This window comes from Pseudoalteromonas sp. SR45-6, from assembly GCF_014163545.1.
Lineage (GTDB): Bacteria > Pseudomonadota > Gammaproteobacteria > Enterobacterales > Alteromonadaceae > Pseudoalteromonas > Pseudoalteromonas rhizosphaerae.
The window spans coordinates 1-57,671 of sequence record NZ_JACJDM010000019.1 but is presented as its reverse complement, the minus strand read 5'-3'; the positions used below and the strand labels follow the sequence as shown (position 1 = coordinate 57,671).

The window sequence follows — 57,671 nt, the reverse complement described above, 5'->3', positions numbered from 1 at the left end:
AAATGCTGAAGACTTATTACAAGTTTATGAAATTGCCACAGCTAACGATCCTACTGTTTTAAAAGCAAAAGCCCAAGCAAACGCACAAGCTTATAACAGTGACCGTGCAATGAGCGCATTATTGCCACAAATCGGTTTTTCTATGGGGTATGATAAAACCGATAGCACATCATTTAATGGTACTGATGCGGCAGGTTACACCAAGGTCGATAGCGATTCAGATACATTCAGCCGTGGTCTTAAACTAAGCCAGACACTGTTTGATTTAGGTGCATGGAATTCACTCGGTATTGCAGACAAACAAGCGTTGCAAGCAGCTGCTCAATATGACTTTGCCAAGCAAGATCTCATTGTTCGTGTTGCTGATGGCTATTTCAACGTATTAAGTTCGATTGATAACTTAGAATTTGTACAATCTGAAAAACGCGCTATTGAACGTCAACTTGAGCAAACCAAACAGCGTTATGCAGTAGGCTTAACGGCAATTACCGATGTGCATGAAGCGCAAGCACAATTCGATAACTCGGTTGCCCGCGAAATCGTTGCCAGAAACGGCGTTGAAACTGCCCGTGAGCAGCTTCGCGAAATCACCGGTAAATATCACGCTAAGCTGGATATGTTAAACACTGAGACTTTCTCTACAGTTCAACCAGCAAAAAAATCACCCGATTATATTAAGCTTGCAGAACAAAATAATTTAACTCTGCAGGTCTCTAAAGTAACGGTTGATATCGCTAAAGATCAAATTGATTTAGCACAAGCGGGTCATTACCCTAAGCTGACTTTAGATGCCAGCTACGGTGATACACTAACTGATAGCAATAGCAACACTGCCCGTCCACGTGGTGATAGTACAAATATTGGCATTAACTTTAGTGTGCCAATATATTCAGGCGGTGCTACTACTGCAGCGACTGAGCAGGCACGTGCTTTTTATGTTGCTGCAAGTGAAGATCTTGAAGCTAGTCTACGTGGCGTAACCCGCTCGGTGATCACCTCTTATAATCAAGTAGTATCAGATATTGCGACCTTTAAAGCCCTTGAACAAGCAGTAGTTTCTGCTGAAAGTGCATTAAAAGCCACTGAAGCTGGTTTTGAAGTGGGTACTCGTACTATTGTTGACGTACTGGTCAGTACACAAAACTTATTTAACGCCAAACGTAACCTCGCTGATGTACGCTATCGCTACGTTGTATCAACGCTACGCTTAAAACAAGCAGCGGGCACGTTAACAAGTAATGATTTACAAGCCATCAACCAAGGTTTAAAAGAAATCCAATAAAGATAAGCTTAACATTACTCATTTAAAAGCCAGCAACTTGCTGGCTTTTTTGTATTTTTTTATTCATCCAGTTAAACTAGCTTCTTTTGCATATGAGATACTTCTGTGGTCAACAACTCCCCATTTAAATGGTCTTTCTTGGGCCCTCGTTATTGGTTTACTTGGTTTGGCGTATTTATTTTGTATATAATTTCTTGGCTACCGCAGAAATTACAACTTGCATTGGGCCGACTGCTAGGTCGCTTAGTCCATCGTTTTATGAAAAGTCGTCGCCATATTGCTGAAGTCAATATTAAACGCTGCTTTCCAGATATGCCCGCAGCCGAACAACAAGCATTAGTACTTTCTAACTTAGAAAATACCGGTATAGGTATGATTGAAACAGCCATGTCATGGTGGTGGCCTGATTGGCGTGTAAAAAAAGTTTGCGGCTCGGTTAAAGGGCTTGAATACTTTGAGCAAATACAACAATCTGGTAAAGGGATTCTAATGATAGTCCCACACATACTGCATCTTGAAATGGCAAGCCGTGTCATGGGATTACACTATCAAGGTATTGGTTTTTACCGCCCCCATAATAATCCGCTAATGGAATATTTTATTACCAATGGTCGTTTACGCTCAAATGAATTTGTGGTTGGCAAACGCGATGTTAAAGGCCTACTCAAAGCCTTAAAAAATAAAAAATTATGTTATTACTTACCCGATCAAGATTATGGCCGCCAACGCTGTGAATTTGCACCTTTTTTTGCAGTTCAAGATACCGCAACTACCACTGGGACTTTGCTATTTGCAGCCAGTAAGCACTGTGAAACCGTCAGTCTTATAAGTCGACGTGACGAACAGGGAAAATATCATTTAGAAGTACGCCCTATGCTTGAAGACTTTCCATCTGGCGATAACCTCGCCGATGTGACTCGTGTAAATCAACGCATTGAAGAAGCTATTAATGCCGCACCAGAACAATATATGTGGGTTCATCGACGCTTTAAAACTAGGCCGGATGAGAACGCCCCCTCTTATTACAAGTGACAACGCCGCTGTAATATGCTTTTATTAGTAAATATAAATACAAGAGTATGAGCCATGTGGTTTTGGGTTAAGCATTTATCACTAGCTGCTATTTTAATTGCCGCAGCGATTTATTTTTTATTAGGTCATGGCCCAGTCATGGACATGAAAGATACTAAAAATGCGGCTGCGCAAGGTTTATCACGTTTTTATTCATCGTTACGCAACCAGGTAAATAAAAGCAATGAACGCGATAAATACGTACTTAAATTAGCTAATCCGGATATAAATATAGATGCGGCGCTGACCGAGCGCGCTAAAGTTGTTGAACCATCCTCACCAAATTGGACTGGTGAGTTAATGCCGAGACGCTTTGAAAATGGCTCGACTTTAAAAAAAGTATTAACTGATTACGCACGCGATGAAGATATCGTTCTGTATTGGTATTTAAGTAAAGACTATGTGATCAAAGAACACTTTCGAGTGGATAGCAATTTTAATTCAACGCTTTATCAAGTTGGCCGGGCGATAAATGATGACTTTGAAAACGAAGTTTATACCTTCTTTTGTTTTAAACAGCGAGCAGCCGTGATCACCGAGCTGCCCTCTGAATATGTGCGCGAAAACTGTAAGCGCCTAAGAAGTTAAGCGCTTAACTCAAATATCTGCTGCCATGCTTGTGTAACAAATGCGATGTCTTTCGCAAATTCAGCTTTTGTTACACAACGTCCCTGCTGATCTAGACTCAACACATGATAACGCGAGCGATAATCAATATAGGCTGTAATAAGCCCTTGCTTGATCTCATCACTAATACAACCAAGCCTTGCTGCATCGGTTAAAATCCTTACGTTGTCTGAGTAAGTAGTTAGTTGCTCCAAGCTATAAGCGTTATCAAGCACTAAATATTGAGTCAGAAACTCAATATCAGCAATGCCGCCAGTATCTTGTTTTAAATCAAACTCAATATCGTTGCCTTTCGCTAAATGTGTGCGCATTTTTTCACGCATGGTGATCACATCGTCTTTAAGCTTTTGCGGGTCGCGCTGCTGGCACAAAATGCCTAAGCGAATTTGCGCAAAGCGCTGCTGTAATTCGGGTTGCCCAAAAATCATCCGAGAACGCACTAGCGCTTGATGTTCCCATGTCCAAGCTTGCGTTTGCTGATAGTGGTTAAAGCTCTCAAGATTGATTGCCATTAACCCTGAGGCACCTTCTGGGCGTAACCGCGTATCTAGTTCATATAAAATACCCGACGCCGTTCGAGTATTAAATAAATGCATTAGTCGCTGTGCTAATTTTAAATAAAACTGCCGTGAATCAATCGCTTTAGTGCCATTAGTTTGCTCTGAGCCATCACTATTATGTACAAAGACTAAATCGAGATCAGAATCATAACCCACTTCAAAACCACCGGTTTTACCATAAGCTATTACGGCAAAGCCCTTGTGCTCTTCATCAGTATTAGGCGGAATACCAAAACGCTGCGCCATTTGCTGCCAAGCAAGGTTCACCGCTTGCTCAACTATCGCTTCGGCTAATGCTGTTAAATGATCGCTTACTTTCATTACATCTAACACACCGGTTGCATCAGCGGCAGCAATACGTAGTTGATGGGTTTGTTTAAACTGACGCAGTGCTTCCATTTGCTGTTCTAAGTCTGCGCTATCAATACGTAAAAAATACTGTCGTATTTCGTCTTTATATGCAGTCAGTGGTGTAGGCTTATACAGCACCGCAGGATCGATAAGCTCATCAAGTAAAATCGGGTAACGCGAAATATGCTCACCAATCCATTTACTATGACAACACAACGAAACAAGCTGTTTTAACGCGCCTTGGTTTTCAAACAGCAACTCTAAATAGGCTGTTCGTGAAATAACCTTGCTTAATACTTGGCAGATCATACTAAATACGTCACCACTTGCTTGACTGTCTGATAGTTGCTTTAGCATTAATGGCATGAGTTTATCGAGAATATCACGGCCACGATGACCAATTTTAGTTTTCGTTAAGCGGGCTTTAAAATCTTCTAATGGTATTTGCCATGCATCATTTGGGTCGGTTAAAACACTAATATCGGTGTGTTCCCAAGCACTTATAAAAGCACTTTCGCAAGGATCGACTGGCTCACTTTCATAACCAATAACTTGTTCAAATTCACTGTGTATGCCAGCCATAATGTCATTTATTTGCGCTAAAGATGCGCTGAAGTCACTCTGCTCTAACAGGTAATTTAGCCGTTGTTGGTTCAGGCCATCATCTGGCAATGTTTGCGTTTGTTGATCTGCAAAAATCTGTAAATATTGCTCAACTCGCCTTAAAAACAAATAATTGTGGCGTAATAATTTTGCTTCATCTGCGCCAATAACTTGAATGTTTTCTAGCTCCGCCAGTGCTTTTTGCAAGGATTGTGTTTGCAAATTAGCTTCTCGCCCGCCCCTTACCATTTGCAGTGCTTGCACCACAAACTCCACTTCACGGATCCCTCCTGCACCTAGTTTTATATTGTTAGTCAAGCGTTTACGACGTACTTCTTGAGCTATCATTTGCTTCATTTTACGCAGCGATTCAATCACTGAAAAATCGATATAGCGACGATACACAAACGGTTTTAATAACTGATAGAATTCATCACTGTAGCGCGTTTGCGGGCCAATTAAACGCCCTTTGAGCATGGCGTAGCGTTCCCATTCACGGCCTTGATCTTGGTAGTAATCTTCCATGGCATTAAAACTCATCACCAAGGGGCCACTTTCACCAAAAGGTCGCAGCCGCATATCGACCCTAAATACTTGTCCATCAACCGTTGTTTGATTAAGTGCGGCAATCAGCTTTTGTGCCACTTTAGTGTAAAACACTTGCGCTTCTAAAGAGCGCCGCCCACCTTGAGTTTTTACACTACGCGGATAAGAAAAAATTAAATCGATATCTGACGAATAGTTAAGTTCTTGGCCACCTAACTTACCCATTCCTAATACCAACATCGCCAGTGGCAGTTGTTGCTCATCGAATGGTTGCCCATTAATCTGAGCAACCTGGGCAAATGCCCAGTTATTGGCACTATCAATTAGCTGATCGGCTAAAGCCGAGATATAGCCAATACTATCGGCTATATCATTGCTGTAACATAAATCTAAACACGCTACTTTTAGCCAATAGCGTTCCCGGTAACGGCGTAAAATTTTATGGCACTGCGCTTCATCAACCTCGGTAAGATTTAAGTCTTGAAATGGGTTAGGACTATCTCGCAAACTCATTTGAGTATCACTGAGCAACATCTCAATTAACTGCGGCTGAGATTGCAGGCAACGCCAGGCAAAGTCACTCAAACCTAACAAATTAATAATTAATTCATTAGCAGGAAGCTCTGGATATAGCTGAAAAAAACGTTCGCTGCCTAAGCCATGCAGTGCTGTTGGGAGTTGTTCGCCTGGTGTCATCAAATACTCTCTTTTATATCAGTCGTAACCGTACTAGAATAGTTAACATAATAATAACCACCCTAGGTTCTCAATGTCATATTTATCTTTATCTAACACTAGTTTACTCGCGATTGCTATCTGTTTTATGGTTATTTGTTTAGCTGTTATTTGTTTGCGGGTAGTAAGTCAACTCAAGGCTAAACAAGCATTAAAAGAAGAACTTGCTCAACATGACAATTTTGCTCTAGGAATTAGTTTTGCGTCAGAAATCAGTGTAGTGATCGCGACTGTAGCATTTTTATTTGATGAAATTAGTATCAGTGCAGCCCAATCAAACCCGCTTAAGATGATTATACTGATAGTACTGTTGTTTACTTTTATTAAAGTAGGCCACTTGATCCACCGCAAGTGGATTTTGCACCGCTTTAATGAAGAAGCCGCCATACTAAAACAAAATGTCTGTGCCGCGTTGGTAGATTCAGGCATGTTGATCGCTAACTGTATTATTACATTAGGGCTATACAGCTGGTCTCATACCCAAGGGTTTAGCAGCTTACTAATTGCTTTTGTCAGCTTCTTTTTACTGCAAACTATTTTTGCCTTAGACAGTAAATTCCGTGAATATCGCTTTGCTCGCGCCAATCAAGGGGCGTCATTACAAAGTAACTTTAATTTAGAAAACACCTCTATTGGCATTCGTTATGCCGGTAAATCCATTGGCCTTGCATTAGCTATCTATGCGGGTCTTGCCAGTGCCACTTTTCACAGTGGTAAAATGGTTGAGAATTTATTCACATTAGCTTTACATTGCGGCACTATGTGGTTATTACTGTATCTATTAACGACTATAATCAAGTTCATCTCTTTGCCAAACATTGATACTGAGCTTGAAATTGATCATCAGGATAATATTGGAATAGCTTGCATTGAATTTGCTGTTTTCAGCGCTATAGGCTATTTACTAATAAGTATGTTTTCAATTTAATATTGAAAATGACGTAATACGTGGGGCCTTATGCCGTTTGAAGTAAATAACTATCTACTGATCGATAACGACAGTGAATTCAGCCGGCAATTCACTGAACATTATTTTGCTCAGCCACACGGCACCAGTCCAAGTACCCTTGTTGTTGCTGGTGCAAATACCCGTCACTTGGTTAAATTAATGTTTGACCAGTTGATCAAAGATTATTGCTACTGCGACTTTAGTAATGAAATTAGCGTGTCAGAACTGGCGAGTTATTTACATGAACACCATGATATTGCCGGTGTACTATACAATCAAACGGATTATTTATTAGCTGATGATAAACAACGATTTATATTCAATTCATTACATTCTGTACGATTTTTAATTAAAGAGATTGATGATGGATACCTGTTTGAACCAGTCACAGACTTAGCACAAAATAATCACTTATCATGCCAAACCGAAATAGCCGAAACACCGCAAAATTTAGACGCATTATGTGAAAAGCTTAATAATTAGTTAAAATAAAACTTAACTAATTATCACTGACTCACAATAAGTATTTGCACCGAAGAGATGACTTACATACCATAACGATATTAGCTATTTTTGTTGAAGGTCATCATGAGAGTTCCTCATATTTATCAAGCAAGTCCTATTGTAATTGCCACTGCACTTCAGTTAGAAGATGATGCAGCAGGCCACATAGGTCGCGTATTACGGATGAAAGTCGGTGAGCATATTTCATTATTTAATGGCCAAGGCGGCGAATATCTTTGCGAACTCATTGAAGTAGGAAAAAAATCAGTCGTTGCAATGCCGCTTGAATTTAATGAAAAAGATGTTGAATCACCGCTGAGCATTCACCTAGGGCAAGGGATTTCTCGCGGTGACAAAATGGACTTTACCATTCAAAAGTCTGTTGAATTAGGGATCACTGAAATCACCCCTATTTTCAGTCAACGTTGTGGCGTTAAATTAAGCGCCGAGCGACTTGCAAAAAAACACCAGCAATGGCAAAAAATAGCGATTGCTGCAGCAGAGCAATCTGGTCGTAACCGGATCACCACGATTCATCCACCGATAGACATCAGCCAATGGCTTGCACAAAGCAGTGATGAAATTAAGCTTACCCTACACCCTCGTGCAGAGCACAGTATTAAAACAATCGAAGTACCTAGCGCTGGCGTGCGGTTTTTAGTTGGTCCTGAAGGTGGCTTCACTGATGATGAAATTGCCCAGACCAAACAACAAAATTTTGTTGATATCCGTATCGGCCCACGCGTGCTGCGCACTGAAACTGCCGCTTTGACAGTCTTAAGTGCACTACAGCTACAATTTGGCGATTTAGCTAATTGAAATTAGTAAAACCACCCTCATATCAATAGCAACAGATTCAGTAAGGCAACGAACATGGCAATTAAGTTAGGTATAATTTCAGATCCGATCAGCGGATTCAACATCAAAAAAGACACCGGTTTTGCAATGATGATGCAAGCCCAAAGCCGTGGCTATGAAATTTACTACATGGAAATGAATGATCTTTCATTGCGTAAAGGCAAAGCGTATGCCACAGCCGCAAAAGCAACCGTGTTCGACGATACAAACCATTGGTATGAGCTGGAAGAAAAAGCCAGTATCGCACTTGCTGATTTAGATGTTATTTTAATGCGTAAAGATCCACCGTTTGATACTGAGTACATTTACGCAACCTATATTTTAGAACGCGCCGAACTTGAAGGCACGCTTATTATTAATAAGCCACAAAGCCTGCGTGATGCGAACGAAAAGTTATTCACCGCATGGTTTAGTGAGCATACACCTGACACTTTAGTAACCCGTTGTAAGCACCAGATCCGCGCATTTTTGGCTGAACATAAAGACATCATTCTAAAACCTTTAGATGGTATGGGTGGCGCCTCTATTTTCCGTGTGACTGAAAATGATGCCAACATTGGGGTTATTTGCGAAACACTCACCGAACACGGTAGCCGTTTTGCCATGGCACAAAACTATATCCCAGAGATCAAACAAGGTGATAAACGCGTATTGGTGGTCGATGGCGAAGTGATCCCATATTGCCTAGCCCGCATTCCACAAAATGGTGAAACACGTGGTAATTTAGCTGTTGGCGGTCGTGGTGAAGCACGCCCAATCAGTGATTCAGATCGTAGAATTGCCGAAGCCGTTGCACCAACATTAAAAGCTAAAGGGCTTATTTTTGTAGGTCTTGATATCATTGGTGATAAGCTAACAGAAATTAATGTTACAGCGCCTACCTGCGTAAAAGAAATCGAAGCTGCCTATGATATTTCAATTACTGGGCGCTTATTTGATGCCATAGAAAGAAAACTGAGCCATACTTAAATTTACTAACAATAAAGGGGTATCGTTATGCAATCATTAGAAAATCATTTTTTAATCGCAATGCCATCAATGCAAGACCCTTTTTTTAAACGTGCTGTCGCGTATATTTGTGAGCACAATGAAGACGGGGCTATGGGGCTGGTGATCAACCAGCCGATCAATATTACTGTCGGCGACTTGCTCGACAAAATAGAGATTGATAACGACAAATCCACCCACGCAGCAAGTGTTGCAGTATTTGCTGGAGGACCTGTAAAAACCGATCGTGGTTTTGTACTGCATTCTCCAAAAGCAGGTTATAGCGCAAGCCAAGAACTTAGCAGCGAAATCATGATAACCACATCCAAAGATGTGTTAGCAAGTTTAACCACAGCCCAAGCACCAGAACAGTTTATTATTACACTGGGCTATGCGGGTTGGGAGCAAGGCCAGCTCGAACAAGAGCTACTCGAAAATTCATGGCTAATTATAAAAGCCGATCCTGAGATTATTTTTAACACACCGATAGAGCAACGCTGGGAAAAAGCAGTCGCGACGCTCGGTTTTGATATTAGCCAATTAAGTTCGGAAGCTGGCCACGCATAAGCGTGGTCAACCACAATTTTAAAGCACAGAGATAGCATGACTAAAAAACAACTAAAGCCCAAAGGTGAACGCACCGTGATGGGCTTTGATTTTGGCACCACCAGCATTGGTGTTGCTATCGGCCAAGAACTAACAGGAACCGCATCGAGCCTAAGCGCTATCAAAGCCAAAGATGGTATTCCAAATTGGGATTTTATTAAAAAGCATGTCGATGAGTGGCAACCTGATTTACTGGTGGTTGGATTACCGCTTAATATGGATGGCACAAATCAAGAAGTCACCTTTAAAGCTAAAAAGTTTGCCAACCGCTTACATAATCACTATGGACTGCCTGTAGAGACCCAAGACGAACGTTTAACCACAGCAGATGCAAAAGCACGATTATTTGAGCAAGGCGGTTACCGTAGCTTAGGTAAAGGAAATGTGGATAATATGTCGGCTGTTATTATTTTGGAAAGCTTCTTTGAACAAGCTTACGGGTAAGCGGTAGGTTTATAATAAGCTGCTCACTCAGTTCAGGAATAAATCCAGCTTGGCGATAGGCTTTTTCTATCGCACCTTGTTCTCGTAATATCTTTAAGCCTTTTTGCAACGCTTTAAAAGCCTGAGCGCCATCAGGATGGCGTTTTGATATTACAAAATGACGACTATCATCTAATAATATCAGCACATTAGGTACCGCTTGCAAAACAATATCTTCAAGTACATATTGGTTACCCATCTGTGGCATCAGTGGCATTAACATAAAATCAATCCATTGCATCGATACCATACGCACTTGACTGAGCCATTCATCCTCTGCAACTAGATCTTTTAATGGTAATTGCGATAAAGTTTTCCAATCTGTACGCCAACGCGGCGTAGACACACTAGTTAGTTGATTAAAATCTGACAGGTGCTGCAGCTGAAATACTTTTTTATTGTTTGGAGAAGTAAAAATCCCCGCAAAATACTCGCCTTTACGGATCAGCTCATCGCTGATATACACTTTATCTGCTAGTGATTTGGCATCTTCATACCAATAACTATCAAAGCTGATCAGTAGCTCACCTTTTTCTAACAGTTTGGTATTACGAAAATTAATTTTACCAATTTGATAACTGAAAGTTTTATTAAAGCCCCCCAAGTACAAGGCTTGTTGGGCAATGATCATATCAACTACATCGCGACGTATAAATCGACCACTAAAATCAGTAATATCCTGCGGTGCTCTACCGGCTAAAAAATGTGTGTAATCATAATGCACGTCATCTCGGATAAAAATAGCAATCGATTGATCTGTCGCCATCGCAAAAAATGAGTTACTAACAACATAAAAACTAACTGTTACAAGTAACCATTTTATGCGTTTTTTCATACTACTGACCTTTAGGTTCTAACCCGTCAATTGTTACTCCCTGTAAAAAACCAGCCCCTTGCTGTTCATTATTTCGAAGCTTAATCATCAAACGTAAATCGTTAGGTGAGTCAGCGTGATGCAAAGCATCTGCATAGTTGATACGTTGCTGTTTATAGAGCTCAAATAACGCTTGATCAAAGGTTTGCATACCCATATCTTTCGCTTTAGCCATGGCTTCTTTAATGCCGCCAATGTCGCCTTTTTTGATAAGCTCGCCGATAATCGGGGTATTTAATAAAATTTCGATAGCAGCTACTCGACCATTGCCATCGGCTGTAGGCACTAGTTGTTGTGCTATGATAGCTCGTAAGTTTAAGGATAGATCATATTTTAGCTTATCGTGCTTTTCTTTAGGCACTAAATGCATAATACGGTCAATTGCTTGGTTAGCGTTATTGGCATGTAATGTAGCAACACATAAATGACCGGTTTCAGCAAAACTAAGTGCGTATTCCATGGTCTCTTGCGAACGTATTTCACCAATTAAAATGACATCGGGGGCTTGGCGTAATGAGCTTTTTAACGCCGCCTCAAAACTTTCCGTATCTAAGCCAACTTCACGCTGAGTAATAATACTTTTGCGATGTTCATGGACAAACTCAATCGGGTCTTCAATAGTCAAGATATGCCCACGTTGATTACGATTACGGTAACCTAATAATGCAGCCAACGACGTTGATTTACCGGTGCCAGTACCACCGACAAACAGCACTAAACCACGTTTAGCCATGATCACATCAGTCAATGTCGACGGTAGACCAAGCTCAGCAACATCAGGAATTTGCGTAACAATACGGCGAATAACCATACCCGCGCAATCTCGTTGCCAAAATGCCGAGATCCTAAAGCGCCCTTCATCGGTAGCTATGGCAAAGTTGCACTCTTTAGTATTATGAAACTCTGCTTTTTGTTTTTCACTCATCGCTGATTCAACTAATTGCAGCGACTCTTCGTCTGATATTTTTTCGTCGCCAAGTGCAATTAGCTCGCCATTAATCTTTGCGCTGACTGGCAATTGGCTCGATACGAATAAATCCGAACCTTGCTTTTCAATCATCAAATGTAAAAAGTAATCAAGAGAATGTGTCATTACTGCTCCTTACTCGGGCCTAGCCGCCGAAATTATTTTTATCTTGTGCTTTAGCACGCGCTTCAGCATTGGTAACAACACCGTGATTCACTAAATTGATTAAACACTGATCCATGGTTTGCATACCATGCGATGCGCCAGTTTGAATCGACGAATACATTTGCGCAATTTTATCTTCGCGGATAAGGTTACGGATCGCAGGCACTGCAATCATGATTTCATGTGCTGCGACTCGCCCGCCACCAATTTTTTTCAACAGGGTTTGTGAAATAACTGCGCGTAATGACTCTGAAAGCATTGAGCGGATCATACTTTTTTCTTCACCAGGAAACACATCGATAATACGGTCAATGGTTTTCGGGGCTGACGTAGTATGCAATGTACCAAATACTAAATGGCCGGTTTCAGCAGCAGTCATGGCAAGGCGAATAGTTTCTAAATCACGTAGCTCACCAACCAAAATCACGTCTGGATCTTCACGTAAAGCACTGCGCAGTGCATTAGAAAAACTATGCGTATCGCGATGCACTTCACGTTGATTAATTAACGATAGTTTATTGTCGTGCACAAACTCGATGGGATCTTCGATGGTTAAAATATGATGATGCTTGTGTTGATTTATATGATCCACCATCGCAGCCAAGGTGGTCGACTTACCAGAGCCTGTAGGTCCTGTTACCAACACTAAACCACGCGGCGTATCTGAGATTGTTTTAAATATATCTGGCGCACCTAAATCATCAAGCGTCAGCACTTCACTGGGAATGGTACGAAATACAGCTGCGGGGCCTCGATTTGAGTTGAAGGCATTAACACGAAAACGTGCTAAGTTTGGCACTTCAAACGAAAAATCCACTTCAAGGTTTTGTTCATAGTCCTTGCGTTGATTATCGTTCATAATATCGTAAACTAGGCTGTTAACATCTTTGTTTTCCAGCGCTGGTATATTAATACGTCGCACATCACCATCAACACGGATCATTGGCGCAACCCCTGATGATAAGTGTAAATCTGATGCTTTGTGCTGCACACTAAAGGCCAATAATTCGGTAATATCCATTTATGACTCCACAACTAACTGATAATTATATGGTTACAATAGCAGAACGACTTAAGTCCGCCTATGCTAGAATTGCCCTAGCGGCAAAAAAACATCATCGTAATGAACACGATGTCTGCTTGTTGGCAGTATCAAAAACCAAACCTGCTGATTTCATTCTAGCGGCTTATCAACAAGGTCACCGAGAATTTGGTGAATCATACGTTCAAGAAGCTGTTGATAAAATAACCCAATTAGCAAATTATAGCGATATTGTTTGGCATTTCATTGGCCCTATTCAATCAAATAAAACCGCCCTTGTTGCCAGCCACTTTGATTGGGTGCAAAGTATTGAACGTGAAAAAATAGCGCAACGTTTAAACGATCAAAGGCCCGCAGATAAAGCCCCTTTAAAAGTACTGATCCAAGTAAATATCAGCTTAGAGGACTCAAAATCAGGCTGCCACCCCGATAAACTTGCAAGCCTCGCTGAATTTATTCACCATTGCCCGCATTTAGAATTGCGTGGTGTCATGGCAATCCCAGCAAAAACTGACGATCCACAGCAACAAATACAATATTTTGAGCAATTACGTGCTTGCTTTGATAGACTTAAAGCCCAATATCCTCAAATAGACACCCTGTCGATGGGGATGAGTGGTGATGTCGAAGCTGCGATTGCAGCAGGCTCAACCATGGTACGCATCGGCACGGATATTTTTGGCCAACGAAGCTAAGGTGATAACTAAGATATGTCAGATAAAACAATTGCATTCATAGGCACAGGTAATATGAGCTACGCCATTATTGGCGGCATGGTAAAAAAAGGATTTGCTGCATCGAGTATTATTGCAACAAATCGTAACCAAGAAAAACTCGCTAAGGTAGCAGCGGATTTCGGGGTTAAAACCACCGCAGATAACAACGAAGCACTGCGCGATGCCGATGTTATTGTGTTGTCTGTAAAGCCGCAAATGATGGGTGATTTATGTCAATCATTTCAAGATTCGGGTATCGACTTTAGCGATAAGCTATTTATTTCTGTCGCCGCAGGCTTAACGGTTAAGCGGTTACGTGAAATGCTCGGACAAGACGTTAAGATGGTACGTTGTATGCCAAATACCCCGTCTTTATTAGGGCGCGGTGTATCAGGTTTATTTGGTGCCGGCGAAACCGAGCAAGAACATACTTTTGTGCAACAAGTATTTGAATGTACAGGTATTGCGGTATGGGTTGAGCAAGAGTCACAAATTAACGATGTTATTGCTGTTACGGGGTCATCACCGGCTTACTTTTTCTTATTTATGGAAGCCATAGAAGAAAAAGCCAAAGCACTTGGCTTTAGCGATGAAGACGCACGTCGCTTAGTACAGCAAACAGCATTAGGTGCAGCTGAAATGGCACTATCTCAGCCTGAGATTAGTATTTCACAATTGCGTGCTAATGTGACATCAAAAGGTGGCACCACGCATGCAGCTGTTGAACATTTAAAAGCACACGGTCTGACTAACACTGTCGCCGATGCAATGGATGCCTGTATTGCTCGCGCGGAACAAATGGAACAAGAACTTTAAAAGCACTTTGCTGCTTTTAGCCCTATTTATGTTTAAGGTTTTTAATTAAGGTACGTTATGAACGCCATGCAATTTTTAATAAGCACACTATTCGATCTATTTTTAATGGTCGTATTAATGCGCTTTTGGCTACAAGCCGCCAAGGCTGATTTTTACAATCCGTTGAGTCAGTTTGTGGTCAAAGCTACTTCATTTGCTGTTAATCCACTGCGTAAAATTATTCCAGGGTTAGGTGGCCTAGACTTAGCTTCGTTATTACTGGCGTTCATTGTCGCTGCTGCAAAAATTACTGCGCTGATATTTTTAGTAGGCGCGACATGGGAAGTTGGATTTGTACTTTTAAATGCGCTAGTAACGGTGATTAAAGAAGGCTTAAACTTACTGTTTTGGGTATTAATTATTCGCGCGTTATTAAGCTGGGTAAGCCAAGGCAACAATCCAGTAGAAGCGGTATTTCAGCAGCTAACTGAACCAATGTTAAGACCTATTCGTAAAGTGTTACCGCCACTGGGCGGCTTAGATCTATCAATTTTAGTGTTAATTATCGCGCTGCAATTTGCCCAGTTTTTGTTTATTGATTTAGTCGGCTAACCTTATCATTAACACAGAGGCCTACTAGGCCTCTTTTTTTAAGAGTCATTTATGAAAAAGCTCGCAAGTATTTTATTCTTTGCATTAGCAGGTATTACCTTTAGTGCCCACAGTGAACAAATGCAAGGCGCACAATACAAAGAACTCGGCCCATGGCAAGTACATTACATTGCATTTCCGTCAACCTTTATTCAACCACAAATAGCCAAAACCTATGGCCTAGAACGCAGTGGTTATAAGGGCATTGTAAATATTTCAATCCTTAAAAAAGATACCGATGCCACAGCGCAAACTGCCATTCTTAAAGGCACTGCTAAAAACCTACTTGGTAATAAGCAAACCTTGGAATTCAAAGAAGTCATCGAAGGCGATGCAATTTATTACCTCGCGCAAGTTGATTTTACTAACGAAGAAATTCTGCGCTTTGAAATTGAAATACAACAAGGTAATCAATTTCAAAAGCTGCAGTTCCAGCAAAAATTTTACGTAGATTAATTCATGAAAAAAACTTTAGTGTTAGCCACTGGCAATCCGGGTAAGGTCAACGAATTGGCGCAAATGCTAAACCCGCTTGAAATAAACGTTGTGCCACAAAGCGATTTTAACGTGCCAGAAGTAGCAGAAACAGGCACCACTTTTGTAGAAAACGCTATTATTAAAGCTCGTCATGCTGCAAAAATAACTGGGCTACCAGCTATTGCTGACGACTCAGGATTGGAGGTTGATGGCCTTAACGGCGCCCCTGGCGTTTACTCAGCTCGCTATGCCGGTGAAGGCGCTAGCGATCAAGATAATATTGATAAACTATTAAGCGAACTTGCTAACAACCCTAACCGCAGTGCGCGCTTTTGGTGTGTGCTGGTATTAATGCGTCATGCTGATGACCCTACCCCACTGATTTGCAGTGCTAGCTGGGAAGGTCAAATTACCTTAGCTCAAAACGGCCAAGGTGGTTTTGGTTACGACCCTATTTTTTATGTGCCAGAACTTGAATGCACCAGTGCGCAACTGACTAAACAGCAAAAAAATGCAGTTAGCCATCGTGGTCAGGCGTTACAACGTTTATTGTCTGAGCTTAAGCTCAAAGGCGGCCTGTGAATTTACCACCATTAAGTTTATATGTGCACGTACCTTGGTGTGTGCAAAAGTGCCCGTATTGTGATTTTAATAGTCACGGTCAAAAAGGTGAGATCCCTGAAAAGGAATATGTGCAGCATTTAATTGATGATTTAAAAACCGATCTGCACTTAGTGCAAGGACGTAAAATTCATTCAATCTTTATCGGTGGTGGCACGCCTAGCTTATTAACCGGTGAGGCCTACGTTAATTTATTAACGGCGGTGGATTCATTAATTGGCCTGAGTGAAAACTGCGAAATCACCTTAGAAGCCAACCCGGGCACGGTTGAAACTGGCCGCTTTAAAGAATACGTAGCTGCTGGCATTAATCGTATTTCGATTGGCGTGCAAAGCATGCAAGACGACAAACTCAAAGCACTTGGCCGTATTCATGGTGCCGATGAAGCCATTTATGCTGCAGAGCAAGCCCATGAAGCAGGCTTAAACAGCTTTAATTTGGATTTAATGCATGGCTTACCTGGGCAATCATTAGATGATGCACTTGATGATTTAAAAAAAGTGATTGCCTTAAATCCACCACATATCTCTTGGTATCAACTCACTATTGAGGCTAATACACAGTTTGCCTCTAAGCCGCCAATATTACCAGCTGATGATATTTTGTGGGATATTCAAGAGCAAGGCCAAGCCTTACTTACTGAGGCAGGTTATCAGCAATATGAAATTTCCGGCTATGCAAAACCAGGTTTTCAATGCCAACATAACTTGAATTATTGGCGCTTTGGCGATTATTTAGGCATTGGTTGTGGTGCCCATGGTAAGGTAACCGATGCTAAAACAGGCATCATTACCCGCACTGAGAAAGTAAAACATCCTCGCGGTTATATGGATTTAGCTAAGCCGTATTTATTTAAACAGTGGCCAGTTGAACAGCACGACTTACCGTTTGAATTCTTTATGAATCGCTTACGGTTATTTGAAGCCTGCCCAATTAGTGACTTTACAGCCTTAACTCAGTTACCGCTGCAAAGCCAAGCAGATGCGCTGCAACAAGCCATTGCCAAGGGTTTGCTTAAGCAAACGGATAGTCACTGGCAGGTAAGCCAAAAAGGTCATCGTTTTTTAAATGACCTGCTAGAATTGTTTGTGTAATAACGACCCAAACTTTACTAACAAATACACACTAATAATAATTAATAACCTTCAATGGTTTCTAACAACAAAAGGGAAAACATGCGTAAACTAACCTTTATCGCCGCCGCAGTGAGTATTGCACTGCTAGGTGGTTGCCAGCAAACACCAGAGCAACAAAGCACGCCAACTGTACAAGCACAACCGGTACAAAGCGAAATAGACAAAGCGAATGCGTTTTTCGAAGATACTTTTAACCGTGATGTGATGAGCAGCCCTGTTTATCAAACATACATGGGTATCAAACAAGACTACGACAAATGGGATGACGGTAGCGAAGCGCGCGTACTGAAAGATCATCAACAAACAAAAGATGATTTAGTGGCATTAAACGCTATTAACCGCGAACTCCTAGATGACACCACAAAAGTTAGTTATGACCTTAAAAAGCAAGACCTTGAAAACAGCATTGCTGATTTTAAATGGCGCTATCATAACTACCCAGTGAACCAAATGTTTGGTACTCACTCGATGATCCCGGCCTTTTTAATCAACCAACACCAGATTTCTGATGTTACCGATGCCAAAGCCTATATCTCGCGTTTAAATGGCGTAACCACGGTTATTGATCAACTGATCACCGATTTAGAAGTACGTGCTGATAAAGGCATTATCGCTCCTAAATTTGTATTCCCACATGTGATTGATTCAAGCAAAAATATCATTCACGGTGCGCCATTTGAACAAGGTGATGATTCCACCTTACTTGCCGACTTTAAACGTAAAGTTGCTAAGCTTGAAATTGCTCAAGCTGATAAAGACGCGTTAATCAGCGATGCTGAGAAAGCCCTTAAAGCGGCTGTAAAACCTTCTTACTCTAAGTTGATTAATTATTTGGCACAGCTTGAAAAACGTGCTGATGATCGTGATGGTGCTTGGAAGTTTCCTGATGGCGAAGCGTTTTACAACAACGCATTAGCGCGCACGACTACCACTGATTTAACGGCTAAAGAGATCCACACCATCGGTTTAGCTGAAGTATCTCGTATTCATGACGAAATGCGCCAAATCAAAGAAAAAGTTGGTTTTAAAGGCGATTTAAAAGCCTTTATGCAGTTTATGAAAACCGATAAGCAATTTTACTTACCTAATACTGAAGCAGGTAAGCAGCAATACCTTGACGAAGCCACGGCACTTATTAACACCATGAAATCACGCTTGGATGAGCTATTCATTGTTAAGCCTAAAGCCGACATGATTGTTAAGCGTGTTGAAGCCTTCCGTGAAAAAGCGGCTGGTAAAGCATTCTACCAACAGCCTGCACCAGATGGTTCACGCCCGGGTGTTTACTACGCTAACCTTTACGACATGGAAGCAATGCCAACGTATCAAATGGAAGCGCTGGCTTATCACGAGGGTATTCCAGGTCACCACATGCAAATTGCAATTTCGCAAGAGCTTGAAGGCGTGCCTAAGTTCCGTAAATTCGGTGGCTACACAGCCTATATCGAAGGTTGGGGCTTGTACTCAGAGTTATTACCAAAAGAAATGGGCATGTATGCAGACCCTTATTCTGACTTTGGCCGTCTATCGATGGAACTATGGCGAGCATGTCGCTTAGTGGTTGATACTGGTATCCACGAAATGAAGTGGACTCGCCAACAGGGTATTGATTACTACGTAAATAACACGCCAAACGCGACGTCTGACGGCGTTAAAATGGTTGAACGCCACATTGTAATGCCTTCGCAAGCAACGGCTTACAAAGTAGGTATGCTGAAGATTCTAGAACTTCGTGAAGCTGCCAAGGTTAAACTAGGTGATAAGTTTGATATCCGTGAATTCCATGATGTGGTACTTAAAAATGGCGCAGTGCCACTAAACGTACTAGAGAACTTTGTTGATGAGTGGGTTGCAAGCAAACTAGCAGCTTAAGCATCCTTACTTTATAACATATACAAAGGCCGTATCTACGGCCTTTTTTATTGCCTGAAAGATAGATAAACACTTGACCAACAAGTGCTTTACGCTAGGATAAAGCACTTGATATACACGTAACGTATAGGATTAACAATGGATACATGTATCAGTCAACTAAACCAACAGATGCAGCAGCATCAGTTGCAAGCCATTGTTGATAGCTTTGCCAGTTTATCTGCAATACAACAAGCCATGCAGTTACAGCACTTATATAGCAGTGCGCAACGCATGAGTGTAAAATATACTTATCTGCAAAATATCGCCACACGCATATTAACTCAACACTCGCTACCAACAGCCATCATCAGTCAGCTAAATAATACCGACCAATTAAGTTTTTTTACCCCTGGTCTAAAGTTCAATCATGGTTTTACACAACAAAACCAACAGCAGCAAAATGTATTGCACCGCTTATTTAGCGAGTGTAGTGAGGCTAAATTACCGTTTAATTATGTACGTTCACTGATGCTATTTGAAAGTAACGAAAACTTGTTGCAAGCTTTAGCGCAAGTTAATGATATCGGGCTGACCCCAGTTGCAAGTTACATTGCAAACAATCCAGCCCAACACAGCTTACCAAAGCATGAATTTTCGGCCTTGCTGGCATTAATGGAAGTTGAGTTTAAACAAAATCAGGGCAATATAAACACTGCCGCATTCTTAAAAGCCTTACTCACGTTATCTCAAACAAGCCCAGACAAGCCACTCAGTGACTATAAAATACTGCTCAGTGGCGCTTACTTACGCTGTAAAACAGAACAAGTTGAGCGCTACCTTGTACAACATAAATAATATTAATCAGATAAATAATATTCAACGCTGGTTACAACTCGCACTTTTTTGATCTGCGGAGTGTTTGAATCGCGGTCGATTATACTAAACTGCCCTTGTCTTGCGGTGCGAATTTTACCTAGTTTTGACTGTGAGTCCTTGGCAAATTTTAATGCCACTTCGCGAGCTTTTTCGGTGGCTTCTTGCACCATTGCTGGTTTTATATCGTTTAGCCCAGAGAACAAATATTCAATGCGGGTTTCATAGTTATCTTGCACAATCGCAATACCTTGTTTGGCTAGCTGGCCCACCTTAGTTAAGGCGTTTTGCACTTTATCAGGCTGCTGCGAATACACGGTAATATTTGCGCGGGCAATATAGCGAAACTGTTGATTATCAGCGCCGTATTCGCGCGCTTGTTTATCAACAATTGATTGCCTACCTTGGCTGATCTCTTGTTCATCAAAGCCATGCAGTTTTAAAAAAGCGATCACTGCGGCATTTTTCTGCTCAACCCGTTCAACTAACTTTTCGAGGTCATTATCTGCATCACTAAATTGTACCGGCCAGATCACTGTATCAGCAGTTACTTCACGCTCTGCTAATCCTTTAACCTCAACCGTGCGTTCCATATTTTTTACATCAAGCGCTGCTGATTTTAAAATCCATCCGCAGCCAAGTATAGCGACACTCAATACAGCTGCGCCAAGCAACTGATAATATCCATTTGGTTTATTCATTTAATGATCCTTTGATAATAATCAATTATATGTGGTTATGATGCTCGAAAAATCAACCTAAACAGGTTACATTGAGCATATACTCAAACCACCTCAAGATGCGAGCGTCGTTAGCAAAAAGATTATATGCATCACCTCGCTAGAAAACAAATAACCCGCAAGGAAAGACCATGAGTGTAAAACGCATTAGTCAGTTTTTCAACCCGACTTCGGTTGCCGTGATTGGTGCATCGAATAACGTTTCCCGAGCAGGATTTGTAGTAATGCGCAACTTATTACAAGGCGGATTTAACGGCCCTATCATGCCAGTAAGCCCGACTAATAGCGCCGTACATGGCGTGTTGGCCTACCCGTCAATTGCGGCGCTACCGAAAATACCGGACCTTGCGGTTATTTGTACGAACAAACACACCCTACTTAATATCATTGCAGAGCTTGGAGAGTTTGGCTGTAAAAATGCGATTGTGATCGCAGCCGGACTCAATCATGAACAAAAAACAGCACTGCAAGAAGCCGCTAAACAAGCCAAAGTATCGTTACTTGGCCCTAATTGTTTGGGTTTGTTGATCCCTCATATTGGCCTCAATGCGAGTTTTTCTCACACTATCGCAAGCCCTGGTAAATTAGCGTTTATTTCACAGTCCGCAGCTGTGTGCTCCACTATTTTAGATTGGGCAAAACACAAAGAAATTGGCTTTTCATACTTTGTCTCTGTGGGTGATTGTTTAGATATCGACTTTGCTGAACTACTCGACTTTTTAGGTCGCGATGCAAAAACGAAGGCTATTTTGCTGTACATCGATAACATTGAGAATATCCGCAGCTTTATTTCAGCTGCTCGTGCCGCTGCGTTTAGTAAACCGGTGATCGCCATTAAAACCGGTAAAACAGCGGCTGGAGCGCTTGCTGCCGAAATTCACACTGGCGGCAAGCAAAGTTCAGATGCGGTGTATGACGCCCTCTTCCAACGCGCAGGTATGTTACGGGTAAATGATTTAACTGAACTGTTTGCTGCTACACAAACACTGGCCATGCATCCTAAATTATTAAAGGTGGAACAACTCACCATTTTAACCAATGGCGGCGGCCCCGGCGTAATGGCCGTTGATAGCTTATTACAAAGTTCTGGTAAGCTGACACAATTGAGTGAAGAAACCCGTGCGGCGCTCAATAAAGTGATCCCACAGTCGGATATGACCTCTAATCCGGTGGACATTTTTGGTGACTCAGTTCCGGCACGCTACCAACAAGCACTGGAAATTTTATTGCATGCTAAGGAAGTAAAAAATCTACTGATCATTCATACGCCATCAGCCCTTGCGCCAAGTGAAGACTATGCATTAATTATCGCTGAAACGTTGAATAAACTACCGAAAATGGCGCGTCCTTATGTGATCACAAATTTTATGGGCGAAGATGCCGCCTATGCCGCCCGTCGCGTATGTAGCAACTACGGCATTCCTACTTATCGCACCCCTGAGGGCGCAGTACGCGCCTTTATGCACTTAGTAAGTTATCGCCGTAATCAAAAACATTTAACCCAAACTCCAGAGTCAAACACAGATGACGCTAAAATCAATAAACACGCAGCAAAAGCGCTCGTGAATGAATTTTTAGCAGAGCAGCAAAGCTATCTATCCACCCATCAAGCCAGCCAAATACTCGCTCACTATGGCGTTGAATGTATTCAAACCGAGGTCGCATACACACCAACAGAAGCAAAAGAACAAGCCATAGAGCTAGGCTTCCCGGTTGCACTGAAACTGATCAGCCCTAGCATTCCATCTAAATCAGAAGTCGGTGGCGTGGTACTTAACTTAAACGATGCACAAGAGGTTGAACAAACCGCCTTTGCCATGCTATTGAGAATAAAAAACACCTACCCTGATGCGATTATTGAAGGCTTTTCACTGCAAAAAATGGCACCCAGAGCTGGCGCCAATGAACTACGTATTGCGATAAAAACAGAACCGAATTTTGGTCCTGTAATACTTCTAGGAGAAGCCGGCACGGGTCTAGAGTTTGCTCAAGCAGCGGTTGCTTTACCACCTTTGAATATGAACTTAGCAAAGTATTTAATTGCTGCGGCGCATGACAAAGGCGTGCTTAAAGAGCGTATTTTGCCTGAGAAAGTTGATAAGTATCGCCTCTGTGCACTACTGACCCGTATTTCTCAGTTAGTTATTGATCAACCCGATATAACTTCGCTTGAGTTAAATCCTATTTTAGCCAGTAATGGCCAGTTTTTGGTGCTTGATGCCACCATGACCCTGAGTCACTACCAAGTACAATCACATCGTAAACGCTTATCTATTCGCCCTTACCCAATTGAGCTGGTTAAACAAGTGACGCTGAAAAATAATACCCTTGCGACACTCAGACCAATAAAGCCAGAAGATGAGCAAGCGCACCAAGAGTTTGATCTATCTCTCAGCAAAGAAGATCGCTACAAACGCTTTTTTGGCGAGCTGCCGCAGTTTAACCACGATCAACTCGCTAAAATGACACAAATTGACTACGATCGTGAAATGGCGTTTATTATCACTCAAGACAACGCCACGCTTGGCGTCTCTCGGGTGTTAATGGACCCTGATAAAGTGCATGCCGAATTTGCTATAGTAGTGCGCTCAAACTGCCAAGGCCTTGGCTTAGGTGGCTTATTAATGCGCGCCGCTATTGAGTATTGTCAAAGCCAAGGCGTACAATTCATTGAGGGTATCACCCTGCCGGAAAATACCGGAATGATTGAATTAGCCCGAAAACTAGGCTTTAAGATCAGCCGCGACTTTGAAGAAGGCAGCATTAATATGGTACTTGCTTTAACTCCCAATAACACACACGGATAATAGCTTGAATAATTTACGTAAACGCACAGCACTATTTTTTGAAGGTAATGGGGAGTACCGTAAGACTGGCCATTACATCGATATATTTCTAATATCGCTGATAATGATTAATGTCGTTGCGATTGTGCTTGAATCAATTGCGAGTTTAGCTCATCAATATAAGCATGAATTTTTAATGTTAGAGTTAGGCTCAGTAATTATATTTGCTATCGAGTATTTGCTTCGCCTTTGGTCATGCGTAGAACGTGCCGAGTACAAAAGTCTAAACTGTGGTAATTTTCAACGTCGTTTAAAATATTTACTCTCCCCTTTAGCCTTAATTGATCTAGTGGCAATCCTGCCCACGATCTTAATGATGTTTATCACCTTTGATTTACGTTTTTTAAGAGTGCTCAGACTCCTACGTGTTTTTAAGCTCACTCGCTACTCACGAGCAATGCAGCTACTTTTACAATCATTTCGTGATGAAAGCAGTTCGCTTTTGGCCGCATTCTTTATAATGGCAGTGGTGCTAATTTTAGCTTCCTGCGGAATTTACTTAATTGAACACGATATACAACCGGATAAATTTGGCTCCATTCCTGCGGCAATGTGGTGGGCAATGGCAACGCTGACCACTGTAGGTTATGGTGACGTTGTGCCAGTAACACCGCTAGGGCGTTTTTTTGGCGGCGTGATCACGTTACTGAGTATGGGAATGGTAGCAATACCCACCGGCTTATTAGCTTCGAGTTTCTCTGAACAGCTACGTAAGCGTAGGATCATGTTTAGTGATGCGGTGCATGAATGTCTGCATGATGGCGAGCTAGATGGCAAACTAGATGATGCGCAACTGGAGCATCTAGAGAATTTGCGCTGTAAACTTGGTTTAAGTAAGCAAGAAGCAAACAAAGCAATTAAGTCTCAACTTAGTGCACGCACTAAAAACCTTTATTGCCGTCACTGCGGTGAACGCCAAGACTAGTCTTCATTCAACAACGACTGCCAGTCTTTATTTAATAATGCGCTTACATCATCACCTGGGATTGGTTTACTGAATAAATAGCCCTGAAATAAATTACAGCCTAAGTTGCGCAAAAAGGTAAGCTGCTGCTTAGTTTCAACGCCTTCTGCGACGCATTCTTTACCTAAGCTTTTCGCCAATGCAAGCGTTGACTGAATAATCGCTTCATCGTCACTATCTATACCAATATCAGTTACAAAACTGCGATCAATTTTCAGTACATCGATCGGAAAGCGCTTTAAATAAGTGAGTGAAGCATAACCTGTACCAAAGTCATCCATATATAAGCGACAACCTAGTTGCTTCAACTTTGACATGCTATTTAACGCTTGCGGTGAATCATGCATCAGCACTGATTCTGTAATTTCAAACACCACAGAGCTGGCTGATACATCAGCATTAATTAGCGCACTGCGAATTTCATCGACTAAATTTTTATACTCAAAATCCAGTGCAGACAGGTTAATAGACACATACAAGTCAGGCTTTTGTAACTGCCATTGTTTAAGTTCAATCAACGCTCTAGCTAGGGTTTGCAACATAATTTTTGTGATCAAACCAATACTCTCAGCAGCAAGCGCAAACTCTTGTGTTTCATAGCTGTTATTTTCTGGCCAGCGCAGCAATACTTCCAGCCCTTCGGCCTGATGAGTTTTAGCATTAACAATCACTTGGTAATGATTACAAAACGCATGATTTTGATAGGCTTGAGTTAATTGTGATTCTAAATGCAATGAGCGTTGTACATGCTGATTCATTTCTTGTTTGTAAAATTGATAACAACCTTCCAAGCTCTTTTTCGAATGATACAGTGCAATATCAGCCGCTTTAATTAAACTTTTCGCACAGAGTGCATCATCAGGCGAAATCGCCACGCCAATACTTAAACTGACACTAATCGCTTGATTGTTAATAATGATGTTGTCATTCAAGCTAGCCATCAACTTAACGCACAGTAAAACAACTTCTTCGATTTGTTGAATACCCTCGACTAACAGCATAAACTCATCACCACTAAAGCGGGCTACACTGTCTTTCGCCTGTACACGCGATTTGATCCGCAGTGCCACCGCCTTTATTATCTCATCGGCAGCTTCATGCCCTAGTGAGTCATTAAAATACTTAAAGCGTTTGATATTAATATTGAGTAACGCAACTTTTAGGTTTTGGCCTTTAGCCTGTTCAAGTGCATGTTCAACTCGATCATTAAATAAAGTACGATTTGGTAACCCCGTTAAACTGTCGTAATTTGCTAATAAGAATAATTCATTCTCAGCTAACTTTTGGGCATTAATATCAGTCAGAATAACCACATAGCTTTCTAAGCGTTGCTCCGTATCAGCAACCGCACTAATTTTAATAAGCACATGACGCTGCTCGCCATTCGCCAAGCAAACAGTATCTTCTGCAGAAAAGTGCTCGCCAGCTTGCAACTCCTTCATTACACGTAAATAGTTAACTCTTACAGCACGACTTAATCCTAAGTGTAATGAGCAGCTAGAACGATAATCAACAGGAAAGTTAAATGCGCTCTGCAGTGCTTTGTTGGTAGCTAAAATACGTAAACTTTTATCCAGAATAAAGACCCAATCGCGGGTTTGCTCAAATGCTGCGCCAAATAAACGGGCATGTTCTTCAAACACTAATTCACGAGTCATATTAGTGTAAGTTCCAGCCACTTTCTCGGGTGTACTTCCTTGCCAGGCAACCACTTTGCCAAAGTCTTTATACCAGCGCCAATAGCCTAATTTATGGCGTAAACGATAGGTGCAGTTAAAATAGCCTTTTTCGGTGGATAAAAATTCTAACCACTCAATGCGAAAATTTTGTTTATCTTTAGGATGAATTTTTGCTAAATAATCATCTAAATTAACCGATTCAACATCATAACCTAACTCATTTTTAAGCCGTGGTTGATAAATTATTGGACTTGCAGATTGCCAATCCCACACCCCTGAACGGCTCCCTTCCAATGCTAACTTTAAGCGCGCTTCACTTTCTTGGCTTTCTCTGTGGGCTGCTAATAATAATTGCTGAATTCGATTACGACGCATTATCCAAGCTGCTACTAATCCAAAAAATACCAGTGCGTAAAGCACTATAAACTGAGGTGCGCGCCATAGCGGGTATTTAACCACAATATCCAGCACTGCCGGTTGTGTGTAGTCGCCAGTAAGCGGATCTTTAGCCCAAATTTTTAGTTGGTATTTGCCGGGATTAAGTTTTGGAAATAGCACTCGGTTATTATTACGGGTATACGATTTTTGCCCATCAGAGAGCTGATACTCATAAATAATACGTTCCTGATAATTAAATGCCATTGCCGAAAAAGCCACTTCGAGACCGATATCGTCGTGCTCTAAGGTGATTGTTTTTATAGGTTGCTTAAGATCCGTAGATAATTCACGAGACATCAAATCAATGCTGGTTATATTTACGTGATCAATTAAACCATGCCTAGGGTGATTATCATTTGGGTAAAAATAACTAAACCCTTTTAACGTACCATAGACTATTTGGCCAGTTTTTAAACGCGTAAATGCACCACTATTAAACTCGGTAGAGACCAGTCCTTCTGAAGTTGTAAATTGCTGAAAGTGTTTATTTTCTGGATTTAATCGCCATATTCCTTTATGACTACTCATCCAGATCATTCCAGCATCATCTAACACCATATCGTACAATAAGGTGCCGAGCTTATTTTTATCTAAATCTATGGTATACAACAGCTTGTAATTCGATGCATCAAGACCAATTAAGCCAAAATTCGATAACGTGATCCACAGCACATTATTATTATCAACAATATAAGACATTACATTAACGGCTACATTTTCATGTTGCTGTGGCACTGTATAGATTTTTGTTAAAGCAAATGAGTTTGGATCAACCTGATAAAGCACCCCTGCATTATAAAATAACGGGGAGTCAGATTTGGTAGATAAAGGCGGTAAGAAACCATAAGCTAAAAACGGTTCAAATTTTTCAAATTCACCACCTAAAGGAGTGATCTTTTGGCTGTCGATATTATAAACAAACATGCCATGATCAGAATGAACATAAAATAATTCACCATTTGGCATCAATACCGAGCCATGTACCCACCCTGTGATCAGGTGTTGCTGGCTTGGGTCGGCTGTTGTCGCTGGAAAAATTTCATAGCTATGCGGATCAAAACTAAAAATCCCGCGATTAGTACGCAGCCACAATTTATCTTTATAAGGAGAAATAGCGTAGATATTAAATTCAGTGGTAAATAAATCAGCTTGATAATCTTTTAAAAACACTTGTCCTTGATTAGTTTTTAAATCAACCGCAGTTAAACCATTATGAGTTGCTAGCCAGAGTTTATCTTCATACTCGGTTATGCCCCAAATAGAAGGGTGCGATAAACCATCACCGGAGAGCATGCTGGCATTAACATTTTCAAAATGATAATTATCATAAGGTAAATAAAATGCCCCATCACTTTTAGTAGCTGTCCACATAGCGCCGTTATTATCTTTGACAATATCGATAACACTTGGATCTGCTAGTGAGTATTTACTTTCTTTTACTCTATTATTTTTAGTCAGCTCACCGGTATTCAAATCGAGACTAAATAAACCTTTATCGGTGCCTAAATCAAGCACCCCATGGTCATTTATTATTTTCCAAATATTAAGATCATTCAATATGGTTTTATTTTTAAAAGGCACATCTGGGCGCTCAAACATACTCGGTAAATCACTAATATCAACTTGATATAAACCACGTACGGCCCCCACTAACAGTTGCTCATTTTCGCCTATTGCAAACGACTTTATATAATTTTGATATACATGGTCTGGCTCAGTGCTTAAATGCTCTAATTTTCGGTATTGCCCAGTTGCTATATGATAGACATATGCGCCAGTACTGGCGGCAATAAAGATATAACCTTTGTAATGTAATAAATCGCGGATCACGGTATTACGAGTGCGCTCTGGTAATTCAAAAATAGTCTCAATTTGGCCCGTCGCTAAATCAAGGCGAGCAAAATCCCAACCGCGACCAATCCATAATGACTTATTATCGGTGGCAACCATACTAAATACGGACTGACTTAAAACTTGCTCTTCAGTGGTAGGTTTTGATAAAAATTGTTGGTAACTATCGGTACTTGGATCATAGCGAAATAGCCCTGCAACTAACGAAGCAATCCAAATATAACCATCAGGGTCTTGATATATAAGGTCAATAATTGCTTCATCTAGTTCACCATTAGGCCCTGCAATATGTACAACCTGATAGCCATCGTAACGATTTAAGCCCCCTTCCGTCGCTAACCAAAGATAGCCGCTTTTATCTATCAACATGGTACTGACATAGCTTTGTGATAAACCTTCACTTGGCGATAAACGTTTTACCTGCGCCATAGCAACTTGGCTAGCAACAACTGAGGCGGCTAACAAAAAGAATATACTAGCCTTAAACCATTGACCCATTTAAATTTCCACGTAGTTGTTTTAACTAATTATTTTAACTAGCACTGCATAGCTACGATATTTCGTTGCTGATAGACAGTAAAGAGTGTATCCAAAGGTGACGGCAATGTTAACACAAAGTTAAACCCAATTGATTGATAAAAATAAGCTAAATGCGTATAAGCAAATGTATAAACGAGTGAGTTTTGGTTAGATAAGGTATGTATTAGTAGCTGTTTGGCAAGTCCTTGACCACGCCAAGCAGGTGCAACCAGCAAGGTAGACAAAAACAAATAATCACTGCGATTTTGAATTCTGCATGCCGCGACAATAACTAAGTCATGATAAACAACCCACACTTGATCTTGTCTGGTTGCCCGACCTCGGGCTTTATATTGGCTGTAAAACTTATTCACTAAGGGGGTTTTAATTGGCTCTAGGCATTCAAAACGCAATGCCGTCATTAACTTTGCATCGTCGCTAAATATTGTTCAAATTGCTGCTTCAAAAACATCTGCTCTGCCACTGGGCGACTATGAATTGTATTGTATATTTGCTCACGAGTACTCTTACCACGCTTTATTTGATAAGCCCAAAACGATGCCTCGTAATCCAATTGAATTTGATATTTTTGTTCACGAGGTAGTAAGCATAAGTTAAACGACATAAATTACCAGTTATTACTAATCATATTAATGCCCAGAGTATAACAAACATTTGCCTAAAAGAGTCACGGCTAAACTTGCGCTTTTTAGCTTTTAAACGTAGATTGGTGGCGTTTTTAGTCCTAATATGGAAACACTGTGATTAAGTGCTTTTTTTCTCTCATATTGCTCTGTTATTTACTAACGCCACTGAGCACTATAGCAAACACACAACATATGCTATTTAATCGCCCAGCCGATACCCCACAGGCTCGCTATGTTATTGAGCTGATGACCCTTGCATATAAAGAACTTGGCTATGATGTACATATTATTGACTTTAATCACCAAAGCGCTTTATCTGCAGCGAACAATGGCACGCTTGATGGCCAATTAGGGCGAGTGGCCAGTATCAGTCAACAATATCAAAACTTGCATCCGGTTAACTTTGCGCTATTTGAGTTTAACCTTGTGCTATTAAAAAACTGCCAGCAATGTACATTTGAGCAGCTAGACAATATCGCCATTCAAGTTGGTTATCCTGCAGCGCAGAGTTACCTTAACGAACACCCTTTTATTGGTGACATTATTAAGGTGAAAAGCGTCACTGCTCAACTTAATTTACTCACTCAAGGTAAAGTACAAGGTGTAATTTTACTCGACTTTTTATTATCGACTAAACACCCTCAGTTTAATATTAAGCAATTTCAAACTGAAGTACTGGCACCGATAAAAAGCTTTCACTTTTTGCATTCACGCCATAGCGCGTTAATACCTAAACTTGAAGAGCAACTGCATAAACTCAATGAAAATGGCACAATTCGTTTACTCAGGGCTAAACATCATCTTGATTAAAAACCAAAATCCCCCTGCTCAGGTACTGCTGGCTTAGCGCCAAGTGCTTGGCGTTTTTGCAAGTAACGCTTATAACGTTGTTGACACAAACTGATGACTTGCTTTTTTTCTACGTTTGAAAATGAATTCCAACCAAAGCGCTCCTCCCGACTTCGGTAGCAGCCTTTACAATAGCCTCGGTTATTTACCTCGCAAATGTCTTTGCAAGGACTTGGAATTTCAAAAATTTCAATTTGTTGCATAGCAAACATCAGTCAATATACACAACTTTAGTATAGCCCGTTTTTTAAACGAAAAAAAACCGTAACTTAATTACGGTTTTTTAAAAATATTTTACATTGGTTATTGGCCGCTTTCGCTACTTTTAAACTCAACTTTACGATGAAATGGCTTAGCGTACATTGCTAACACCAGTGGTTTTAGCTCATCTGGCACACGCGCCAGACGCATCTCAAATGCCTGAGCGTCGGCTTTATCAATCACCGCTTGTTTACAACCGCCCGCAATGTAGTTCCCGGGATGTAAAAAAAACGAATCAATAATTTGCTGATCAATGGTTTTTGCCAGCTGCTCTGGTGATTCACACCCTTCTTCAATTGGTTGCCCAAATGCTAAATGAACATGCCCTTTGGCGGTACTAAAACCTTCAACAATACTGGCAATATCTTCACCCGCTGACTTAACATATTTACCATGATGTTGCTTATGATAAAGCTCTTTGGCTTTGGCTGTTGCGCAAGGTTCATATTGATATGAAATTGATACTGGTACAATTTTTAGCTCGCGTACATATTCAGCAAACTCTTTCTTTTGCTTACGACCATTAAGCTGCAACATTTTAAGTAGCGCAGGATCTGTTTGATCAAAGCCATCTTTAGCACGACCTTCTTTTTGTGCAATCCAAATTGAATCACCGCCAGCAAGCGAATCATAAATATAAGCCGACAACTGCGATAGTGCTCTGAGCATTTCTTTTGGCGCTTTAACTGAGCGCTTAACAATAAAGCTTTTATTTAAACGCATCAGTTCGGTGATATAAGGAATTTGCAGTAAATTATCGCCAATGGCGATACGGACCGTCTTCATTTTATAGCTGAATAAGCCCCAATTAATTAACGCAGGATCAAGTACGATATCGCGATGATTTGAGATAAACAAATACGCTTGCTTTGGATCAAGTTGATCCAAACCAGAAAAAGTCACCTCAGTTGTGGTGCGTTTTACCAGCTGTGCTAAATACTTAGCAACGATTTGTTGAACTTGCTCAACACTGTTGATAGCGCCCCACTTTTTACGTAACTGATACTTTACCAATGCTCTAGACAGCAAAGGTACAGCTGATAAAAAACGCGGTAAGTTATATTTTGCAACTACATCAATAAACGCATTATCATCAATCAAACGTGCAACCGAAGCGGCTACTTCATCATCATTGTAAGGTCTTATATCTGCGTACTTGTCCACTGGCTCACTCATTACTGCATCTTTAAAGTTAAAAAAACGGTGCGCTCATGCGCACCGTTTATATTCTATGGGCGATTATAACTCAGACAACCTAAAATGCGAACTAAGTCATTAATTTGGTCCATTGTTTATATTTTATAACCGCTAAAAATCTATTTAATAACATTCAATTATGCAATGCTCTTACCAGTACTACGGTATTTACTAAGCGCTCCTTTAAGAACTAAACGCACCATTAACAGCGCTAAAATAGTACCACAGAGAAGGGTTAGCCAATGTGGTAGCACTTGATGTTCTTCACCTAATAATGGTGTAACAACAAAGCCAAATTCTGCCACTAAATAATCGGTTAAAAAGCCAAATATTAAAGCAACGCCTATTACACCAACTAAATAAGCAACCACTGCACGTTTACCAAGCTCATTGGCAACCACGCCAAGCGTCGCGACATTAGTGGCAGGACCTGCCAACATAAAGACTAAAACAGCGCCAGGTGCTACGCCACTTAATAACAAACCAGCTGCAATCGGCGTTGATGCGGTCGCGCAGATATACATGGGAATACTAATCACGATCACCACCAGCATAGCCAAAATACCACTGCCCCATTGGCTTAAAAATGACTCTGGCACATAAGTTTGCACTAAGGCTGCAAAGAACAAACCAATCATTAACCATTTCATAGTGTCTGATAGTAATTTATTACAGCTAAAACTCACAGCCTGTTTCATCTTTTGCCATTGGCTGGCTGGTACTGCGCTTGATGAATCGCAACAGCTAGTCTTCTCTTCGACCGCTGCTGGTTTCGTTGAGTAACAACTTGCCTTCTCTTCAGCCGCTGCTAATTTCGTTGAGCAGCAACTTACCTTCTCTTCGACCACTGCTGATTTTGTTGAGCAGCAACTTGCCTTCTCTTCAGCCGCTGCTGATTTTGTTGAACAACAACTTGTTGTAGCTGCTCGCTTTTGCTCATTATTAGCTTCACTAGTGTGAGCTGTAGTTTGCGTTTTTTCAGCATCACGCCCCACTAAGACACCTGCGACAATAGCACTACAAATCGCCGCTATTGGACGAATTATTGCCATAAAAGGACCGAGTAGCACATACGATACCGACACCGAATCAACCCCAGTTTCAGGAGTCGATACTAAAAACGCAGTGGTAGCACTTTTTGAAGCGCCTGCACGTCTTAAACCTATTGCAGCGGGTATTACACCGCACGAACACAGCGGCATTGGTGCGCCAATTAAAGCAGCTTTCACTGTGGTCCAAAAACCTTCTTTACCTAAATGTTTATTTAAAAAATTTGCCGGTAAATACACATTTAATAACCCGGCAATGAGTAAACCAAGCATTAACCAAGGGGCAGATAATAAAAATAACTGCCAAAAATTATTGAGTAAGTCCATCGATGTCCTCCAAAGTGGTTAATATTGAACAGTTATCTGCGGGCTCTTGTCCACCACAGCACTTATCAGCTAACACGGATAATGATTGATGAAAACGTGTTAATTCAGCAATGCGCTCTGCGACTAAGTCACGCTTTTGTATTGTTAAGTTTTTAACTTCATGGCAAGAATGCTGATGTTTTTTAAACTTAATTTGTAGTAGTTCTTTGATCTCTGCCAAGCTAAAGCCAACATTTTTAGCACGCAAAATAAACTTCATTTGCTTTAATGCAGCTTCACCATAATCGCGATAACCGGCCCCGGTTCGACTTGATGGCGTTAACAAATTATGTTTTTCATAGTATCTTAGGGTATCTGTAGAGACACCTAACTGATTAGCAAACTCACCTATTTTCATCTGTGTCTCCAATGAGTGTATTATCAACTGATGCCAAGTATAAACCTTAGAGTACACACCAAGGTCAAGCATTAAAATTATTTTATTTAATAAGGAAAGCGCATGAATATTACCCTTCTCGATACTGCCACATTAGCAGGCACATCACTTGAGCCTTTTCAAACACTTGGCAATTTCACTAGTTATTCACTAACCAGTCCAGCACAAGTATTAGCGCACAGTGCAGGCGCTGATGTATTGATCACCAATAAAGTGGTACTTAATCGCGAAACACTGGCAAAACTTCCTGAATTAAAGCTCATATGTGTAGCCGCAACTGGCACTAACAATGTTGATTTAGTCGCCGCTAAAGAGTTTGGCATTGCCGTTACCAATGTGGCCGGGTATTCAACACCTTCGGTTGTACAACATACCTTTGCACTGATCACAAATTTACTGGGTAATACTCACCGCTACATTGCTGATTGCCAACAAGGGTTATGGCAACAAAGTGAGATGTTCTGCCGCCTTGATTACCGTTTTAATGATATTGGAGGTAAAACTCTGGCAATTATCGGTTATGGTTCGCTTGGTAAAGCCGTTGCGGATGTTGCACGTGCTTTTGGCGCCAATGTAATTATCAGTGAGCGTAAAAACCAAGTAACTAGAGAGGGCCGAACAGAATTTTACCAGGCAATAACAACAGCTGATATTATTAGCATTCACTGCCCTTTAACCGATGAAAGTCGTGATCTGATTGGTACTGCTGAACTTGCTATGATGAAACCCAATGCCATTTTAATTAACACCGCTCGCGGTGGTATCGTTAATGAAGCTGATTTAGCCAACGCACTGAGCAATAATCAAATTGCAGGAGCGGGATTTGACGTATTAAGCAAAGAACCAGCTGCGCTGGATAATCCATTGGCTGCTTATCGTGGTGATAATTTAATTCTGACTCCACATATTGCATGGGCCAGTGAAGAGTCAATCATTCGCTTAGTAAAGCAAGTCAGCTTAAATATTAGCGCATTTAGCCAAGGTGAAAGCTTAAATAGACTGGTCTAATCAACTAACTTTTAGTTAGTTACGCTATACAAGGTGGTTAAATGTAATTTACCGCCTTACAAAAAAACCTAATATATTGATTTTAAATAATATAAAATATTGGCCAGTTCTTTGCTAACTAATAGACAAATTAAAATCAATATTTAGTATCAGGATAAAATAATGAAAAAAGTACTTTTAATTGCCGCGCTTACAGCCCCTCTTCTTACTGGTTGTGTAATTGCAGTATCCGATGGTGAAGCAGAAACGCATTGGGCTGGTAATAGTTCAAGCTGGGAAGAACATCATCAATTTAATCGTGAAAGCATCTCGGGGCTCACTTTAGATACCAGCTATCAAAATGTATTAAATAAATTAAAAACTCCCGACTTTACAGAATTATTAAAAAAAGACGGTGATGTATACCAAGTACTATTTTATGCCACCCATAGTATTCACTCTGACGGAAAAATGACAAAAGATGAATGTACTCCACTGGTCTTTAAAAACGAGAAACTGATTGGTGTGGGTGATAGTATTTATAATTCACTTAGCGCCATTTAGACACAAAACTAAAGCAGTAAAGAGTGGAGCATATTCACTCTTTATTTGCTGTAATAACTGACTTTACTAACTTGCGTCAATAACTCGAGCGATAATTTTATCGCGGCCACTATCTTTAGCTTGATATAAACCTAAATCGGCTTCTTCAAGTAATATATGCTCAGCATAAACTTGACCAAACTCAGTTGTAGCAACCCCAATACTTATCGTAATGTGAGCGGCATTGAGTGATGCTTTATGCGGGATAGCAAGCGCATTAACAGCATCTCTGAGTTTATTAGCAAATTCCAATGCCTCGTACTGGTTGGTGTCGGGTAATACTGCAGCAAATTCTTCACCGCCGTAGCGCGCAACAAAGTCAGTACCTCGCTCACACGCTGCAACTAATGCATGTGCCACACGTTTAAGGCAGTCATCCCCGGCACGGTGGCCATAACAATCGTTATAACGCTTAAAGTGGTCTATATCTATTAATAGCACCGATAACGGTGTACCAGCTCGACGGCTGCGACGCCATTCTCGCGATAAGCTTTCATCTAAATAACGCCGATTAGGTATTTCTGTCAGCCCATCAATTGAGGCGAGCATTTCTAACAAATCATTTTTTTGCTTGATCAATAATTGATTACGCACTCGTGCACGTACTATTGCGGGACTAAATGGCTTAGCAATATAGTCCATTGCGCCTAATTCAAACCCTTTTGCTTCATCATCATGGCTTGTATTAGCTGAAATAAAGATGACTGGAATAGCGTGCGTAGTTGAATTTTCTTTTAACTGAATTAACACCTCATAGCCATTAATGCCGGGCATTACTATATCGAGGATAATTAAGTCAACCGCCGTTGATTTAACAAATGTAAGGGCTTTTTCACCACTTTCAACTAAAAATATTTCGTGATCATTCGCTAATGTTTTTTCCAACACTAATCGATTTAATGGGTCGTCATCAACGATCAGTATTTTGGCTTTCTTCAACATTTACTGAGCCTTGTATTTGAATGTATCTATTTACTTGTACTAATTCGAACTCTAACTGACTCAGGGATATTTGCCCTACGTCTGGTGTCTTACGTAGTCTACTTTCTAATTGCTGAGCGGTAGCACTTAGGCGATTAAAGCCAAGGTTTCCTGACACACCTTTAATACTATGCACTAATCGTTCCAACGCTTTTGTTTGCATCGGCACTTTTAATTGCTGCAGATGGCTTACACACAACTTAGCAAGTTTACCCAACATTACCTGTAGTAAATCATTATGGCCCGAGAATTGTTCTAATGCAAAAGAATGATTATAAAAAACAGCGCCGGTAATTCTCAGCTCATTTATCGCCGCTAATAACGTCGCTGCAACTACTGGTTTTGTTAAATGTTTATTCATACCCACTGCAAGTGAGCGTTGCTCGTCAGCTGCTTCACAATGCGCAGTTAGCGCAAAAATAGGTAATTGCTGTTGATCATAACGTTGTCGCAATAAAGCGGTTGCTTGCAACCCATCGACTTCTGGCATTTGAATATCCATTAAGATCAGATCAGGCATGACTTGTGCAACCAAATCTATCCCTGCCATCGCCGAATTTGCCGTCATTACATTAATATGTGCTTTGCTTAAGATATTACTAACAATATCTAAATTAAGCTGATTATCATCAATAACTAACACTAGTAAGCCCGCAACGTTGAGTTTACTCTCTGCCGCTGTCAGATTTACATCAGGGCGTTTAGATACCGGCTCAACTTGCTGTATTCGTTGCACTAATGCAGAGTTTTTCACACTGCACATTTGCATACCTTTAAGAGTTGGCAGCGGAGTATTTGGATCATTTTTAACAACATAAAGCTGCGTGTTATTACTCATCAATGCTGTTTTTATATTGTCTCGCGTTATAACTCTCGGTAGATCAACGTCATTAATGATGATCCGCTGATAATCTGCTAATACAGCGTGGTCTGTTAATTCAGCTAACTCAGAAAATTCTAGCGGTTTTAATGGCGCTAATGCGGCAGGTAAATTAATTCCCCGCTCAGAATGAATCAGTAAAGTATTGTGCCAGTCGATAGGGTCGATTTGAGCGGCAACATTAAAGGTTATAGTAAAGAAAAACTGACTACCTTGGCCTTTATTACTGACAACTTTAATTTCAGCTCCCATTAATGCCAATTCGTGTTTGACTATAGCGAGCCCTAGACCAACACCTTGATGGGTGCGAGTGAGTGATTCGTCGCCTTGCGTAAATGCGTCAAATAATCGACTCTGATCAGCTTTATCAATACCGATCCCGGTGTCAATCACTTTAAAACACAGGGTTTGTTTTGTTGGCGTCAATTCAACGGCTGTTATTTTCAAAGTGATACTGCCATGTTCAGTAAATTTCACGGCATTGGTGAGTAAATTACCGAGCACTTGCTGTAAGCGAATGTAATCGCCGACTAACTGCGGAGCAATTAGCGGATCAATATCGATATTAAAAGCCAAATCTTTTTGCTGGCAGAGCCCTATTAATACACTCTCGCAGCTGTCAACAAGTGCAACTACAGCAAAATCAACTAAGTCTAATTGCACTTGGTTATTTTCGATTCGCGCAAAATCAAGCATTCGATTAAGCATGGTTAATAAACTTTGCGCAGCATTTTTTGCTTGAACTGCATGCTGTTGCTGCTGCGCTGTTAAGCCTTGCTGAGTTACCATATCAATAAGGCCTGTCACAGCATGCAGTGGCGTGCGTATTTCATGGCTTAAGTTAGCAATAAACCGACTTTTGGCCTCGGTTGCCCGCTCGGCATCTTGTTTGGCCTGAGTCAATGCACTGACATCTTGAATATGAATAACATAATAGTAAGGTGCTTGTTGCTCATCCCATACTAAAGAGACGCTCAGCTGCCACCAGCAATTTAGCTCTTCTTGTCCTAAAGTAAGGTGGTAAACTTTCTTTTTCTCACTCAGCAATAAAGCTAAAAGCGTTGCTATTTCTTGCCACTGTTGCTGTGGAAATAAATCCACTAATAATAAATCCTGCTCAGTTTTATCAATCTTAAAAATCTTTCGCGCAGTTCGATTAAGTTGTAATACCGTCTGTTCAAGTGAAAGTAAAATCACTCCATTAGCAGCATACTCTATGGCGCTGCGAAACTTAGACTCTGACGCTTTTAATGCCAAAAGAGCTTGTTGTTGAGCAGTTATATCCCGGCCAATCCCCATTGAACCTAGTAACTGATTTTGATCGTTATAAAATGGCGCGATGGTTAATTGAAATGTTTGCTGCTGGGTTTCAAGACGTTGCTCAGCTTTAGTTTTGGTTGTTAAAACTTGTTGCTCTAATTCGCTGATCTGACCATTATCATCACTAATATCACATAACTGTAAGCCAACTAACTGCTCTTGCTCAAGACCTATGTATTGTTCATAAGCACGATTGCATCCTAAGAATGAGCCATCAATGTTTTTAAAATAAATAAGATCTGGCACACTATTGAGCATAGTATTCAATAATGCTAAATGGCGTTCTTTAGCCTCATAACTGCGCGCGAGTTCACGGGTCTTTATTTTTACTTGGTCATCAAGTTCACTATTTGCCTGCTGCAATGAGTTTACCAACTGCTGATTTTTGTTAAGCACCCACTTGATTCGGCTAAACCACGGCTGCCAGTTTGCTGGTATATGGTAATTTGAATAATCTTTATAGTGCACCTCATTTTGTTCAAGATACGCCATTAAATATGTCATGGGTTTCACAAAAATACGCTGGCTTAACCATAACAAGGTACTGAACATAATCACTAAAAACATACTCAAAAAAGTAAGTTCAATTAATACATCAGTTACAATCGGTGAGGCTAATTCATCATGCGATGCAAAATAACCCGCATAAATTGGTAGCTGCTTTTGCGCTTGTAAAAGAGTGAGATTACCCTGATTATCTAATTCTGCTAATGGCGCTTTAGCTGAAGGCCAATACTCCGCTAATGGTGTGTCTTCTTCAATATCATAAAGTGAGCTGATAATGACGTGCTGTGCACTATTTAAAAATATATATTCGCCACTGCGCGGCGATATTTTTTTTAGCCATTGCGATACTGCCGATAAGTCATAAATCAAAATAATATAATCTTCACTGCCCTGCTCACGCGCACGCCCTATTGATAAGTAGTTTTTACCAGCAATTTTGATAACGGCACTAGAACTTAGTGAATCACCTGAAAATACAGGACGAAGTTGACCATCAAGTAATTGGGTTAACATTAAGCTATCGCAGTCATGGCGACGCTTGATATAAGCAAAACCCTGTTCGTTAACGTAAGCGACCGCAGCCAAAGATTGAACTAACGATAATGTCGTATTAAAGGCAGGTCCCATCGCAATGACTTGTTGCCATTGTGCAATTGCATTAGGGGAGGAAGAAAATTTACCCTGGCCGACAATTTCACCACCTCCATTGGGAATTTCCCGGTAGTAGTAACTGTCTTGCTGATTAATATCTTCAAGCCATTGTTGATCAAATCGATAAGAAATGGGTTGTTCATATTGGGCAAATAAAGTACTAACCAAGTCGTCTGTCGCATTCATTAAAAACGCAACTTGCGCCGCTACATTAGCAAAATCAGCTTCGCGTTTAGCTACGGCGCGATCTAATTTAATATTATATAAGTGTAAACATAATAGAAAAGCCACCAGCAGCGGCACAATAAGTGCCACAGCCAGTGAACGATAGTAATGTTTTAAAGGTAGAAAATTCAATCTACAATCCGATGCTTGGCGCTAAATTTGTCAACAAGGTTAGCGAGCCAAGTGGGACTGCGCAAGTTATAAATTTTCTTCCGCAAACGATGCTAAACGGCTTCTCACCACACCATTTAAGTTAACCGTGGCGCTGCCTTCAAAATCTTTGAAGCGCTCCACAATATAAGTTAAACCAGAAGTAACTGGAGTTAAGTAGTTACTATCTATTTGCGCAAGGTTACCAGAGCAAATTAACTTAGTACCTTCACCACAACGGGTAATAATAGTTTTCAGCTGTGAGGCAGTAAGGTTTTGGCTTTCATCTAAAATGACCACGGCATTTTGAATGCTGCGACCACGCATAAAGTTAACTGATTTAAACTGTATGTTTGCCTTTTCCATAATATAGTTACGGCTTGAAATAGGGTTTTCGTCACCTTTGTGTAATACCTCTAAGGTATCGGTGATCGCAGCTAACCATGGTGCCATTTTTTCCTCTTCGGTACCTGGTAAAAAACCGATCGACTCAGCAATTTCAGGAGTATTTCGGGTGACAATTACCTTATCGTAAATACCTTTTTCAACCACCATTTCCAAAGCACAGGCAAGCGCTAGTAATGTTTTTCCGCATCCTGCAGGACCTGTTAAAATAACTAATTCAATACCGGTATCGAGTAACGCATCCATTGCCATGCCTTGATAAATATTTTTTGGCTTTACTCCCCATGCCGATTGATGCATTAATCGCTCAACACCGATATCTTTGAGCATAATATGCTGCTCATCATAAGATTTGACTCGTGCGGCAAACTGACCGCTGTCATCAAGTAAATATTCATTGCAAAATACATCGGGGATCAAACTTTTTGCCACTTTATGAAACGCATCACGACCATGTTGATCGGTTTCACATTCGCCCACATGCTGCCAAAAATCGCCAGCAATTTTTTTATAACCACTGGAGAGCAAAGCAATATCATCAATCAGCTGATCAGTACGATAATCTTCAACAAATTTAAGCCCTGCGCCTTTGGCCTTTAAACGCATATTAATATCTTTGGTAACTAACACCACTTTGCTATTAGGATGTTGTTTTTGTAGGTGCACGGCACAATTGATAATACGGTGGTCATTTTCGTTGCCAGGTAAACCTGAGATAGAATCGACAAATAAATGATCATTAACAATAATAAGTGTGCCAGCCGAAGACGCTTTGGCCTTTTTATTACTAGGTAGAGCGACGCCTTTGAGCATTTGTTCTGGTGTGGCATCTTTGAGCACTTCATCCAAACCACGAATGGCCACACGGGCATCACAGCTGACATCATGCTTACGATCTTTTATATGATCCAGTTCCTCTAAAACTGTCATGGGAATTACAACATCATGTTCTTGGAATGATAAATACGCGAGGGGTTCGTGAAGCAATACATTGGTATCTAGCACATACATTTTACTATCAAGGTTCGAAGCTTTTTCCATAGCACTTTCCTTACGTTTTATGATTTTTATGCTATACCCAACTAATCAAGTAAAACGGGTTGAATGTTCACCCTGAAAAACTTAATTGCTTGGTATATTCTAAGTTTAGCTTAGATGTCATAAAAGTCTGTTTTATGACAAACCTTTTTTTGTTTTGAATTAATCCTTATTGCAGCAACTTTAATAGGAATAATTCACAGTTATTAAATTAATTAAAAGTCAGCTGGTTCGCACCTTGCAGTGGTGTTAGCTAACAGGTAACATAGCCGCCTTTTTCTTCATAGACGAGACATACATGAATTTTTCCTTAGGTCAGCGTTGGATCAGTGATACAGAGTCAGATTTAGGATTAGGCACAGTGGTTGCCCTTGAGGGCCGTCAGGTCAGCATTTTATTTCCCGCCAGTGGCGAAAACCGTGTTTACTCAATGTTAGAAGCACCGGTTACCCGCGTGGCATTTAATCCTGGTGATGTGATCAAAAGCGTTGAAGAATGGGAACTTGAAGTCGAGTCAATTGAACCTATCGGTGATTTACTTTGTTATCACGGCACTCGTATTGATAACGGTGAAAAAGCACAATTAAAAGAAACGTTTTTAGATCACTTCATCAAATTTAATAAACCACAAGATCGCTTATTTGCCGGCCAAGTTGACCGCTTTGATCGCTATACATTGCGCTATCAAACATGGCAACACCAGTTTGAACGCCAACAATCACCTATTAAGGGTTTGATTGGCCAGCGCGCAAGCTTAATTCCGCATCAGCTTTATATTGCACAAGAGGTCGGTAAACGATTTGCTCCTCGAGTGTTATTGTCTGATGAAGTAGGCCTTGGTAAAACCATTGAAGCGGGGATGATTTTACATCAACAAATTATCAGTGGTCGCGCAAGCCGAGTGCTCATCGTAGTGCCGGAGAACTTACAGCATCAGTGGTTAGTTGAAATGCTGCGCCGCTTTAATTTACACTTTTCAATTTTTGATGAAGAGCGTTGCGATGAAGCCTTTGCCGACTCACCAAATGTATTCGACACTGAACAGTTAGTACTAACTAGCCTTGAGTTTTTAACCAAGAAAAAACGCTGGTTTGAACAAGCAACAATGGCTGATTGGGATTTACTGATTGTTGATGAAGCGCATCATTTAAGTATTACCAACGGTAAACCAAGCACTGAATATCAACGTATGGCTGAGCTTAGCCAAGATATTCCAGGGCTAATACTATTAACGGCAACACCGGATCAACTTGGTCACCGCAGCCACTTTGCGCGCCTACAGTTACTCGATCCTGATCGCTTTTATGACTACGATGCCTTTGTTGCTGAAGAAAGTAACTATAAGCATGTGGCAGAGGCTGCAAATCAGTTACTGCAACAGCAAGCGCTAGACGACAGCGCCAAAGCCACGCTAATTGAGCTATTAAAAGAAACCGATATCACAACGGTGCTTGAACAAGCACAAAATGGCGACGCAGCTGCCCGTAAAGAAATTTTGGCGATGTTATTAGATCGCCATGGCACAGGCCGTATTTTATTTAGAAATAGCCGTAGCGGCATTGACGGCTACCCTAGTCGCAAACTACACGCCTACCCGATGGCGATGCCGAAACAATATAAAACGGCAATTTCAGTATTGGGCAATATGAGCGGCATTAAAAATGCAGAGCTTAGCGCGCAACGCGCCCTATTCCCTGAAAAAATATTCCAAGAGTTTGAAGGCGAAAGCGCTAGCTGGGGACAATTTGATCCTCGAGTAGAATGGTTGATCGACACCCTAAAAACCCTTAAACGGGAAAAAGTCCTGCTTATTTGTGCTAAAGCCGAAACCGCTATCAGCCTTGAGCAAATCCTGCGTGAACGCGAAGCGATTAAAGCCTCTGTGTTCCACGAAGGGATGACAATTATTGAGCGTGACCGCGCCGCCGCGTTTTTTGCTGACGAGTACGACAACGCACAAATATTGCTGTGCTCTGAGATTGGCTCTGAGGGTCGTAACTTCCAGTTTGCTCATCACTTAGTGTTATTTGATTTACCACTGAACCCTGACTTACTTGAGCAGCGTATTGGTCGCCTCGACCGTATTGGTCAAACTCAAGATATCAACATTCATGTGCCGTACTTTGAAAGCAGCGCACAAGAAGTATTACTGCGTTGGTATAACGAAGGCTTAGATGCCTTTGAAACCACCTCAAGCACCGGACAACTTTTGTATAAAGAGTTTAAAGATGAGCTACTTGAGTTTATTGCCGCCCATAACTGTGATGAAGACGAGCTAGAGCCATTACTAGAGCAAGTAGCCGGTCAAAACGCAGTGCTGCGTAAACAAATGGAAAGCGGCCGTGACCGTTTGCTTGAGTTACACTCATCGGGCCAAGGTGCAGCAGACTCGCTGGTTGTTGATATTGAAAAACTAGACAACCAATTTGAACTACCAAGTTATATGATCAACGTGTTTGATACCTTTGGCGTTAGCCAAGAAGACAAAGGTGAAAATACTATTATCTTAAAGCCAACTGAGCATATGCTAAATCCGTCATTCCCAAGTTTAAAAGACGACGGCATGACAGTCACATTTGACCGTGACACTGCACTTGCACAAGAAGATGTGCATTTCATCAGCTGGGATCACCCTATGGTGCAAGGCACCTTAGACATGATCTGTGATGATGACTTTGGTACTGCGTCAGTCGCATTACTTAAAAACAAAAAATTACCACCAGGTACCTTTTTTGTTGAGCTAATTTACGTAGCAGCAGCCATGGCACCAAAAGCGCTGCAAGTTGGCCGCTTTTTACCGCCGACGCCGATTCGTATTTTGCTAGATAAAGCCAGCAACAACTTAGCTGATAACGTCGGCTTTGATGGCTTTAATCAGCAGCTTTCTGCGGTAGGCCGTCAAACAGCCAGTAAACTAGCTGGCGCATTACAAAGTGCGATTCACCCAATGCTTAAAACCGCCCAAGAAATGGCGCAAACTAAGTTAGAAGTCATTCGCACTGCGGCGCTTGAGCAAATGCAACAATCGCTCAGTGAAGAGCAGGCGCGTTTAGCGGCGCTGAAACAGATCAACCCTAATATCCGTGAAGAAGAACTTACCTTCTACGATAAGCAACGCACAGAGCTGACAAGTTATATCGGCAAAGCACAGTTGCAGTTAGATGCCATTCGCTTAATTGTGGTATCACATTGATTTGGGAGCTGAGCTTTAAGTTATAAGCGGTAAGTTTTAAGTTTAAAAAAGCGCGGTGTATTAAGTTACAGCGCGCTTTTTTATTACATGTTACGCTGAAAACCCACGCCAACAAGATATTGCCTATTCGTTGCAGCGATTTTACATCGCGACAAAGGTTGTTTCGAGGCTGAATTTTATCCCGTATTTACACTTTACATTTGCGCGGGGTAAACCCGCGCCTACAAGATATTACAAATTTGTAGCAGCGATTTTATATCGCGACAGGAGTTGTTTCGCGGCTGAATTTTATCCCGTATTTACATTTTGCATTTACGCGGGGTAAACCACCCACGCCTACGTATTGGTAGCTGCGAGTTTACCTCGCGATAAAGCCCATTATTTACCACTGAGGGCACAGAGGCGCTTCGCGCTACACAGAGAAACCAAAGTAAAAAATCACTTATTTCTTCTCTGTGTTCTCGGTGGTGAATTAATCACTGAACGAACTTTAATCTAATTGCGCGGGGTAAACCCGCGCCTACGAGATATTGCCCATTCGTAGCAGCGATTTCATATCGCGACATGGGTTGTTCCGCAGCTGAGCTTTATAACGTTCTTACATTTTTCATTTGCGCGGGGTAAACCCGCGCCTACGAGATATTGCACATTCGTAGCAGCGATTTTACATCGCGACATGGGTTGTTCCACGGCTGAATTTTATCCCGTATTTACATTTTGCATTTGCGCGGGGTAAACCCGCGCCTACGAGATATTGCCCATTCGTAGCAGCGAGTTTACCTCGCGATAAAGCCCATTATTTACCACTGAGGGCACAAAGGCGCTTCGCGCTACACAGAGAAACCAAAGTAAAAAATCACTTATTTCTTCTCTGTGTTCTCGGTGGTGAATTAATCACTGAACGAACTTTAATCTAATTGCGCAGGGTAAACCCGCGCCTACATCACCAAAATGCTAGACTCATACATAAACACAATCCCAGTATGGATAATCAGCAACATTTTTAACCAAACCAGCTCTTAGTGGATTCGCGATTATATAACGCGCATTTTTAACTAAATCATCTTCATCTCGAATTAAATGATCGTAATACCCTTTTTGCCATAATTTATAAATACCGAATTCACGGCAAGCGGCTGCAGTTCGTCCTTTAAAGCAACGGATTATTTGTGGTAAGGGGCTGTTAATGAGCAACTGAAATTGCCAATGGATATGATTTGGCATAATAATAAACGCATTAGATTTGAGGTATTCTTGTACTTCTAATAATTGCATTTGTTTTATAATGTGACGATTAAAATCCAAGTTTACAAAGTAGTTGCTGCGATTATGTGTAACGAGGGTAATAGCATAAAAGTGATGTGGTAAAGAAACCCGCCCTTTTCTTAGATTTTGTGATTTATACATCTACCAATCCTTGTAGGTAAAGTATAAAAATAGCTCATAGCTTGAATGTTGTTAAATTTTTTGTCGCACATTTGCGCGGGGTAAACCCGCGCCTACGAGATATCACAAAGTCGTAGCAGCGATTTTACATCGCGACAGAAGCAACATAGTTTTATCCAGCATCTAAATTATATATTTGCGCGGGATAAACTAAAACCTACGTCGGCCTGCCTTTATTGCGCTTTCCTAACAAATACGCGTCGCGAAACTTCATAAAATGCTGTTCAAGCTTAGTTGCTGCATCAGACTCCCCTGCCAGTGCTAACACCATAATGGCCACTTCAGCAGTGCCAAGTTGGTGAGCATGCGGGGCAACCCGTAAGCGATAGTCAGACAGTTTTTCAGCGGTGATCGACAGCACGGGTAAATTATCGAGATAAGGGCTTTTGCGGATCATTTTTTTCGCTTCACGCCATGTGCCATCTAAAAAGATAAACAAGGGACGTTTATTAGGCTGGTGTTGTACATCAGTAATAACGCGTGCAGTATCTTCAACATCTGTAGCAGGAAAGATCACCATAGGTTGATATTGCGGGTCATTTAATAAGGCTAATAGTTTATCGTCAGGATCAGTCCTGTCCCAACGAAAAGCATGATTATCAGGAATAATTTCAGCAATTAATCGCCCTGTATTAGAGGGTTTAAAACTCTCGTTGTGATACATAAGTAAGCATACCGCCGCCTGACTATCAGCCTGCTCCACACCGTCACAAATACAGTAATGTTTCGCGATTAAGCATCGCTCACAGCGATCCATTTTACCGCCACGAGCATTAAACTCACGGCGAGATTCACTAATTTGCTGGGCACGCAAAGTAAGTACTGAATTAGAAGAGCGTTTATTCACGTGGTTTATTACCTAAAATAGTACCTAAATTTGTTCGGCGGATATTATAACACATTTGCGCAGGGTAAACCCACGCCTACGTATTGGTAGCAGCGAGTTTACCTCGCGATAAAGCCCATTATTTACCACTGAGGGCACAAAGGCGCTTCGCGCTACACAGAGAAACCAAATTAAAAAATCACTTATTTCTTCTCTGTGTTCTCGGTGGTGAATTAATCACTAAACGAACTTTAATCTAATTGCGCGGGGTAAACCCGCGCCTACAAGGTATTACGTATTACACACCCGCGCCTATAAAACAAAAAACCCAAGCCGTGGCTTGGGTTTTTAAACAATTAACTAAAAGAACTTACTTCTTCTTTTTAACTGCTTTTTTGTTTGGTAAATCAGTGATTGAACCTTCAAATATTTCAGCTGCAAGACCGATTGATTCGTTCAATGTTGGATGAGCATGAATAGTTAATGCTAAATCTTCACCGTCAGCGCCCATTTCGATACCTAGACCGATTTCGCCCAGCATTTCACCTGCGTTAATACCAATCATAGCACCACCGATAATACGGCCACTTTCTTTATCAAAGATCAGTTTAGTAGAACCTTCAGTACGAGAAGATGCAATTGCACGACCTGATGCAGCCCATGGGAATACAGCTGTTTCAATGCTTAAGCCTTGCTCTTTTGCTTCTTTCTCAGTTACGCCAACCCAAGCGATTTCTGGATCAGTATAGGCAATTGAAGGAATACATTTCGGATCAAAGTAATGTTTTTGACCTGAGATAACTTCAGCAGCAACGTGACCTTCATGAACCGCTTTGTGCGCAAGCATAGGTTGGCCAACTAAGTCACCAATCGCGAAGATGTGGTCAACGTTAGTTTTAAGTTGCTTATCAACATTAATGAAGCCACGCTCATCAACATTAACACCCGCTTTGTCAGCATCTAATAAGTTACCGTTTGGTGTACGACCAACAGCAACTAATACTTTGTCATAACGTACTGGTTCAGCTGGTGCGTTTTTACCTTCAAATGTAACGTATAAGCCGTCATCTTTCGCTTCTACGCCAACAACTTTAGTTGATAGCATAACGTTAAATTTATCACTTACGTATTTTTGGTAAATCTTGATGATGTCTTTATCAGCAGCTGGTACTAGTTGGTCAGCAAATTCAACTACGTCGATTGCAGAACCTAGTGCGCGATACACAGTACCCATTTCAAGACCAATAATACCACCACCTAATACTAATAGCTTTTCAGGGATGTCTTTAAGCTCTAGTGCACCGGTTGAATCAATTACGCGGTCATCTTCAGGAATGAAAGGTAAGTTTACAGGTTTAGAACCAGCAGCAATGATAGCGTTATCAAAAGTAATTGTTGTTTTACCGTCAGCGCCTTCAACATCAAGCGTGTTGCTACCTGTGAATTTACCGTAACCGTAAACCACTTTAACTTTACGCATTTTAGCCATGCCGTCTAGGCCACCAGTAAGTTGGCTAACAACTGACTCTTTCCACGAACGAATTTTATCTAAATCAATTTGTGGTGCGCCAAAAGTAACACCATGAGATGACATTTCTGCTGCATCATCAATTACTTTAGCTACGTGTAAAAGTGCTTTCGAAGGAATACAACCAACATTAAGACATACACCGCCTAATGTGTCGCGAGATTCTACTACTGTTACTTCTAAGCCCAAGTCAGCAGCACGGAAAGCCGCAGAATAACCACCAGGACCACCGCCTAGTACAACAACTTGAGTTTTTAATTCGTTGCTCATGCTTTTACCTTAATTGTTTGAACGGGACACTGCCCTAAAGTTTAACTGCCATGTTTCTGCAAGGCAGAAAGGGAGAGCAGATCAAAAATTTATGCAAAATATACAAATATTGTATCATTGCAAATGGTAAAAATCCCAGCAAAAAACAACTGGCTGGGATTTGATTCTATTTATTTCGCTACATGCAGCAATTGCTTACATTACTAATTGGCGAATATCGCTCATGTAACTTGCTAAAGTTACAGTAAAGCGTGCCGCTAGTGCACCGTCAATCACCCTATGGTCGTAAGACATAGAAAGTGGAACCATTAGTTTTGGTTCAAACTCTTTGCCATTCCACTTAGGTTTAATTTCTGATTTAGAGACACCTAAAATAGCAACTTCTGGGGCATTTACGATTGGCGTAAAGGCTGTACCGCCAATACCACCAAGGCTTGAAATTGTAAAACAGCCACCTTGCATATCAGACGAGGTAAGTTTACCGTCACGCGCTTTAACAGATACTTCCATTAATTCACGCGATAATTCAATGATGCCTTTCTTATCAACATCTTTAAATACTGGCACAACCAAACCGTTTGGCGTATCAACTGCAACACCGATATTGATGTACTTCTTAAGAATTAAGCTTTCACCGTCGTTAGATAGTGATGAGTTAAATGTAGGGAACTCAGCAAGTGCTTTCGCTGCTGCTTTCATTACAAATACCAGCGGGGTGATTTTAACACCTAGCTTTTTCTTCTCGCTAAGGGCATTTTGCTCTTTACGGAACTCTTCAAGAGTTGTGATATCAGCTTCATCAAACTGCGTAACATGTGGAATTTGCACCCAGTTACGGTGTAAGTTTTTACCCGATAGCTTTTGAATACGAGATAGTTTTTTCTCTTCGATTTCACCAAATTTAGCAAAATCAACTTTTGGCCATGGAATTAAACCAAGCTCACTACCGCCAGCATTGCCAGAAGCTGTCGCTAATTGGCCTGACTCAACTTGCTTAACTAAGTTCTTCACATAGTCTTGCACGTCTTCTTTCACAACGCGATTTTTACGACCTGAGCCTTTTACGTTCGCAAGGTTAATACCAAACTCACGGGCTAAGCGGCGAACAACTGGCGATGCATGAGCATACGCACTATTGTTTTCAAAGCTTTCATTGCTCGCTTTTGCAGGCGCTGCTTGTGGAGCTGGAGCTGATTCTGCTTTCGCTGCTGGTGCAGATTCAGAAGCCGTTTTTTCAGCGGTAGCTGCAGGTGCACTGCCTTGCACTTCAAATACAAAGATAAGTGAACCGGTCGATACTTTATCGCCCGCAGCAACTTTAATCTCTTTAACAGTACCGGCAAATGGTGCTGGTACTTCCATTGCCGCTTTGTCGCCTTCAACGTTTAAGATTGACTGATCTTCAGTAACCTTATCGCCTACTGCAACCATCACTTCAGTGACTTCAACCTCATCACCGCCGATATCAGGCACGTTTACTTCTTTACTGCTTGGCGCTGAACTTTGTGCCGGCGCAGACTCTTGAGCTGGCGCTGTTTCTGCTTTCGCAGCTGCAGGCTCACTACCAGCCACTTCAAAAACAAACACTAAAGAGCCTGTTTTTACTTTATCGCCAGCGGCAACTTTAATTTCTTTAACAGTACCTGCAAACGGCGCTGGTACTTCCATTGCCGCTTTGTCGCCTTCAACGTTTAAGATAGATTGTTCTTCTTCAACAGTGTCGCCAACAGCAACCATGATTTCCGTTACTTCAACTTCATCATCGCCGATATCTGGTACGGTGACTTCTTTAGTTGTTGAACCTGAAGACGCAGCAGGTGCTGCATCTTCAGATTTTGCTGGTTCTGCAGGCGCTTCGCTAGATGCTTGCTCTTCACCTTCAAACAAGAATACTAAAGAACCCGTAGTAACCGTGTCGCCCACGTTTACTTTGATTTCTTTTACAGTACCGGCTTGTGCCGCAGGTACTTCCATTGAGGCTTTATCACCCTCAACAGTTAGTAATGATTGGTCAACGTCAACTTTGTCACCAACGCTCACTAGAATTTCGGTTACTTCGACTTCATCGCCACCGATATCTGGTACTTTAATTTCAATACTCATTGCAAACCTCTTATGCGTACAGTGGATTAAGTTTGTTAGTGTCGATGTTGAACTTTTTAAGTGCTTCAACCACAACTGACTTCTCAACTTCACCACGTTTAGCAAGTTCAGATAACGTCGCAACTACTACGTAGCTGGCGTTAACTTCAAAGTGACGACGAAGGTTTTCACGGCTATCAGAACGACCGTAACCATCGGTACCTAATACTTTGTAGTTGCTGCTTGGAATGAATGAACGCGCTTGTTCTGCGTAGTTTTTCATGTAATCCGTTGCGGCAACAGTCACTGAGTCATTTAATACACTGGTGATGTAGGCAGTCTTCTGTTCGCTTTCAGGGTTAAGCATATTGAAACGCTCAACATCTTGCCCTTCACGAGTTAATTCGTTAAACGACGTTACTGAATACACATCAGATGCAATACCGTAATCATCACTTAAAATCGCGGCTGCTTTACGCACTTCAGTCATGATAGTACCTGAGCTTAATAGCTGTACGTTGGCTTTTTTGCCTGCGTAGCTTTCTAGCTTGTAGATACCTTTACGAATACCTTCTTCAGCACCTTCTGGCATAGCAGGTTGTGCATAGTTTTCGTTCATAAGCGTTAGGTAGTAGTAAATGTTTTCTTGATCTTCACCGTACATACGACGAATACCATCTTGAACAATAACCGCTACTTCGTAAGCGTATGTTGGATCGTAAGAGATACAGTTAGGTACTGTGTTAGCAAGAATATGGCTGTGACCATCTTCGTGCTGTAGGCCTTCACCGTTTAATGTTGTACGACCGGCAGTAGCACCTAATAAGAAACCACGTGCTTGTTGGTCACCCGCCATCCATGCCATGTCGCCAACACGTTGGAAACCGAACATTGAATAGTAGATATAGAATGGGATCATTGGTAAATCGTTAGTGCTGTATGATGTTGCCGCAGCAACCCACGATGACATTGCACCTAACTCGTTGATACCTTCTTGCAATACTTGACCCGATGTTGCTTCTTTGTAGTAAGAAACGATATCACGGTCTTGCGGCGTATAGTTTTGGCCATGCGGGTTATAAATACCGATTTGACGGAATAAACCTTCCATACCAAAGGTACGCGCTTCATCGGCAATAATTGGTACGATGTTTTTACCAATACCTTTATCTTTCAATAAGATATTAAGTGCACGAACAAAGCCCATAGTGGTAGAGATATCACGCTTTTGCTCTTCAAGTAGTGGCTTGAATGCTTCTACTTCTGGCAGTACTAACTTTTCAGTAAAGTTAGGAATACGTTTTGGCGTATAACCCTTAAGTGCATCACGGCGAGCATGTAAGTACTTGTGCTCAGCCGAACCTTCTTCAAGTGTTAAATAAGGAAGTTCTGCAAGTTGCTCTTCAGATACTAAATCATCAAGACCTAAACGTGAACGTAAATGGGCAACGTGTGACATGTCCATTTTTTTCACTTGGTGAGCAATATTCTTACCTTCAGCCGCTTCACCCATGCCGTAACCTTTTACAGTTTTAGCTAGGATAACTGTTGGGCGACCTTTGGTCTCTTCTGCTTTTTTGAATGCAGCGAATAATTTTGATGGCTCATGACCACCACGCTTAAGCGCGAAGATTTCGTCATCTGTCATATCAGCAACAAGTGCTGCTGTTTCAGGGTAACGACCAAAGAAATGTTCACGTACGTACGCGCCATTTTTAGCTTTATAAGTTTGGTAATCGCCATCGACTGTTTCGTTCATCAATTGCAATAACTTACCTGTGGTGTCTTTAGCTAGTAGGATATCCCAGCCGCTGCCCCACACTAGCTTGATCACATTCCAGCCAGCGCCTTTGAATAGACCTTCAAGCTCTTGAATGATTTTACCATTACCCATTACTGGGCCATCTAGGCGCTGTAAGTTACAGTTAATTAAGTAACAAAGGTTGTCTAGTTTTTCACGAGCAGCAAAAGAAATAGCGCCACGCGATTCTGGCTCATCCATTTCGCCATCGCCTAAAAACGCGTATACACGTTGGTTTTTAGTGTCTTTTAAGCCACGACCATCTAGGTACTTTAAGAAGCGCGCTTGGTAAATAGACGCGATAGGACCAAGACCCATAGATACCGTAGGGAACTGCCAGAATTCAGGCATTAATTTAGGGTGTGGGTAAGATGGTAAACCTTCGCCATCAACTTCTTGACGGAAGTTATCAAGCTGCGCAGCAGATAAACGACCTTCAACAAATGCACGTGCATAAATACCCGGAGAAATATGACCTTGATAATAAACTAAGTCACCGCCGTCTACATCATTTGGGGCTTTGAAGAAATGGTTAAAACATACTTCATAAAACGCCGCTGATGACTGGTAAGACGCCATATGGCCGCCTAGGTCGAGGTCTTTTTTCGAAGCACGCAATACAATCATGATTGCGTTCCAACGAATAATAGAACGAATACGGCGCTCAAGGTTTACGTCCCCTGGGTAAGCAGGTTCTTGATCTACCGGGATCGTATTAACGTAGTTTGTGTTGATACCTGTTGGCATATCAACACCGTCTAAACGGGCTTGCTCTAATACTTGCTCAAGTAAAAACTGAGCACGTTCAACACCTTCTTCACGCACAACTGATTCAAGAGCTTGTAACCACTCTTGTGTTTCTAGCGCGTCTACGTCAATTTTATTGACTTCAGACATATGGAGGTTTCCTTATGTTTAAAATACGAATGTTCTTAATTAGCACTGTGGTAATCGTGTTGCCATATACAGCACTTGCTTAAATTATTTATCTTTAACTTAGTTTTTTGTTACTTAATTTTGCTTTGTGCGTCTTAAACTACGCTCAATTCGTGAATGCTCTTTACCTGCTTCCAATAACGCTTCTTCAATGAAAGCTAAGTGAGCATTACTGGCAAGTCGCGCCTGCTCTGGATTCCCTTCAATCACTGCATCCATCAATAAACGGCGGTGCTCAGCTAAGCGCGAACTAATATGCGGCTTCTCTAACAATACCGTTAAATTTTGTAAAACATTTTGCTCAAGCAATGCCCGCATACCGCGCACTAAATGCAGTAACACCACATTATGCGAGGCTTCTGCCACACTAAAGTGAAACGCGTTAATTGCTTTGGCTTTTTGTAGTAAATCATCATTAGCTAATGCAATGCATTCAAAGCTTTGCTTAACTTTAGCAAAGTCAGTGCTAGTACCACGAAGCGCAGCATAATAAGCTGCAATCCCTTCGAGAGCATGACGAAACTCTAATAAATCAAACTGTGATTCAGGATGTTTACTGATCAAGTCAAATAACGGATCAGTGAGCCCTTCTTCTAGCTGATTTTTTACAAACGTTCCGCCACCTTGACGTCGCGTTACTAAGCCTTTTGCCTCTAGCTTTTGAATGGCTTCACGTAATGAAGGGCGAGACACTTCAAATTGTTTGGCTAATTCACGCTCTGGCGGCAGTTTCTCACCCGGTGCTAATGAGCCCTCAAGAATCATGTTCTCAAGTTGCTGTAAAATAACATCCGATAGTTTTGCTGCTTTAATCTTTAAAGACATTAATCAACGTCCGCATTGTAGTGGAAATGTAACCTGAAAAATCCAAGTTTGTGCCCAGAGACTAGACCAAAAGGTAAATTGGTCATACCAAATTTGAGCCATACGTTATCAAAAAGCAAGTTTGCTGTCAATTTCGCTGCGACGCACCTTAAAAAACACCCTAACGTATTTTGCACAAAGATCAAACAGTATGAGATAAAGCCAGTGTTTAGGAAGGAATTTTATAGAAAAACACAATGGTCTGACCAGATAATCAAAAACTAGTGGGCGAGTTTTTTTGAACTCGAAGTGTACTATATAATAAATTAAACTGCGCGGGGTAAACCCGCGCCTACGCATTGGTAGCAGCGAGTTTACCTCGCGACTGTTTCTACATTTACATAGACAGCCAATTTCACCACTGAGGGCAGGAGGCGCTACGCGCTACACAGAGAATACAAAAGTAAAGTTAATTACTAACAGGTTTTTCCTCTATTAACTCGGTGCTCTCTGTGGTGAATAAATCAATAAAAGACTTTTGCACAAAGAGAAGTGAATGAGCGCAAATGAAAAAAACGCCACGGGCTTCGAGCTGCGAATAGACTCAAACACCTAGCCACTACTTTTATAATTACTTCTCTAAAGCGCAGCGGCTCTTAACCTCTTTGTGAATAAATTTTAATTGCGCGGGTAGCAGCGAGTTTACCTCGCGACAATTACTTCCCTAAAACCTAGCATCTGTTTATTTACGCTAAACCACCAAATAAAGTAAACAAGGCAATCAACACCAAGTAAAACAACACATTTCGTTTTACAAGCTTCATCATACAAGTTGCTTCATACGCGCAACCAAAATGTTGCTGTTCTATTTGCTCTGCGGCAAGCGCGGTATTAGTAACCACTTTACGGTTACTCACTGTAAAATCGAGTGCATAATGCAGCCAGCAACTGGTGCCTTTATTAAAGTTACCTATTACTAGATAACCAAAGCTGGCGATTCTAGCTGGTAACCAATCAAGCCAAAATAATAATGAATGAATAAGTTTAAAACGTTTGGCATACACAACTTTATGGTCGTTCTGCACTAAATCAGCAAAAGTACGTACTAATGCATACAAGGTCGCGCCAGGTACGCCTAATATTACAAACCAAAAAATAACTGCACAATAAAAACGAAAGTTTACCCAAGCCAACGTTTGTCCAAAGGTTTCACCGCCTTTTTGCTCTTCCGTTTTCTTTTGCCCCATTTGCAGTGCATATAAGGTTGCCGCTTGCTGATCATCACGGGTTAGCGCATTTAAATAGGACTTATATAAAGCACGTTGTTTAGCACAGCCAAAGCAAACCAGCAGCACAGCCACATTAATAGCTAACTGCCATAATACAAAATCAGACAAGGTAAAAATAACCGCCACAAATAATACCGGCAAACACAACCAAATAATAAATCCCGCAGGCGAATTGAATAGACCTTGCTCGCCAAGCTGTTTTTTTGAACGTGTTAAATAGCCTTGCGCGTAATAGCTTATTTGCCAATAATCAGATCGGGCACCTAAACGCTCTAATATCAGAGCTATTATTATAGAAATTAAGATCATACTTTTCTCTTTCCAAATGGGCGCTAGTTAAAATATAGCAGCAAAATAATGATTCCAATCAAAACTGTCTCCAGGGTCTGTTTTTCGCCCTGGTGCAATGTGACAATGGCCAACAACACGCTCGCGTGTGATAGCTGGGTATTTATATATCAATGTCTTAGTTAAGGATTGTAATGCATTATATTGATTTTGGGTATACGCCGTTGTATCTGTACCTTCAAGCTCTATACCAATACTAAAATCATTACACTGACTACGTCCTAAAAACTCAGACTGGCCAGCATGCCAAGCACGTTTACTAAAAGGCACATACTGAACTATTTCACCGCTGCGTTTGATAAAACAATGTGCTGAAACTCTCAACCCCTTTAAATCAGCAAAGCTAGGGTGTGCTTGGCAATCAATACACCCCATAAACAAATCATCCACAAACGGCGTGGCAAACTGCCCTGCTGGCAAGGAAATATTATGAATCACTAATAAAGATATTTCCTCACCTAGTGGGCGCTCATCAAAATGCGTACTTGGTCGCTGGATAGCGGTACTAACGACACCAAAAGAGTTTATTTTCATAGTTTATATTCATAATGGCCTATAAATAAATGCATAGTCAGATGCTAATAGATTTCCAAGCAGAATAACAGCAAAGCACTTCCATTGTTTTGCGCCAGTAGCAGCGAGCTTACCTCGCGATTGTTTCTACATTTCCATAGACAAACCAATTTCACCACCGAGAACAGAAAGCCACGGGCTACGGGTAACGAGCTGCCGGCTGTAAGTTCACTTAGCAGCTAGTCACTTCCCTAGAACCTAGTTCCTATTTTCCTCAAAAGCGCAGCGTCTCTTGTCCTCTTTGTGAATAAATTTTAATTGCGCGGGGTAAACCCGCATCTACGCATTGGTAGCAGCGAGTTTACCTCGCGACTGTTTTTACATTTATACAGACACACTATTTCACCACCGAACCCACCGAGGCGCTTTGCTACACCGAGAAGGCAAAAGTAAAGTTAATCACTATTACCTATTGGTTTTTCCTCTGTGAGCTCGATGATCTCTGTGGTGAATAAATCACTAAAAAACTTTTGCACAATGATAAGAACAAATGCCGCGGGCTTCGAGCGACGAGCTTCGAATATGCCCTAGCATCTAGTCACTTCCTAAAACCTAGAACCTCACTCTCGGAGTTTTTCAAGTTAGTTGTCGCCTCAAGTTAAATTTTATGCCGCCCGCATTTCTTCTTTTTTCTCAGGATTCAAATTTACTTCGTTTATCATTGACCAATCTCGTGACTTTCCTGACCAACG

46 protein-coding genes (1 of these 46 running past the window's edge) are annotated in these 57,671 nt (G+C 41.2%); 23 read left to right on the top strand and 23 right to left on the bottom strand.

Annotated elements, in window-relative coordinates; all coding sequences use genetic code 11:
- The 3 genes from tolC to H5158_RS10365 all read left to right on the top strand — a co-directional run.
- On the top strand, nucleotides 1–1,282 hold the 3' portion of the coding sequence (gene tolC / locus H5158_RS10375; RefSeq protein WP_149981266.1) for an outer membrane channel protein TolC. Its footprint begins 62 nt before the window's first position; only the last 1,282 of its 1,344 coding nucleotides appear in the window; its start codon lies off the left edge, out of view; it ends in the stop codon at nucleotides 1,280–1,282.
- Between the two features lie 105 nt (nucleotides 1,283–1,387).
- Nucleotides 1,388–2,314 (top strand): LpxL/LpxP family Kdo(2)-lipid IV(A) lauroyl/palmitoleoyl acyltransferase, encoded by a 927-nt coding sequence (gene lpxL / locus H5158_RS10370; protein WP_182718454.1) that lies wholly within the window; start codon nucleotides 1,388–1,390, stop codon nucleotides 2,312–2,314.
- Between the two features lie 54 nt (nucleotides 2,315–2,368).
- The gene (locus tag H5158_RS10365; protein ID WP_145234952.1) at nucleotides 2,369–2,941 is read left to right on the top strand and encodes a TcpQ domain-containing protein; all 573 of its coding nucleotides are present in this window, start codon (nucleotides 2,369–2,371) and stop codon (nucleotides 2,939–2,941) included.
- Here H5158_RS10365 and glnE read toward each other — a convergent pair.
- Complete coding sequence (gene glnE, locus H5158_RS10360; RefSeq protein WP_182739969.1) at nucleotides 2,938–5,736, bottom strand: bifunctional [glutamate--ammonia ligase]-adenylyl-L-tyrosine phosphorylase/[glutamate--ammonia-ligase] adenylyltransferase; 2,799 nt, start codon at nucleotides 5,734–5,736, stop codon at nucleotides 2,938–2,940. The genes H5158_RS10365 and glnE overlap by 4 nt on opposite strands.
- 73 nt (nucleotides 5,737–5,809) lie before the next feature.
- Between glnE and H5158_RS10355 the strand changes: the two genes are divergently transcribed.
- From H5158_RS10355 to ruvX, 6 genes are all read left to right on the top strand, one after another.
- Nucleotides 5,810–6,703, top strand: a complete 894-nt coding sequence (locus H5158_RS10355; RefSeq protein ID WP_149981269.1) for a hypothetical protein — start codon at nucleotides 5,810–5,812, stop codon at nucleotides 6,701–6,703.
- Nucleotides 6,704–6,733: 30 nt separating this feature from the next.
- Nucleotides 6,734–7,207: a hypothetical protein gene (locus tag H5158_RS10350; protein WP_145234946.1), complete on the top strand. Its 474-nt coding sequence runs from the start codon at nucleotides 6,734–6,736 to the stop codon at nucleotides 7,205–7,207.
- A 105-nt stretch (nucleotides 7,208–7,312) separates the two neighbouring features.
- Nucleotides 7,313–8,047 carry a 16S rRNA (uracil(1498)-N(3))-methyltransferase gene (gene rsmE, locus H5158_RS10345; RefSeq protein WP_145234944.1) on the top strand — a complete coding sequence of 245 codons (735 nt, stop codon included), beginning with the start codon at nucleotides 7,313–7,315 and terminating at the stop codon, nucleotides 8,045–8,047.
- 54 nt (nucleotides 8,048–8,101) lie between these two features.
- On the top strand, nucleotides 8,102–9,055 hold the full coding sequence (gene gshB / locus H5158_RS10340) for a glutathione synthase (protein ID WP_145234942.1): 954 nt from the start codon (nucleotides 8,102–8,104) through the stop codon (nucleotides 9,053–9,055).
- 27 nt (nucleotides 9,056–9,082) lie between these two features.
- Nucleotides 9,083–9,640 (top strand): YqgE/AlgH family protein, encoded by a 558-nt coding sequence (locus H5158_RS10335; protein WP_145234940.1) that lies wholly within the window; start codon nucleotides 9,083–9,085, stop codon nucleotides 9,638–9,640.
- A 36-nt stretch (nucleotides 9,641–9,676) separates the two neighbouring features.
- Nucleotides 9,677–10,123 carry a Holliday junction resolvase RuvX gene (gene ruvX, locus H5158_RS10330; protein WP_145234938.1) on the top strand — a complete coding sequence of 149 codons (447 nt, stop codon included), beginning with the start codon at nucleotides 9,677–9,679 and terminating at the stop codon, nucleotides 10,121–10,123.
- Here ruvX and H5158_RS10325 read toward each other — a convergent pair.
- From H5158_RS10325 to H5158_RS10315, 3 genes are read right to left on the bottom strand one after another with little or no spacing between them, the layout of a single operon-like run.
- Nucleotides 10,086–10,997, bottom strand: a complete 912-nt coding sequence (locus H5158_RS10325; RefSeq protein WP_145234935.1) for a hypothetical protein — start codon at nucleotides 10,995–10,997, stop codon at nucleotides 10,086–10,088. The two genes, ruvX and H5158_RS10325, sit on opposite strands and share 38 nt — an antisense overlap.
- A 1-nt stretch (nucleotide 10,998) precedes the next feature.
- The gene (locus H5158_RS10320; protein WP_145234933.1) at nucleotides 10,999–12,129 is read right to left on the bottom strand and encodes a PilT/PilU family type 4a pilus ATPase; all 1,131 of its coding nucleotides are present in this window, start codon (nucleotides 12,127–12,129) and stop codon (nucleotides 10,999–11,001) included.
- A gap of 19 nt (nucleotides 12,130–12,148) precedes the next feature.
- The gene (locus H5158_RS10315) at nucleotides 12,149–13,189 is read right to left on the bottom strand and encodes a type IV pilus twitching motility protein PilT (RefSeq protein ID WP_145234931.1); all 1,041 of its coding nucleotides are present in this window, start codon (nucleotides 13,187–13,189) and stop codon (nucleotides 12,149–12,151) included.
- A gap of 2 nt (nucleotides 13,190–13,191) precedes the next feature.
- Between H5158_RS10315 and H5158_RS10310 the strand changes: the two genes are divergently transcribed.
- The 8 genes from H5158_RS10310 (at nucleotide 13,192) to H5158_RS10275 (ending at nucleotide 20,315) form a co-directional block, all read left to right on the top strand.
- Nucleotides 13,192–13,905, top strand: coding sequence for a YggS family pyridoxal phosphate-dependent enzyme (locus H5158_RS10310; RefSeq protein WP_310736240.1), 714 nt, complete (start codon nucleotides 13,192–13,194; stop codon nucleotides 13,903–13,905).
- Between the two features lie 15 nt (nucleotides 13,906–13,920).
- The gene (gene proC, locus H5158_RS10305; protein WP_182739968.1) at nucleotides 13,921–14,742 is read left to right on the top strand and encodes a pyrroline-5-carboxylate reductase; all 822 of its coding nucleotides are present in this window, start codon (nucleotides 13,921–13,923) and stop codon (nucleotides 14,740–14,742) included.
- Between the two features lie 57 nt (nucleotides 14,743–14,799).
- Complete coding sequence (locus tag H5158_RS10300; RefSeq protein WP_182718461.1) at nucleotides 14,800–15,333, top strand: YggT family protein; 534 nt, start codon at nucleotides 14,800–14,802, stop codon at nucleotides 15,331–15,333.
- A gap of 51 nt (nucleotides 15,334–15,384) precedes the next feature.
- Nucleotides 15,385–15,828, top strand: coding sequence for a DUF4426 domain-containing protein (locus H5158_RS10295; protein ID WP_149981275.1), 444 nt, complete (start codon nucleotides 15,385–15,387; stop codon nucleotides 15,826–15,828).
- 3 nt (nucleotides 15,829–15,831) lie between these two features.
- Nucleotides 15,832–16,431, top strand: a complete 600-nt coding sequence (locus H5158_RS10290) for an XTP/dITP diphosphatase (RefSeq protein ID WP_182739967.1) — start codon at nucleotides 15,832–15,834, stop codon at nucleotides 16,429–16,431.
- Nucleotides 16,428–17,564, top strand: coding sequence for a radical SAM family heme chaperone HemW (gene hemW / locus H5158_RS10285; protein ID WP_182739966.1), 1,137 nt, complete (start codon nucleotides 16,428–16,430; stop codon nucleotides 17,562–17,564). The genes H5158_RS10290 and hemW overlap by 4 nt, the downstream gene beginning before the upstream one ends.
- Nucleotides 17,565–17,645: 81 nt before the next feature.
- Nucleotides 17,646–19,478, top strand: coding sequence for a DUF885 family protein (locus H5158_RS10280; RefSeq protein WP_182739965.1), 1,833 nt, complete (start codon nucleotides 17,646–17,648; stop codon nucleotides 19,476–19,478).
- Between the two features lie 138 nt (nucleotides 19,479–19,616).
- Nucleotides 19,617–20,315 carry a hypothetical protein gene (locus H5158_RS10275; RefSeq protein ID WP_182718465.1) on the top strand — a complete coding sequence of 233 codons (699 nt, stop codon included), beginning with the start codon at nucleotides 19,617–19,619 and terminating at the stop codon, nucleotides 20,313–20,315.
- Between the two features lie 2 nt (nucleotides 20,316–20,317).
- Here H5158_RS10275 and H5158_RS10270 read toward each other — a convergent pair whose 3' ends face one another.
- Complete coding sequence (locus tag H5158_RS10270) at nucleotides 20,318–21,034, bottom strand: SIMPL domain-containing protein (protein ID WP_182718466.1); 717 nt, start codon at nucleotides 21,032–21,034, stop codon at nucleotides 20,318–20,320.
- Nucleotides 21,035–21,204: 170 nt separating this feature from the next.
- On the opposite strand from H5158_RS10270, the gene H5158_RS10265 reads away from it, so the two are divergent.
- Together H5158_RS10265 and H5158_RS10260 are read left to right on the top strand one after the other, a co-directional pair.
- Nucleotides 21,205–23,880 (top strand): bifunctional acetate--CoA ligase family protein/GNAT family N-acetyltransferase, encoded by a 2,676-nt coding sequence (locus H5158_RS10265; protein ID WP_182739964.1) that lies wholly within the window; start codon nucleotides 21,205–21,207, stop codon nucleotides 23,878–23,880.
- A gap of 4 nt (nucleotides 23,881–23,884) precedes the next feature.
- Complete coding sequence (locus tag H5158_RS10260) at nucleotides 23,885–24,844, top strand: ion transporter (RefSeq protein WP_182718468.1); 960 nt, start codon at nucleotides 23,885–23,887, stop codon at nucleotides 24,842–24,844.
- Here H5158_RS10260 and H5158_RS10255 read toward each other — a convergent pair.
- Genes H5158_RS10255 through H5158_RS10245 form a run of 3 tightly spaced genes read right to left on the bottom strand, consistent with a single transcriptional unit; the run spans nucleotide 24,841 to nucleotide 29,995 of the window.
- Entirely contained in the window at nucleotides 24,841–29,349 is a 4,509-nt protein-coding gene (locus tag H5158_RS10255) for an EAL domain-containing protein (RefSeq protein WP_182739963.1), read from the bottom strand. The two genes, H5158_RS10260 and H5158_RS10255, sit on opposite strands and share 4 nt — an antisense overlap.
- Before the next feature lie 38 nt (nucleotides 29,350–29,387).
- Nucleotides 29,388–29,792 (bottom strand): GNAT family N-acetyltransferase, encoded by a 405-nt coding sequence (locus tag H5158_RS10250; protein WP_182718470.1) that lies wholly within the window; start codon nucleotides 29,790–29,792, stop codon nucleotides 29,388–29,390.
- A complete protein-coding gene (locus tag H5158_RS10245; protein WP_064667173.1) occupies nucleotides 29,792–29,995 on the bottom strand; it encodes a DUF3283 family protein in 204 nt (67 codons plus the stop codon). The genes H5158_RS10250 and H5158_RS10245 overlap by 1 nt, the downstream gene beginning before the upstream one ends.
- Nucleotides 29,996–30,209: 214 nt before the next feature.
- Here H5158_RS10245 and H5158_RS10240 point away from each other — a divergent pair, with 214 nt between their 5' ends.
- Nucleotides 30,210–30,827, top strand: a complete 618-nt coding sequence (locus tag H5158_RS10240) for a transporter substrate-binding domain-containing protein (protein WP_149981285.1) — start codon at nucleotides 30,210–30,212, stop codon at nucleotides 30,825–30,827.
- Here H5158_RS10240 and H5158_RS10235 read toward each other — a convergent pair.
- The 4 genes from H5158_RS10235 to zntR form a co-directional block, all read right to left on the bottom strand.
- Nucleotides 30,824–31,069: a DUF1289 domain-containing protein gene (locus tag H5158_RS10235; RefSeq protein WP_149981286.1), complete on the bottom strand. Its 246-nt coding sequence runs from the start codon at nucleotides 31,067–31,069 to the stop codon at nucleotides 30,824–30,826. The two genes, H5158_RS10240 and H5158_RS10235, sit on opposite strands and share 4 nt — an antisense overlap.
- Nucleotides 31,070–31,169: 100 nt before the next feature.
- On the bottom strand, nucleotides 31,170–32,303 hold the full coding sequence (locus H5158_RS10230) for a 1-acyl-sn-glycerol-3-phosphate acyltransferase (protein ID WP_182718471.1): 1,134 nt from the start codon (nucleotides 32,301–32,303) through the stop codon (nucleotides 31,170–31,172).
- 158 nt (nucleotides 32,304–32,461) lie between these two features.
- Entirely contained in the window at nucleotides 32,462–33,700 is a 1,239-nt protein-coding gene (locus H5158_RS10225; protein WP_182739962.1) for an SO_0444 family Cu/Zn efflux transporter, read from the bottom strand.
- On the bottom strand, nucleotides 33,684–34,097 hold the full coding sequence (gene zntR, locus H5158_RS10220) for a Zn(2+)-responsive transcriptional regulator (RefSeq protein ID WP_149981289.1): 414 nt from the start codon (nucleotides 34,095–34,097) through the stop codon (nucleotides 33,684–33,686). The genes H5158_RS10225 and zntR overlap by 17 nt, the downstream gene beginning before the upstream one ends.
- 102 nt (nucleotides 34,098–34,199) lie before the next feature.
- On the opposite strand from zntR, the gene H5158_RS10215 reads away from it, so the two are divergent.
- Together H5158_RS10215 and H5158_RS10210 are read left to right on the top strand one after the other, a co-directional pair.
- Nucleotides 34,200–35,144, top strand: coding sequence for a D-2-hydroxyacid dehydrogenase (locus H5158_RS10215; protein ID WP_149981290.1), 945 nt, complete (start codon nucleotides 34,200–34,202; stop codon nucleotides 35,142–35,144).
- A gap of 162 nt (nucleotides 35,145–35,306) precedes the next feature.
- A complete protein-coding gene (locus H5158_RS10210) occupies nucleotides 35,307–35,687 on the top strand; it encodes a DUF3192 domain-containing protein (RefSeq protein ID WP_149981291.1) in 381 nt (126 codons plus the stop codon).
- Nucleotides 35,688–35,753: 66 nt separating this feature from the next.
- On the opposite strand, the gene H5158_RS10205 is transcribed toward H5158_RS10210, so the two are convergent.
- The 3 genes from H5158_RS10205 to H5158_RS10195 all read right to left on the bottom strand — a co-directional run bounded on the left by H5158_RS10205 (nucleotide 35,754) and on the right by H5158_RS10195 (nucleotide 41,886).
- On the bottom strand, nucleotides 35,754–36,668 hold the full coding sequence (locus H5158_RS10205; RefSeq protein ID WP_182718474.1) for a diguanylate cyclase: 915 nt from the start codon (nucleotides 36,666–36,668) through the stop codon (nucleotides 35,754–35,756).
- Complete coding sequence (locus H5158_RS10200; RefSeq protein ID WP_182739961.1) at nucleotides 36,637–40,422, bottom strand: PAS domain-containing hybrid sensor histidine kinase/response regulator; 3,786 nt, start codon at nucleotides 40,420–40,422, stop codon at nucleotides 36,637–36,639. Before H5158_RS10200 ends, H5158_RS10205 begins: the two co-directional genes overlap by 32 nt.
- Before the next feature lie 66 nt (nucleotides 40,423–40,488).
- Complete coding sequence (locus H5158_RS10195) at nucleotides 40,489–41,886, bottom strand: PhoH family protein (protein WP_182739960.1); 1,398 nt, start codon at nucleotides 41,884–41,886, stop codon at nucleotides 40,489–40,491.
- A gap of 295 nt (nucleotides 41,887–42,181) precedes the next feature.
- Between H5158_RS10195 and rapA the strand changes: the two genes are divergently transcribed.
- Nucleotides 42,182–45,076, top strand: a complete 2,895-nt coding sequence (gene rapA / locus H5158_RS10190) for an RNA polymerase-associated protein RapA (RefSeq protein ID WP_182739959.1) — start codon at nucleotides 42,182–42,184, stop codon at nucleotides 45,074–45,076.
- Between the two features lie 960 nt (nucleotides 45,077–46,036).
- On the opposite strand, the gene H5158_RS10185 is transcribed toward rapA, so the two are convergent.
- The 8 genes from H5158_RS10185 to ampD form a co-directional block, all read right to left on the bottom strand.
- Nucleotides 46,037–46,483 carry an REP-associated tyrosine transposase gene (locus H5158_RS10185; RefSeq protein WP_182718478.1) on the bottom strand — a complete coding sequence of 149 codons (447 nt, stop codon included), beginning with the start codon at nucleotides 46,481–46,483 and terminating at the stop codon, nucleotides 46,037–46,039.
- 196 nt (nucleotides 46,484–46,679) lie between these two features.
- Nucleotides 46,680–47,369 (bottom strand): tRNA-uridine aminocarboxypropyltransferase, encoded by a 690-nt coding sequence (locus tag H5158_RS10180; RefSeq protein ID WP_182718479.1) that lies wholly within the window; start codon nucleotides 47,367–47,369, stop codon nucleotides 46,680–46,682.
- Nucleotides 47,370–47,718: 349 nt separating this feature from the next.
- Nucleotides 47,719–49,146: a dihydrolipoyl dehydrogenase gene (gene lpdA / locus H5158_RS10175; RefSeq protein ID WP_145235220.1), complete on the bottom strand. Its 1,428-nt coding sequence runs from the start codon at nucleotides 49,144–49,146 to the stop codon at nucleotides 47,719–47,721.
- 195 nt (nucleotides 49,147–49,341) lie between these two features.
- Nucleotides 49,342–51,249 (bottom strand): pyruvate dehydrogenase complex dihydrolipoyllysine-residue acetyltransferase, encoded by a 1,908-nt coding sequence (aceF, locus tag H5158_RS10170; protein ID WP_182718480.1) that lies wholly within the window; start codon nucleotides 51,247–51,249, stop codon nucleotides 49,342–49,344.
- Nucleotides 51,250–51,259: 10 nt separating this feature from the next.
- The gene (gene aceE / locus H5158_RS10165) at nucleotides 51,260–53,926 is read right to left on the bottom strand and encodes a pyruvate dehydrogenase (acetyl-transferring), homodimeric type (protein WP_182731558.1); all 2,667 of its coding nucleotides are present in this window, start codon (nucleotides 53,924–53,926) and stop codon (nucleotides 51,260–51,262) included.
- Between the two features lie 114 nt (nucleotides 53,927–54,040).
- Nucleotides 54,041–54,790 (bottom strand): pyruvate dehydrogenase complex transcriptional repressor PdhR, encoded by a 750-nt coding sequence (gene pdhR / locus H5158_RS10160; protein WP_182718482.1) that lies wholly within the window; start codon nucleotides 54,788–54,790, stop codon nucleotides 54,041–54,043.
- A 725-nt stretch (nucleotides 54,791–55,515) separates the two neighbouring features.
- Nucleotides 55,516–56,367 (bottom strand): beta-lactamase regulator AmpE, encoded by an 852-nt coding sequence (gene ampE, locus H5158_RS10155; RefSeq protein ID WP_182739958.1) that lies wholly within the window; start codon nucleotides 56,365–56,367, stop codon nucleotides 55,516–55,518.
- Nucleotides 56,368–56,394: 27 nt separating this feature from the next.
- Entirely contained in the window at nucleotides 56,395–56,940 is a 546-nt protein-coding gene (gene ampD, locus H5158_RS10150; protein WP_182739957.1) for a 1,6-anhydro-N-acetylmuramyl-L-alanine amidase AmpD, read from the bottom strand.
- Nucleotides 56,941–57,671: the final 731 nt, after the last annotated feature.

Bases quoted from the DNA above. Each gene is read 5' to 3' on its own strand.
- H5158_RS10365 (WP_145234952.1), top strand. From the start codon at position 2,369: ATGTGGTTTTGGGTTAAGCATTTATCACTAGCTGCTATTTTAATTGCC.
- glnE (WP_182739969.1), bottom strand. From the start codon at position 5,736: ATGACACCAGGCGAACAACTCCCAACAGCACTGCATGGCTTAGGCAGC.
- H5158_RS10355 (WP_149981269.1), top strand. From the start codon at position 5,810: ATGTCATATTTATCTTTATCTAACACTAGTTTACTCGCGATTGCTATC.
- H5158_RS10350 (WP_145234946.1), top strand. From the start codon at position 6,734: ATGCCGTTTGAAGTAAATAACTATCTACTGATCGATAACGACAGTGAA.
- rsmE (WP_145234944.1), top strand. From the start codon at position 7,313: ATGAGAGTTCCTCATATTTATCAAGCAAGTCCTATTGTAATTGCCACT.
- gshB (WP_145234942.1), top strand. From the start codon at position 8,102: ATGGCAATTAAGTTAGGTATAATTTCAGATCCGATCAGCGGATTCAAC.
- H5158_RS10335 (WP_145234940.1), top strand. From the start codon at position 9,083: ATGCAATCATTAGAAAATCATTTTTTAATCGCAATGCCATCAATGCAA.
- ruvX (WP_145234938.1), top strand. From the start codon at position 9,677: ATGACTAAAAAACAACTAAAGCCCAAAGGTGAACGCACCGTGATGGGC.
- H5158_RS10325 (WP_145234935.1), bottom strand. From the start codon at position 10,997: ATGAAAAAACGCATAAAATGGTTACTTGTAACAGTTAGTTTTTATGTT.
- H5158_RS10320 (WP_145234933.1), bottom strand. From the start codon at position 12,129: ATGACACATTCTCTTGATTACTTTTTACATTTGATGATTGAAAAGCAA.
- H5158_RS10315 (WP_145234931.1), bottom strand. From the start codon at position 13,189: ATGGATATTACCGAATTATTGGCCTTTAGTGTGCAGCACAAAGCATCA.
- H5158_RS10310 (WP_310736240.1), top strand. From the start codon at position 13,192: ATGACTCCACAACTAACTGATAATTATATGGTTACAATAGCAGAACGA.
- proC (WP_182739968.1), top strand. From the start codon at position 13,921: ATGTCAGATAAAACAATTGCATTCATAGGCACAGGTAATATGAGCTAC.
- H5158_RS10300 (WP_182718461.1), top strand. From the start codon at position 14,800: ATGAACGCCATGCAATTTTTAATAAGCACACTATTCGATCTATTTTTA.
- H5158_RS10295 (WP_149981275.1), top strand. From the start codon at position 15,385: ATGAAAAAGCTCGCAAGTATTTTATTCTTTGCATTAGCAGGTATTACC.
- H5158_RS10290 (WP_182739967.1), top strand. From the start codon at position 15,832: ATGAAAAAAACTTTAGTGTTAGCCACTGGCAATCCGGGTAAGGTCAAC.
- H5158_RS10280 (WP_182739965.1), top strand. From the start codon at position 17,646: ATGCGTAAACTAACCTTTATCGCCGCCGCAGTGAGTATTGCACTGCTA.
- H5158_RS10275 (WP_182718465.1), top strand. From the start codon at position 19,617: ATGGATACATGTATCAGTCAACTAAACCAACAGATGCAGCAGCATCAG.
- H5158_RS10270 (WP_182718466.1), bottom strand. From the start codon at position 21,034: ATGAATAAACCAAATGGATATTATCAGTTGCTTGGCGCAGCTGTATTG.
- H5158_RS10265 (WP_182739964.1), top strand. From the start codon at position 21,205: ATGAGTGTAAAACGCATTAGTCAGTTTTTCAACCCGACTTCGGTTGCC.
- H5158_RS10255 (WP_182739963.1), bottom strand. From the start codon at position 29,349: ATGGGTCAATGGTTTAAGGCTAGTATATTCTTTTTGTTAGCCGCCTCA.
- H5158_RS10250 (WP_182718470.1), bottom strand. From the start codon at position 29,792: ATGACGGCATTGCGTTTTGAATGCCTAGAGCCAATTAAAACCCCCTTA.
- H5158_RS10245 (WP_064667173.1), bottom strand. From the start codon at position 29,995: ATGTCGTTTAACTTATGCTTACTACCTCGTGAACAAAAATATCAAATT.
- H5158_RS10240 (WP_149981285.1), top strand. From the start codon at position 30,210: ATGCTATTTAATCGCCCAGCCGATACCCCACAGGCTCGCTATGTTATT.
- H5158_RS10235 (WP_149981286.1), bottom strand. From the start codon at position 31,069: ATGCAACAAATTGAAATTTTTGAAATTCCAAGTCCTTGCAAAGACATT.
- H5158_RS10230 (WP_182718471.1), bottom strand. From the start codon at position 32,303: ATGAGTGAGCCAGTGGACAAGTACGCAGATATAAGACCTTACAATGAT.
- H5158_RS10225 (WP_182739962.1), bottom strand. From the start codon at position 33,700: ATGGACTTACTCAATAATTTTTGGCAGTTATTTTTATTATCTGCCCCT.
- zntR (WP_149981289.1), bottom strand. From the start codon at position 34,097: ATGAAAATAGGTGAGTTTGCTAATCAGTTAGGTGTCTCTACAGATACC.
- H5158_RS10215 (WP_149981290.1), top strand. From the start codon at position 34,200: ATGAATATTACCCTTCTCGATACTGCCACATTAGCAGGCACATCACTT.
- H5158_RS10210 (WP_149981291.1), top strand. From the start codon at position 35,307: ATGAAAAAAGTACTTTTAATTGCCGCGCTTACAGCCCCTCTTCTTACT.
- H5158_RS10205 (WP_182718474.1), bottom strand. From the start codon at position 36,668: ATGTTGAAGAAAGCCAAAATACTGATCGTTGATGACGACCCATTAAAT.
- H5158_RS10195 (WP_182739960.1), bottom strand. From the start codon at position 41,886: ATGGAAAAAGCTTCGAACCTTGATAGTAAAATGTATGTGCTAGATACC.
- rapA (WP_182739959.1), top strand. From the start codon at position 42,182: ATGAATTTTTCCTTAGGTCAGCGTTGGATCAGTGATACAGAGTCAGAT.
- H5158_RS10185 (WP_182718478.1), bottom strand. From the start codon at position 46,483: ATGTATAAATCACAAAATCTAAGAAAAGGGCGGGTTTCTTTACCACAT.
- lpdA (WP_145235220.1), bottom strand. From the start codon at position 49,146: ATGAGCAACGAATTAAAAACTCAAGTTGTTGTACTAGGCGGTGGTCCT.
- aceF (WP_182718480.1), bottom strand. From the start codon at position 51,249: ATGAGTATTGAAATTAAAGTACCAGATATCGGTGGCGATGAAGTCGAA.
- aceE (WP_182731558.1), bottom strand. From the start codon at position 53,926: ATGTCTGAAGTCAATAAAATTGACGTAGACGCGCTAGAAACACAAGAG.
- pdhR (WP_182718482.1), bottom strand. From the start codon at position 54,790: ATGTCTTTAAAGATTAAAGCAGCAAAACTATCGGATGTTATTTTACAG.
- ampE (WP_182739958.1), bottom strand. From the start codon at position 56,367: ATGATCTTAATTTCTATAATAATAGCTCTGATATTAGAGCGTTTAGGT.
- ampD (WP_182739957.1), bottom strand. From the start codon at position 56,940: ATGAAAATAAACTCTTTTGGTGTCGTTAGTACCGCTATCCAGCGACCA.